Source organism: Lysobacterales bacterium (assembly GCA_016721845.1).
GTDB lineage: Bacteria > Pseudomonadota > Gammaproteobacteria > Xanthomonadales > Ahniellaceae > JADKHK01.
In genome coordinates, this window is the sequence record JADKHK010000005.1 from 348582 (window position 1) to 389391 (window position 40810).

General features: G+C 64.6%; 40 protein-coding genes and 1 pseudogene (1 of these 41 running past the window's edge). 21 read left to right on the forward strand and 20 right to left on the reverse strand.

Going from position 1 to position 40810, the window contains the following annotated elements; translation table 11 throughout:
• Positions 1–160, reverse strand: the beginning of a protein-coding gene (locus tag IPP28_03995; protein MBL0040213.1) for a hypothetical protein. Its footprint begins 188 nt before the window's first position; only the first 160 of its 348 coding nucleotides appear in the window; the start codon lies at positions 158–160; its stop codon lies beyond the left edge, outside the window.
• Positions 161–266: 106 nt separating this feature from the next.
• Positions 267–1187: a monothiol glutaredoxin, Grx4 family gene (locus IPP28_04000; GenBank protein ID MBL0040214.1), complete on the reverse strand. Its 921-nt coding sequence runs from the start codon at positions 1185–1187 to the stop codon at positions 267–269.
• Between the two features lie 126 nt (positions 1188–1313).
• Here IPP28_04000 and IPP28_04005 point away from each other — a divergent pair, with 126 nt between their 5' ends.
• Positions 1314–3584, forward strand: a complete 2271-nt coding sequence (locus tag IPP28_04005) for a tandem-95 repeat protein (GenBank protein ID MBL0040215.1) — start codon at positions 1314–1316, stop codon at positions 3582–3584.
• A gap of 86 nt (positions 3585–3670) precedes the next feature.
• On the opposite strand, the gene IPP28_04010 is transcribed toward IPP28_04005, so the two are convergent.
• The 5 genes and pseudogenes from IPP28_04010 to IPP28_04030 form a co-directional block, all read right to left on the reverse strand.
• Positions 3671–4519: a proprotein convertase P-domain-containing protein gene (locus IPP28_04010; GenBank protein ID MBL0040216.1), complete on the reverse strand. Its 849-nt coding sequence runs from the start codon at positions 4517–4519 to the stop codon at positions 3671–3673.
• A gap of 201 nt (positions 4520–4720) precedes the next feature.
• A pseudogene (locus IPP28_04015) lies at positions 4721–6663 on the reverse strand (M36 family metallopeptidase).
• 281 nt (positions 6664–6944) lie between these two features.
• Positions 6945–7952, reverse strand: coding sequence for an NAD-dependent epimerase/dehydratase family protein (locus IPP28_04020; GenBank protein MBL0040217.1), 1008 nt, complete (start codon positions 7950–7952; stop codon positions 6945–6947).
• Positions 7953–7968: 16 nt separating this feature from the next.
• Positions 7969–9660, reverse strand: a complete 1692-nt coding sequence (locus IPP28_04025) for an AMP-binding protein (protein ID MBL0040218.1) — start codon at positions 9658–9660, stop codon at positions 7969–7971.
• Position 9661: 1 nt separating this feature from the next.
• Positions 9662–10471 carry an alpha/beta fold hydrolase gene (locus IPP28_04030; protein ID MBL0040219.1) on the reverse strand — a complete coding sequence of 270 codons (810 nt, stop codon included), beginning with the start codon at positions 10469–10471 and terminating at the stop codon, positions 9662–9664.
• A gap of 234 nt (positions 10472–10705) precedes the next feature.
• Here IPP28_04030 and minC point away from each other — a divergent pair, with 234 nt between their 5' ends.
• Genes minC through minE form a run of 3 tightly spaced genes read left to right on the forward strand, consistent with a single transcriptional unit; the run spans position 10706 to position 12704 of the window.
• On the forward strand, positions 10706–11599 hold the full coding sequence (gene minC / locus IPP28_04035) for a septum site-determining protein MinC (protein ID MBL0040220.1): 894 nt from the start codon (positions 10706–10708) through the stop codon (positions 11597–11599).
• A 30-nt stretch (positions 11600–11629) separates the two neighbouring features.
• Positions 11630–12442: a septum site-determining protein MinD gene (gene minD, locus IPP28_04040; GenBank protein ID MBL0040221.1), complete on the forward strand. Its 813-nt coding sequence runs from the start codon at positions 11630–11632 to the stop codon at positions 12440–12442.
• A 1-nt stretch (position 12443) separates the two neighbouring features.
• Positions 12444–12704, forward strand: a complete 261-nt coding sequence (minE, locus tag IPP28_04045) for a cell division topological specificity factor MinE (GenBank protein ID MBL0040222.1) — start codon at positions 12444–12446, stop codon at positions 12702–12704.
• A 52-nt stretch (positions 12705–12756) separates the two neighbouring features.
• Here minE and IPP28_04050 read toward each other — a convergent pair whose 3' ends face one another.
• Positions 12757–13563 carry a hypothetical protein gene (locus tag IPP28_04050; GenBank protein ID MBL0040223.1) on the reverse strand — a complete coding sequence of 269 codons (807 nt, stop codon included), beginning with the start codon at positions 13561–13563 and terminating at the stop codon, positions 12757–12759.
• The gene (locus IPP28_04055) at positions 13563–13967 is read right to left on the reverse strand and encodes a TfoX/Sxy family protein (GenBank protein ID MBL0040224.1); all 405 of its coding nucleotides are present in this window, start codon (positions 13965–13967) and stop codon (positions 13563–13565) included. The genes IPP28_04050 and IPP28_04055 overlap by 1 nt, the downstream gene beginning before the upstream one ends.
• Before the next feature lie 104 nt (positions 13968–14071).
• On the opposite strand from IPP28_04055, the gene IPP28_04060 reads away from it, so the two are divergent.
• Both IPP28_04060 and IPP28_04065 read left to right on the forward strand, forming a co-directional pair.
• Positions 14072–14449, forward strand: a complete 378-nt coding sequence (locus tag IPP28_04060; GenBank protein MBL0040225.1) for a hypothetical protein — start codon at positions 14072–14074, stop codon at positions 14447–14449.
• 59 nt (positions 14450–14508) lie between these two features.
• Positions 14509–14988 carry a hypothetical protein gene (locus tag IPP28_04065; GenBank protein ID MBL0040226.1) on the forward strand — a complete coding sequence of 160 codons (480 nt, stop codon included), beginning with the start codon at positions 14509–14511 and terminating at the stop codon, positions 14986–14988.
• Positions 14989–15074: 86 nt separating this feature from the next.
• Here IPP28_04065 and IPP28_04070 read toward each other — a convergent pair whose 3' ends face one another.
• Positions 15075–15278, reverse strand: coding sequence for a hypothetical protein (locus IPP28_04070; protein MBL0040227.1), 204 nt, complete (start codon positions 15276–15278; stop codon positions 15075–15077).
• 83 nt (positions 15279–15361) lie between these two features.
• Here IPP28_04070 and IPP28_04075 point away from each other — a divergent pair, with 83 nt between their 5' ends.
• Both IPP28_04075 and IPP28_04080 read left to right on the forward strand, forming a co-directional pair.
• The gene (locus IPP28_04075; protein MBL0040228.1) at positions 15362–15727 is read left to right on the forward strand and encodes an ankyrin repeat domain-containing protein; all 366 of its coding nucleotides are present in this window, start codon (positions 15362–15364) and stop codon (positions 15725–15727) included.
• 12 nt (positions 15728–15739) lie between these two features.
• Entirely contained in the window at positions 15740–16195 is a 456-nt protein-coding gene (locus tag IPP28_04080) for a hypothetical protein (protein ID MBL0040229.1), read from the forward strand.
• Between the two features lie 6 nt (positions 16196–16201).
• Here the strand turns inward: IPP28_04080 and IPP28_04085 are convergent, their stop codons facing one another.
• From IPP28_04085 to rph, 8 genes are all read right to left on the reverse strand, one after another.
• Positions 16202–16951: a tetratricopeptide repeat protein gene (locus IPP28_04085; GenBank protein ID MBL0040230.1), complete on the reverse strand. Its 750-nt coding sequence runs from the start codon at positions 16949–16951 to the stop codon at positions 16202–16204.
• Between the two features lie 4 nt (positions 16952–16955).
• A complete protein-coding gene (locus tag IPP28_04090; GenBank protein MBL0040231.1) occupies positions 16956–18710 on the reverse strand; it encodes a M28 family peptidase in 1755 nt (584 codons plus the stop codon).
• A gap of 71 nt (positions 18711–18781) precedes the next feature.
• Positions 18782–19744 carry an alpha/beta fold hydrolase gene (locus tag IPP28_04095; protein ID MBL0040232.1) on the reverse strand — a complete coding sequence of 321 codons (963 nt, stop codon included), beginning with the start codon at positions 19742–19744 and terminating at the stop codon, positions 18782–18784.
• Between the two features lie 6 nt (positions 19745–19750).
• Positions 19751–21613, reverse strand: coding sequence for a M1 family metallopeptidase (locus IPP28_04100; GenBank protein ID MBL0040233.1), 1863 nt, complete (start codon positions 21611–21613; stop codon positions 19751–19753).
• Positions 21614–21677: 64 nt separating this feature from the next.
• On the reverse strand, positions 21678–22430 hold the full coding sequence (gene ubiE / locus IPP28_04105) for a bifunctional demethylmenaquinone methyltransferase/2-methoxy-6-polyprenyl-1,4-benzoquinol methylase UbiE (GenBank protein MBL0040234.1): 753 nt from the start codon (positions 22428–22430) through the stop codon (positions 21678–21680).
• Positions 22427–23626, reverse strand: a complete 1200-nt coding sequence (gene hemW, locus IPP28_04110; GenBank protein ID MBL0040235.1) for a radical SAM family heme chaperone HemW — start codon at positions 23624–23626, stop codon at positions 22427–22429. Before hemW ends, ubiE begins: the two co-directional genes overlap by 4 nt.
• A 1-nt stretch (position 23627) precedes the next feature.
• A complete protein-coding gene (gene rdgB, locus IPP28_04115; protein ID MBL0040236.1) occupies positions 23628–24218 on the reverse strand; it encodes an RdgB/HAM1 family non-canonical purine NTP pyrophosphatase in 591 nt (196 codons plus the stop codon).
• 3 nt (positions 24219–24221) lie between these two features.
• Positions 24222–24950: a ribonuclease PH gene (rph, locus tag IPP28_04120; protein ID MBL0040237.1), complete on the reverse strand. Its 729-nt coding sequence runs from the start codon at positions 24948–24950 to the stop codon at positions 24222–24224.
• Positions 24951–25019: 69 nt separating this feature from the next.
• On the opposite strand from rph, the gene IPP28_04125 reads away from it, so the two are divergent.
• The 9 genes from IPP28_04125 to IPP28_04165 all read left to right on the forward strand — a co-directional run bounded on the left by IPP28_04125 (position 25020) and on the right by IPP28_04165 (position 34420).
• The gene (locus tag IPP28_04125) at positions 25020–25883 is read left to right on the forward strand and encodes a YicC family protein (GenBank protein ID MBL0040238.1); all 864 of its coding nucleotides are present in this window, start codon (positions 25020–25022) and stop codon (positions 25881–25883) included.
• A 12-nt stretch (positions 25884–25895) separates the two neighbouring features.
• On the forward strand, positions 25896–26507 hold the full coding sequence (gene gmk / locus IPP28_04130; protein ID MBL0040239.1) for a guanylate kinase: 612 nt from the start codon (positions 25896–25898) through the stop codon (positions 26505–26507).
• A 124-nt stretch (positions 26508–26631) separates the two neighbouring features.
• A complete protein-coding gene (rpoZ, locus tag IPP28_04135; GenBank protein MBL0040240.1) occupies positions 26632–26928 on the forward strand; it encodes a DNA-directed RNA polymerase subunit omega in 297 nt (98 codons plus the stop codon).
• Between the two features lie 64 nt (positions 26929–26992).
• On the forward strand, positions 26993–29158 hold the full coding sequence (locus IPP28_04140) for a bifunctional (p)ppGpp synthetase/guanosine-3',5'-bis(diphosphate) 3'-pyrophosphohydrolase (protein ID MBL0040241.1): 2166 nt from the start codon (positions 26993–26995) through the stop codon (positions 29156–29158).
• 54 nt (positions 29159–29212) lie between these two features.
• The gene (locus IPP28_04145; protein ID MBL0040242.1) at positions 29213–29593 is read left to right on the forward strand and encodes a RidA family protein; all 381 of its coding nucleotides are present in this window, start codon (positions 29213–29215) and stop codon (positions 29591–29593) included.
• Between the two features lie 6 nt (positions 29594–29599).
• On the forward strand, positions 29600–31672 hold the full coding sequence (recG, locus tag IPP28_04150) for an ATP-dependent DNA helicase RecG (protein MBL0040243.1): 2073 nt from the start codon (positions 29600–29602) through the stop codon (positions 31670–31672).
• A 10-nt stretch (positions 31673–31682) separates the two neighbouring features.
• A complete protein-coding gene (locus tag IPP28_04155) occupies positions 31683–32609 on the forward strand; it encodes a nucleoside hydrolase (protein ID MBL0040244.1) in 927 nt (308 codons plus the stop codon).
• Positions 32610–32722: 113 nt separating this feature from the next.
• Positions 32723–32968: a type B 50S ribosomal protein L31 gene (locus IPP28_04160; protein MBL0040245.1), complete on the forward strand. Its 246-nt coding sequence runs from the start codon at positions 32723–32725 to the stop codon at positions 32966–32968.
• Positions 32969–33127: 159 nt separating this feature from the next.
• Complete coding sequence (locus IPP28_04165; GenBank protein ID MBL0040246.1) at positions 33128–34420, forward strand: citrate synthase; 1293 nt, start codon at positions 33128–33130, stop codon at positions 34418–34420.
• 32 nt (positions 34421–34452) lie between these two features.
• Here the strand turns inward: IPP28_04165 and IPP28_04170 are convergent, their stop codons facing one another.
• The gene (locus IPP28_04170) at positions 34453–35061 is read right to left on the reverse strand and encodes a hypothetical protein (protein ID MBL0040247.1); all 609 of its coding nucleotides are present in this window, start codon (positions 35059–35061) and stop codon (positions 34453–34455) included.
• A gap of 7 nt (positions 35062–35068) precedes the next feature.
• Positions 35069–37552: a penicillin-binding protein 1A gene (locus IPP28_04175; GenBank protein ID MBL0040248.1), complete on the reverse strand. Its 2484-nt coding sequence runs from the start codon at positions 37550–37552 to the stop codon at positions 35069–35071.
• A 210-nt stretch (positions 37553–37762) separates the two neighbouring features.
• Between IPP28_04175 and IPP28_04180 the strand changes: the two genes are divergently transcribed.
• The 4 genes from IPP28_04180 to IPP28_04195 are packed head-to-tail and all read left to right on the forward strand — an operon-like array spanning position 37763 to position 40692.
• Positions 37763–38821: a pilus assembly protein PilM gene (locus IPP28_04180; protein MBL0040249.1), complete on the forward strand. Its 1059-nt coding sequence runs from the start codon at positions 37763–37765 to the stop codon at positions 38819–38821.
• Positions 38821–39441 carry a PilN domain-containing protein gene (locus tag IPP28_04185; GenBank protein MBL0040250.1) on the forward strand — a complete coding sequence of 207 codons (621 nt, stop codon included), beginning with the start codon at positions 38821–38823 and terminating at the stop codon, positions 39439–39441. The genes IPP28_04180 and IPP28_04185 overlap by 1 nt, the downstream gene beginning before the upstream one ends.
• Before the next feature lie 50 nt (positions 39442–39491).
• Positions 39492–40142, forward strand: coding sequence for a type 4a pilus biogenesis protein PilO (locus IPP28_04190; GenBank protein MBL0040251.1), 651 nt, complete (start codon positions 39492–39494; stop codon positions 40140–40142).
• Between the two features lie 25 nt (positions 40143–40167).
• Positions 40168–40692, forward strand: coding sequence for a pilus assembly protein PilP (locus IPP28_04195; GenBank protein ID MBL0040252.1), 525 nt, complete (start codon positions 40168–40170; stop codon positions 40690–40692).
• Positions 40693–40810: the final 118 nt, after the last annotated feature.

The window sequence follows — 40810 nt, forward strand, 5'->3', positions numbered from 1 at the left end:
CGGCGTAGGGGCGGTCCTTCTCGATCTTGGCCTCGAATTCCTTGACGCAGGACTTGGCGGCACGCGTTTCACGCGTCTCGCTGCATCCGCTCAGGAGCAATGATGCGCCGATCAGCAAGCCGAGACCGGACGCCTTCACAACCGCTATCGCACCACGCATGACCACTCCCCTTCGTTGTGGTGGCCAGCCTAGCGTATGGTGACCTGCGTCTCAAACCGTCCAGGCTGCAAACGATTGCGGCGACGGTGCCAGCAATTGATACGCGTCAATAACGCGGCACGCCGGGATCGACACGTTGCGACCAGGCGTCGATCCCGCCTTCGACGTTGAACAAGTGACCGAATCCGGCGGCACGAAAGCGCTCGGCCGCGACCCGGCTGGATTGTCCGTGATGGCAGAGGAAGGCCAGCGGCGTGTCCTTCCGCAAGGCCAGCAGGGCGGGCTCCTCGGCCTCGAGGATCCGCGCGCCGGCGAAGGGCGCGAACGCGCGTGCAGCCGCCGGACGTACGTCGACGACCTGCAGCGCCCCCTGGTCCAGCGCCTGTGCCAGTGTTTCCACGTCCATCGCCTTCACGGCGGCCGGCGCATTCGGATTGCGCAGCGACAGTCCCGCGCCCTGCGCCGTCTCCACCCAGTCGATCTCCAGTCCCTGCGCGCGCTGCGCGGTCGGCAGGTCCATGCGGATGGCGATGCCGTTGGCGTGCGCAACGATGTCGTGATCGGCCGCCGGCTTCAGGAAGAACTGTGCGCGGAAATGTTCGTCGATGCCGAGGTGCAGGGCGTCGCCCTCCGCGTCGCGCGTGGCCGATCGCAGGGCGTCGGCCGCGGCGGCGGCGATGTGAATGGTCGGCGGTGTGCGGTCCGGGACCGGAAGTCCCAGCAGCTCGTGCAGGGCACCGCTATTGGCCATGTCATCGAGAATGTCGGCGCCGCCCACCAGTTCGCCGCGCACGTAGAGTTGCGGAATGGTCGGCCATTGGCCGTAGACCTTGATCGCCTCGCGCAGTTCGGGATCGACGATCACGTCGACCTCGTGGAAGTCCGGCGTGACTGCCGTCAACGTGCGCACTGCACCCGCCGAAAAGCCGCAGCGCGGTGCAGCGCGCGTGCCCTTCATGAACAGCACGACCGTGTGCCGGGCAAGCAGCGCGTCGATGCGGCTGCGAAGTTCGGGGCTGAGGCTCATCGGCGCGTCTCCGGTGTCGGGGCGCGCATGCTAGCGGAATGACCGGGACCGGCCGCGTGCGCGGATCGCGCCCCGGCGGCAATCCCGTTACGCTTCGCCACAATTCTTGATACGGAGTACACACGCATGATGCGTCGAACCCTGCTGGCCACCGCGATCGCGGGTGCGCTGATGATGAATGTCCACGCCCAACAGGCCCCAGCCGATGTCGCCACGAGCATTCCGCTGAGCTATGTCGGTACCAATGTGAGTGCCGGCGTCAGCGTTTCCGATGAGGGTGACTTCGGCGGCGAAGTGCGCGCGTTCTGGGGGATCAAGCCGAAGTCGTTGTGGTTCGGCGAAGCCTGGGGCCAGAACTACGGCGCCGCCGGCTTGAAGCTCGGCCGCCACTGGATTTTCGGCTCGGGTTCGCGCGAGCAGGAAGCCGAACATCCGGGTTCGGTCACGGTGGCCAAGGTCTTCGTCGCGGTGGATCGAAATCGTTTCGACGACGAGAAAGCCACGCTCGGCGTCGGCATGGAGCGCGAGCGCTGGTTCGGCAGTGCGTCGGTCAGCACGGCCCTCAGCGATGAACGTCTGGTCGGCAGCGACCTCGGCGTGCAGAACACGGTCCTGACCGGAACCGACAATGGCCGTCCGTATCAGCAGACTCGGACCATCGAGACCCTGGTCGAGACGTTCGAGCACCCCTATCAGACCGGCGTCGGCCTGCGCTTCGGTCGCTTCTTCGACGCGCAGTCGTTCCGTCTGCAAGGCGGGCTCGACTACGAACGCGGCGACTTCGACAGCCGCCAGTACACCGCATCACTCGGCGCGCAGAAATACTTCAGCGGCACCGGCCACAGCCTCGGCCTCGACATCGAGGCGCTGGACAAGGACGGCCTGTTCGAGGTCGACCGCAGCGATACGCGTGCCTGGCTGACCTGGCGCTATGAATTCGGCGGTGACTCCTTCCGTCCGCGCCAGCGCATCGACAGCGTCGAGCACAAGCGCGAAGTGACGCGCGAGGTACCGTCCGAGCCGGTGGTGGTGCGCAATGAGATCCAGATGAATGCCGATGCCTTCTTCGGCCTCGATTCCGCCGTGCTGACCGAGACCGGCATCCAGGCGTTGCAGACCGTGGTCGACGCCATTCGCGGGGGCAAGCGTGTCAGTCGCGTGAGCGTCGTCGGGCACACCTGCGACCTCGGGCCGGACGCTTACAACCAGGCGTTGTCGGAACGCCGCGCCAGCGCGGTACGCGACTGGTTCGGGGCGCAGGGCATCGATGCCGCCGAGTTCGATGTCAGCGGCAAGGGTGAAGCCGATCCGAAGTATCCGAACACCCGCGATGAGCGATCGAAGAATCGCCGCGTCGATGTCAGCTTCCTGACCGTCGAGGAAAAGACCGAAACGCCGGCGCCGACCACGAAGACCCAAACCGTCATCGAATGGGTGAAGACGCCGGTGGATCTGCCGAGCGCCTGGATCGACCGCGCCTTGCGCAATCCGGCCCAGCACAAGCGTACGGTCGATGTGTACCGCTACGACGAGACCACGGTCACCGAAACGCTGGGGGCACGCGTGTATCTGAACCGCCAGCCGATTGCGGTCAACGATGCTGCGACAGTGCTGCGCGGCAATGCCGTGAACATCAGCGTCCTCGCGAACGACAACGACCCGGACGGCAATCCGCTGGCGGTGACGGCCGTCACCCAGGCGACGCATGGCACGGTCAGCTTCACCGCGAGTGGCGTGACCTACACGCCCGCGGCGGGTTATGTCGGTGTCGATGGCTTCACCTACACGATCAGTGATGGTGCCGGCGGCAATGCAACTGCCTCGGTGAGCATCGCGGTCACCGATCGCGCGCCGGTCGCGAATGCGGACACGGCGACGACGCGCATCGATACGCCGGTCACGATCAACGTGCTGGCCAACGACAGCGATCCCGATGGCGACGCCCTCGCGGTCTCCGCCGTCGGCACGCCTTCGCACGGCACTGCGTCGATCAGCGGTGGTGCCGTGGCCTACACGCCCGCCGCGGGTTTCGTCGGCAGCGACAGCTTCAGCTATACGCTGACCGATGCCAACGGATCGACCGCGACCGGTACGGTGACGGTCACGGTGGAAGCCGGCAATCGTGCCCCGGTCGCCGTGGACGACTACGCCGAAACGATCAATCTCGCCTGGGTGCTGGTCAATGCACTCGCCAACGACAGCGATCCGGATGGCGATGCGATCAACGTCGTCGCGTTCACTCAGCCGGCGAATGGCACGGCGGTCCAGGTTGCGCCCGGCCAGTTCCACTACAAGGCCAACGCCGCGTTCTGCGGTCTCGATATCTTCACCTACACGATTCGCGACAGCGCCGGCCTGGAAGCCACCGCCACGGTGACGGTGAACGTGCTCGACTGAAATCGGCGGCACATTCCAGCGACGAGGCAACAAAAAAAGGGCGGTCCGCGAGGACCGCCCTTCTGCATTACCGTTGACCGGTCGACTTATTCGAAGCTGTTCTCGAACACGCCGTCGGGCAGGGCCGCAGCGGTCGAACCGGAGATGCACCAGCGCGTGAGCGTGCCGAGATCGGCACCCGCGTTGTCGCTGACGGTGAGCCGCCAGGTGCCTGCTCGCAGCTGGCCATCGAAGGCCGACAGCGGGTTGCTCGGCGTGAAGGTGCCGCTGATCGTCGGTGCCGAACCGGCACACTGCGTTTCCACCGCACCACCCGCCGCTTCGTCATCCAGGGTGGTGTTGATGTCGTTGCCGCTGCAGCCATTGGTCGACGCGGGCACGCCCGGACGATCGACGATGGTCACCGTGGTGCCGCTGGTCACGTTGGTCAACTTGTAGATCAGGTCGCCGACCCAGGTGTGGGTCGACTCGATCTTGACGTTGAGGTCGGTGATCGTGGTGCCGCTGGCGATCACCAGATCCGAGGTCACGCCCGCCGGGATGTTGTCCGGAATCGCCAGGTTCGGAGTCGCGCAGAAGAACGCCTCGGTCGTGAACGAGAACGTCGGCGAATTGCTGCCGGCGCCACAGGGATTGGTCGAGCGGACGCGCCAGAAGTACTGGGTCGCGCCGGTCAGCGGCGTCGCGACGGCGTGGCTGGTGCCGGAGACGGACTGGGTGTAGACGATGCCGGTGAAGGCGTTGTCGGTCGCGATTTCCAGCACGTAACTGCCGGCCTGGGTGGACGCGCTCCAGGTCAGGGTCGGCGATACCGAGACGTCGAGTGCGGCATTGGCCGGTGCAGTCAGTGCCGGGGTCGACGGTGCCGAGCTGTACACGCTGAGGGACAAGGGCAAGTCGATATTCTGCGTGCCATTGTTGCCGTTGACATTCATCGCGTAGGTGCCGGCCGTGACCGTCGTGGTGTTGCCGATCGTCAGCGACGCCGCCCCTGCTGCGGGCGCGGGATTCGGTGTGAATGTCGCGGTCGATGGCGCCGGATTTCCGGTCAGGCTCAGCGTCGCCGTCGCGGGCGCTGTCCAGGCTTCGCCGATGGTGAGCGGAAACACCGCATTGGTTCCGGCGCAGATTTCCTGGCTCGGCGACGACGCGCCGAGGAAGCTGCAACTGGTCGGGATGTTGAATCCGTTGGTCGGCGACGTGCTGTTCGCTCCTCCCGACACGGCATTCGAACCCAGACCGAATTCGGCGAAGGCGCGCCAGATCGTGCAGGTGTCGGCGCCGTTGTAGGGCGCAGCATTGGCGGCAGCGATGATGCCGTCGCGGATGTCGGTGAAGGCCGGGTTGCAGATCGCGTTCTTCAGGCCCTGGATCGAGTAGTACATCGCGCGGATGTTGCCCTTGTCTGCGGCAGTGGCGGTGTAGTTGTCGAGGTCGGCGTCATAGCCATGCTTGTCGATCAGTGCCCAGGTGACTTGCCAGTAGGCCTGCGCCCATTTCTCGCCGACACCGTGGGGGACCGCCGAGCCGCTGACATTGGCGTAGGTCCAGAGGTTTTCCTGCGGCTGCGGATTCACCGCCGGATCGCCGTCGTAATAGTCGGTGCGGATGCCGGTGCCGTTGGTCGCCTGATTCAGGGCGTAGGTGCCGATGCTGCGCGTGCGCGTGGTCGCATCGGGCTGTGTGTAATACAGCGACCAGAAGTCGGACAGACCTTCGCCCGCCTGTTGGCTGCCGGTGAGGCAGCTGACATTGCTGGGGCCGCCGACCAGGCGATTCGAGATGCCATGGCCGTATTCGTGGGCGATGATGCCGTTGTCGACATCGCCGTCGCGATCCGGGGTCGGTGCGGTCCACACGAACATCTGCATGGTCGGGCGTTGACCATCCGGCGGCGTGCCGAAGTTCGCATTGTTGGTGCCTTCGCCGTCCTGCGCTTCGGCCTGCACCGAGTCGTTGCCGGTACCGCCGCGACCGTAGTTGTTGACCTGGAAATTGCCGCCGGCTTCGTTGAAGCCGAACGGGTAGGCGATGTCGTGGATCATGTTGTTCATGTAGAACAGGTTCGCGACCGCGCCTGGGCGATAGGCGAGGGTGCCAGGGTCAGGTCCAGCGGGAAGGTGCAATCAAGCGCGACCCCGCAGTCGGGCGAGCTGCCCGGATCCGGCGCGTCGTTGGCATCGGTATCGGTGTAGGCCTGGGCGTTGTTGCCGATGGTCAGCGTCGATTCGGCACCGGCGGCACCATTGGTGTCATGCCAGCCGAACGGCGAGGCCAACGCGGATTCCGGACTGACCTGGGTAGTGCGACCATCTGCAGGCGGCAGCGGCGTCGTGTGGTTCGGACTCTCGCGCGGGACCTCGTAGACCTTGTACTGCGCGTCGGCAATCCAGCTGAACTTGGTCCAGACATTGCCGGTTTCGGCATCGACGGTGAAGTCGGCGATGTCGCGGCCACCGCCACGCTCCCAGATCTGGAAGTTCCAGACCAGGCGCGCTTCACCGGCGCCAATCGGCAACAGCATCAGCTTCGCTTCGATCGGGCGCTTCGACAGGCTCTCGGCATTCATCACCGTCGTGCGCTGCACGCCTTCGTCGCGGCTGGTCAGCGTGATCGGGCCGACGGCACGTTCGATGTGCGCCGCCGCCGCCGTCAGTGCCTGCTCGGCCGTCACCACCGGCTGCGTGCGGTTCACCGACTGCGCCAGGTTCGGCAGGAACAGGTTGTTGACCATCAGGATCCGGCCTTCATTGTCCACCGGCAATTGCAACTGGCCGTTGTAGACGGGCAAGCCCTGGTACATCTGGCGGAGATAGAGGTTGCGGATCGGTGCCGCATTGCTCTGCACGTCGTCGGTGATTTCATAATCCGCGACATCGGCGGCGCTGAGGCCCAGCAGGTCGGCGTGACTCTGCAGGAACGACAGCGCCCGCAGCTTGTTGTCGCCGCCACTCGGGCCGGTCAGGGTGCCGACCGGGTTCGACAGGGTGCGCGTCGCGCCGGTCGCGGCATCGATTTCGTAGCGCAGTTCCGGCACCAAAGCGCGCAGTTGCTGCAGGGCGCTGGCCTGCTCGGCCATCGGCGCACGCGACGCCGGCAGCGTCAGCGTGGTGCGGGCATCGAAGTGGCGACCGGAGTTGCCATCGTCCTTGCCGCTGGCGGCGAGCACGGGCAGGGTCAAGGCCGTGGTGATCAGGCAGGACAGCAGCGAGCGCTTCAACGAAGCGTGAACGATCGACGACATGGATTTCCCCCAAGGATGGATGCGGCGCGGTTAAACCCCGACTATCGCCAAACCGTGCCTGAAAGAAAAGAATAACTTTTGCAAATTGATGGGGGCCGACAGTTTCGCCTGCGTCGTCAGCGATCCTGGCCGAGTCGGCCGACGCGCTGCCACCAGTCCTGCAGGCGCACCATGCCCTCGGTCAGGCTGACCTTGGGCTGGTAGCCGAGGTCGCGCTTGGCTGCCGCGATATTGAACCAGTGCGCGGTCGACAGCTGCTCGGCAAGGAAGGTCGTCATGGGCGGCTCATCCTGCCGCCCGGCAACCCGGTAAACAGTCTCGAACACCTTGCCGGCCAGCTTCGCGATCGTGGGCGAGATGCGTTTGGTCACCGCCGGCTGGCCACAGCTGCGCAGCAGGCGGTTCACCATCTCGTCGAGCGCGATCGGCTGGTCCTGCGAAATGAAATACGGCTTGCCGGCGCAGGCGGCGCCGGGCGCGACGCGATCCAGCGCATCGAGGTGCGCCTGCGCAGCGTTGTCGATGTAGATCGTGTCGATCTTTTTCGGCGGACCGATGAAGCGCAGTTGCCCGGATTTGGCCCGTGCGAGAAGGCGCGGCAGCAAGTGGTTGTCGCCGGGACCCCAGATCAGATGGGGACGCAACGCGACGGTCGCGAGCTTGGCCGAGTTCGCGGCCAGCACGCGCTGTTCCGCCACCGCCTTGGTCGCCGGATAGTGCGACTTGAAATGCGACGGATACGGCAAGCGCTCGTCGCCGCCCTCGATGTCGTGACCGGCGTGCACGACGCTGGGTGTCGAGGTGTGGACCAACTTGCCGATGCCATTCAGTTCGCAGGCACCGAGCACGGCCACGGTGCCGCCGATGTTGGTGCGGCTGTAGTCGTCGAGATTGCCCCAGATGCCGGCCAGGGCGGCCGTATGGATGATGGCGTCGCAGCCCTGGCTGGCGGCCAGCACGCTTTCGAACATCGATACGTCGCCCTGCACCTGCTGCACACCGAGCGCGTCGAGGGCGGCGTAGTGCGAACGGGTCAGGCTCACGACGTCGTCGCCGCGCGCCTTGAGCAGCCGGCAGATCGCTCCGCCGAGGAATCCACCGCCGCCGGTGACAAGTACTTTCATGTGCGACTCCGATGGGTCAGGTCAGGCCGAGATCGGCCTTGTCGGCGCGTTTGCTGGCCCATCGCGCGAGCGCGATGCGGTCGATCTTGGCGTTGTGGCGGATATCCACCGGAAAGCCGGGATGACGCCAGAAGTGGCGGATGACATTGGTCACGTCATTGCGCAGCGCGAAGTCGCGCAATTCGAAACGGACGCGCTTCCAGTCGGCTTTGCTGAGTTCGCCGGTGAGTTCGACGCAGATGCCCGGTACCGCCTTGCCGTTGACGTGCACCCCGACCAGGGCAGTGCGCCGCACCTTGGGATGCGCGTTGAACACGCCTTCGACGATTTCCGGATAAAACACGCCGTTCCCGGTCTCGACGCGGTGGGCCTTGCGGCCGCCGTACCACAGTCGACCTTGCGCATCGAAATAACCGACATCGCCCATGCGATGCCAGGTCCGGCCGTCGTGTTCGATCTTGGCCAGTCGGGTGGCCGAGGCGCGCGCGAAATAGGCCTCGGTGGTGCTCGGGCCGCAGACGACGATTTCGCCGATCGCGCCGGGCAAGACATCGGTGGCGCTGCTGAAATGCTCGATGGCCTCGTCGGTGACCTTGACCAGTCTGACCTGGTTGGCCGGCAGGGGCTTGCCGACGCAAATGCCCTCGCCGCGATGGGTGCGCTCGGCCAGGGCCAGGATTTCGCGACCCTCGATCGCGCAGACCGGCAGGCTCTCGGTGGCGCCGTACGGCGTGAAGATCTCGGCATCGTCCGGCAGCATCGAACGCAACCGTTGCACGGTCTTGGGCGTGACCGGTGCGCCGGCGGAGATCACCCGCTTCACCGTGGTCAGACGCTTGCCGGTCGTGGCGCCGTAATTCGCGAGCACATCGACCAAGGCGGGCGAGCCGAACAAGGTGGTCACGCCGTATTTTTCGATGGTGTGAATCAACTTCACCGGATCGACGCTGCCCGGCTTGGTCGGGTCCATGTCCGGAATGACGCTGGTCATGCCGAGCGCCGGATCGAACAGGGCGAACGGCGGGAAGGTCGGCAGGTCGATCTCGCCGGGCTGAATGCGGAACGCGGCCCGGATCGCGATGATCTGTGCGAGGAAATGCCGGTGCTGGTACTCGACGCCCTTGGGTACGCCGGTGGCGCCACTGGTGAACAGGATGGCGGCCAGCCGGTCGGGCGCCATGGCGGCCGGTGGCACCGGGCCGTGCTTGTCGCCGAGTGCGCGGATCTGCGCATACAGCGCGCCGCCCCAGAACAGCCGCGAACCGCCCACCGTCACCCGATGGGTGATGCTGCCGCGACCCCAGCCGAGCAGTACGCGTCCGACATGTGCCATCGGCACCCCGATGAACGCCTGCGGGCGGGCTTCGTCCAGGCACTGCTTCAATGCCCGGCGGTCGATGCCGGGATCGATCAGGACCGGCACGGCACCGGCACGGAACAGCGCGAACATCAGCACGAACAGTTCGATGCTCGGGCGCACCATCAGCGCCGTTCGCACGCCGGGCCCGATGCCGTAGGCAATCAGGCCCGATGCGAGCAGGCCGACTTCGCGTTCGAGTTCGGCATAGGTCAGCGTCTTGTAGATCGCCACACCGACGGCATCGCGTCCGGCCGGACAATGGATCGCCGCCCGCTCCGGTTGGCGCGAGGCCATGAAGCTGAGGCTGGCAGCGATATTGCCGGTGGAGGCGGAAGCGTTGCCGGTCATGTCAGGCGGCCCGCTCCAGCGCCGTGCGATCGAGGAACTGCCGAACGCTCGGCACGATGCGCTCGTGGGCATCTTCCAGCACGTAGTGGCCGGCGTCTTCGTACACGTTCACCTCGGCCTCCGGCAGTTGCCGCTGCCACTCCGCGAGGAAGGCATCGTCGAACACGAAATCGTGGCGACCCCAGTGGATCTGCGCGGGCAAGCCCGAAAACTGCGACAAGGCCGCGCCGGTTCGAGCCACCAGGGCGAAGCCTGGATCATCCGGCGTCAACGGAATGTCCTGCACGAAGCGCAAGGTGCTGATGCGATGCGCGGGCGTGTCGTAGGGCGAGAGCAGGGCGGCGCGCGTGGCGGGATCAAGGCGTCGCTTCACACCCCAGGTCGCGGCACCGGCGGCAAAGGCATTGCAGCGCGTGATCAGCCAGGCGCCGAGCGCCGAGTCGCGGCCGAGCCTGAGCGTCCACGGCAGCGACATCTTCTTCGGATTCGGAAATGCACCGGTATTCAGGATCACCAGGCGCGCAATCCGTTCCGGATGCCGGCAGGCGTAAGCGAAACCGATCATGCCGCCCCAGTCGTGCACGACCAGGGTATGCCCGGTGGTCGGCAGGCCGCGTTCGTCGATCAGGAACTGCATCAATCGGTCGAGGTCGTCGACGCGGCGTTCCAGTCGATACGGGTAACGATCGTCGCCGGGCTTGTCGGAGTAGCCCATGCCGATGTGATCGGGCACGATGCAGCGATAACCGTCGCGCAGGCCGGAGACGAGGCGACGGTAGTAATAGCTCCACGACGGATTGCCATGCAGCATCAGCACCGGGGCGCCGCGGCCCTCGTCGAGGTAGTGCTGGCGCAGTTGGTCCGGATGCGAAAAAAACTGCGAGGCAAACGGGTAGTCGGGCAGGGCCAAGGGGCGGGCATCCGTCGGATCGGAAGCCGATTCTACGCAAACCAGCGCGACACCAAAGCCTTGACGTCTCGGTCGATCTCGTAGTCCGTTCACGGGATCACGCTGCCGCCATGTTCAGGGGGCGCGTTTCCCGCTATGTTGCACCTTGTTTCACCGCCTGCAGACCCCGTGCGCGCCCGCAAATCCACGACGCCCGCAGCGAGTTCCGACGTCGCCGCTGCTCCCGAAGACTTGTTCGAATCCAACGCTCCCGCCGCCCCGGCGTCGCAGCGCGTGGCCGAATTGCGCTTTGGCCAGGTCGGACTGGCGCAGCTGAAACTGCATTCGAGCGATCCCGCCCGGGTCTTCGGCGAAGTCGAGGCGCGGGTTCTGGCAGCGCCGCAGCTGTTCGCGCTGGCGCCGGTGGTCTTCGACTTGTCGGCGCTCGATGTCGTGCCTTCGGCGCTGGCGATGCGTGCGCTGGTCGATGCCGTGCATGGGGCAGGTCTGCGGCCGGTCGGTTTTGCCGCCGGCGACGCGATGCTCGCGACACTGGCCAATGAACTCGATCTGCCCGTGTTCGCGAAGTTTCGTGCCGAGCGCGAACCGGCGGCGATGGTGGCGCCGGTGATCACGACGGTCATCGACCCCATCGTGACCGAATCCGCACCCGTTCCGGAGCCGGTGATCATCGAAGTGCCGGTGCCGGCCGACGTGCGTCCGGTCGGGCAGCACCATGCCGAACCGGTGCGGTCGGGCCAGCGCTTGTATGCGCGCGGTACCGACCTGACCGTCGCGGCGATGGTCGGTCATGGCGCCGAAGTGATCGCCGATGGCTCGATCCACCTGTATGGCGTGTTGCGCGGCCGTGCGCTCGCCGGTGCCCGTGGCGACACCGCGGCGCGCATCTATTGCCAGAATTTCCAGGCCGAACTGATCGCCATCGCCGGTCAGTACCGCGTTTTCGAAGAACCCGCCCCGGAACTGCATGGCAAGGCCGTGCAGGCGTGGCTGGAAGGCGACAAGCTCAAGCTTGCGCCGCTGTCGTGATCCTTTTGTTGCGTTGACGGAGTAGCTGTCTTGACTGAAATCATCGTTGTGACCTCGGGCAAGGGCGGCGTGGGCAAGACCACGAGCAGCGCCAGCATTGCGATGGGCCTGGCACGTCGCGGCAAGCGCATCGCCGTGATCGACTTCGACGTCGGCCTGCGCAATCTCGACTTGATCATGGGCTGCGAACGCCGTGTCGTGTACGACTTCGTCAACGTCATTCAGGGCGAGGCGACGCTGAAGCAGGCGCTGATCAAGGACAAGCGTTTCGACAACCTGCATCTGCTCGCGGCGTCGCAGACACGCGACAAGGACGCCTTGACCAAGGAAGGTGTCGAGCGCGTGCTGAACGAGCTCAAGGAGATGGGCTTCGACTTCATCCTCTGCGATTCGCCAGCCGGCATCGAGAAAGGCGCGTTCCTGGCCATGTATTTCGCCGATCGCGCCGTCGTCGTCGTGAATCCGGAAGTCAGCTCGGTGCGCGACTCCGACCGCATCCTCGGCCTGCTCGCGAGCAAGACGCGCCATGCCGAAACCGGCGAGAAGCGCGTGACCCAGCACCTGTTGCTGACGCGCTACAACCCGGAGCGCGTCGAGCGCGGCGACATGATGAGCATCGCCGACGTGCAGGAAATCCTCGGTCTCGAAGTGCTCGGCGTGGTGCCGGAGTCGGAGACCGTGCTGGCGGGATCGAATGCCGGCAATCCGGTGATCCTCGATGCCGCGTCACCGGCTGGACAGGCCTATGACGACGCCGTCGCGCGCTTGCTTGGCGAGACCGTGCCTATGCGGTTCACCGAAGCGCCGAAGAAGGGTTTCCTCACGCGTCTGTTCGGAGGCTGACATGGGCATCTTCGATTTCCTGAAACCGCGTGCACCGAACACGGCTTCCGTCGCGAAGGAACGCCTGCGCATCATCGTCGCTCAGGAACGCGCGCAGCGCGATGCGCCCGACTATCTGCCGATGCTGCGCCGCGAACTGCTGGAAGTGCTGAAGAAATACGTCAACGTCGACCCCGATGCGATCCAGGTCAAGGTCAGCCAGGAAGGCGGCCACGAACTGCTGGAACTCTCGGTTGCACTGCCGGACAAGCCGGGCGGTTGATCCCGCGGGATTCGGGGCGTAGCACGCGACGCCCCTACATCAACCCGCAACGCTACGACATCAGCAGCACCCGCAGCAGTTGCGTCCCGAGCGCGAGAAACGCGAGCGGCAGCACGATGGCCTGCAGCAGGAACACGACGGCGAGCGTGACCAGCGGCTCGGCGGCGTTCTCGACGATGTCCTTGATGCGCCCGACGCGTTCACGTACGTCGACCTCGGCCTTGGCCGATTCCCACCAGCGCGCGATCTGCTCGCCGATGCCCGAAGGCTCGGTTCGAGGCACGGGTTCGGCCGCTTGCTGGGCGGCGTCGGTCGTCAACTGCAACTGCGCCTTCGCGGCTTCGAATTCCGGCGTCAGCAAGGTGCGATCAACCAGCGCGGTAGCGAGCGCGAAGCCCGGCACCAGGAAGCGCAAGGCGAGCGCGAACACCAATGCACGTGCTGCCAGCGGTTGCCACGTCATCGCGCGTGACCAGAACCGCGCGACAAGCCACAGGCTGGCCGCGACGCTCAGCGTAAGGTTCAACAACAGGCTGTCCGACAACTGCAGTGCGAACTTCTGGATGCCGAGCGCCGTCAGTGCCGTGAAGGCGAGTGTCGAGAATTGTTCGAGCAAGTCGTTCAGCGGATCGAGCAACTCGCCCGGACTCACGGTCACGCCCACGCCGGCCGGCGACACCGACACGTCCGCGTCCTGGACCAGCGAGATCACGCCGTTCAACGATCGGGCGATCGCGAACGTCGCGAAGCTGCGCTTGAACGCGCCGTCGAGTTCGCTGGATGCGACGCGATCCAGCACGCCGAGCCACGCCAGCGCGACCGCGATGATCAGTGCAACGGTGGCGAGGCGCACCCGCATCAGCGACGCCGCTTCACGGCGGCCTTCTTCGCAGGCGCCTTCTTCTTCGCGGGTGCGGCCACTGCGCGCTTGGGCTTCGCGGCCTTCGCCACACGCGCAGCAACCACGGCCTTCTTCGCCCATTCGACGAAGCGATCGCTGCGCGCGATCACCATCGTCGGCACGCTGAAATAGGCCATCGCCGGCTTGTCCGGGATGGGCTGGAACGGCGTCGATCCGGCGCGCTTGAAGTCCTCGCGATTGCCGTCGCCGATCCGGAAGTAGACGCGATCATCATCGATCACGCCGAAGAACACGCCGCTGCTGTACAGGCCGGCGCCGCCGAACATGCGTCGGATCGCGAGTTCCGGCAAGGCCGCGAGTTGCGCGGCGATCTGGTCCAGCAGTCCCGGCGAAATCGGCATGGCGTGCACCCGTGGCTCGGATATCGTGATCGTTCCCGGTTCGCGCCATGCATGCAAGCGGCGCCGGCTACAATCGCCGCCCAAGTCAGCGGAGCGGCATCTCGATGGACAAACTCACGGGCGCAGGCGGCACGCCGGGCGGCATTCCGATGTTCCTCATCGGATTCGCGATGGCGGTGGCCGGCGGCTACCTGCTGACCAGCCAGGTCACGGTCACGACCGGCTTCTGGACGTTCTTCGGCCAGCATACGTTCGGCTTGTCGTTGCTGCCCTTCATCATCGGCGTGTTGATGCTGTTCATGGATGGTCGCTCGAAGCCCGGCTGGCTGCTGTTGCTGGCGGGCGTGGTAATCATCCTGGTCGGCATCCTGATGAACCTGCGCATCTATTTCGAACCGACCAGCCTGTTCAATACCCTGTTGATGCTGGTGCTGCTGTTCGGCGGCATCGGCCTGATCGCGCGTTCGCTCAAATCCCTCTGATATCGCACCAAACCGTTTCGGCGTAGCATTCCGGCCCAAGACTTGCATCGGTATTGGCGATGGCCAACGCACGGACCCGCTACGACACGATCCTCGATTACATGGTGCGTCGGCACGATGCAGTGGCTGGACAGTTGTACGGCAAACCCGCTGCGCTGCTGCATGGCGAGGCCTTCATGGTCTACCACTTCGATGGCCTCGCGTTCCGCCTGCAGGGCCGCGCGCGCCTGAAGGCGACGACCCTGCCCGGCGCGAAATACTGGGACCCGAAGGGCGGCGACGTGCCGAGCATGGCCTGGGTCAGCATCCCGACCGCGCATTTCCTGCGCTGGGACGGCTTCGCGATCGACGCCCTGCACCAGTTGAAGGATGGCGTCGGCAAGCGTCCGGTGGCCGCACCCGTCGTCGGCCCGCCGCAAGCCCCGCCCGCGTCCATGCGCTGGGCCGAGAACATCCAGAACCTGTTGGCCAAGATCCAGTCGCTGCAACTGGCGCCGCAAGAGGCTCGCCCGGAAAAGCCGAAGAGCCGGTTCGGATGATCGTGCGGATGTTCGGCTGCGTTTGCCGACACGCCGTGTTGGTCCTGGCGCTTGTTGGTGCGGGCTGCAACGACACTGCTCTGCCTTCAGACGAGCACACGCCGACGCAGCCTGACGTCGGCCAGATCGGCCGATTTCTCAATTGCACCGCGCCGCCCAGACGCTCGCTTGTCGAGGCGGAGCAATGCCAGTTGGCGTTGTTGCGGCAGGCCTGCACGCCGTTCAAGGATTGCCTCGTCAGTTGCATCTCCGCACCCGATGGTCACCGCGTTGGCGGTGGTTGTGCGCATGTATGTGCTCGCGTGCCCAGTGTTCCTGGGGATCGGCTGCCGGATGGCTTCTTCGAATGTTTCGAGCCACAGGCGTCGGTTCAATGAATGACGTGCTCCGGGTGTTCTTCGACGAGCTGCTGGCCCTGGGTGCCAGTTTTGACGATCGAATACGGCTCGGACCGATGGAAAGGGATGCGTCGGGCGACATGCCTCTTCATTACGCGGCCTATCAAGGCCGCGTTGATATCGTGCTTGCGTTGATTGCAGCCGGTGCACCGATCAACGCTGCGGGAGAGACGGGATACACACCCTTGCACTACGCCATCGAACGAGGTCGTTCGGAGGTGGTGTTGGCGCTGATGGCATCAGGCGCCGATCCGTCATTGTGCGACGCGACCGGGCGCAGCGCTCGCGTGTATGCCGAGGACCTGGGGAATCTTGCTGTGATCGTTGCTGTGGGGCGCTAGAAGGTATTTGGCATGACCGATGCTTTGTCCTCAATCGCCCATTGGAGTCGGGACATGATGCAATTCGATCCTCGTGCCGCCGATCGCATCCTGATCGCCTTCGCGGTCGGATTTCTGCTGGCCGGGGGCTACGCCCTGATGCGGTCTCTGAATCAGGGTTATTCCGGCGAACTCGCGGGTGCAAACCTGTTCTTCGTCGGGATGTTCTGCGGCGTGCTGGCGGCCGTCGCGTCGACTTTGGCGTCCACGATGCAGTCATGGTTCGGGACTGGCAAGCGTGCCACGTCGTTGCGGATGTTGTTGTCGGGTATCGGTGCTGCGGGGCTGGTGTTGGCGCTGATCGCGCTCAATGTCGGCCGGCCCCATTTGATCAGTGCGCTCGGATTTGTGTGCATCATCGGCACGATATCCGCTGCCTGTGCTTGGATCGCAGAGCGATTGCGGCCCGCCCACGCCGCAGTCTGCTGAGGGTGCTCAACTGCCCAGCGCCGCCAGTTCCTTCTTCGCCGCATCGAAGAATTCGCGTTCCTTCTTGCGGTAGTACGCGGGCGCGGCCTTTTCGCGTTTGAGGACGCCTTCGTAGATGCCGCGGGCTTCCCGGACGCGGCCGGTCTTTGCGAGTAGTCGGGCGTAACGAAGGCGCGCTTCCTCGCCCGGGAACGAGAGTTCGAGTACGCGGTATTCGTCGAGCGCCTTCTCGGAATCGCCGAGCGCTTCGAGCGTGGTCGCGTACAACAGATGACCGTCGTTCGAGCGGTAGTCCGGGTGCTTCGCGATCAGGTGCTCGAGCGTGGCGCGGGTTTCCGCGAACAGGCCGAGGCCGGACTCGGCGCGCGCGCGACCAAGCAGGAAGGTCGGGTCGTCCGCGTACGGGCCGCTGAGACAGCGTTCGTACAACACGCGCGCGTTCTGGTAATCACCGAGTTGCAGGCACTCTTCGGCGAGACGGACACGGTTCTGCACGGTGTCGGCGATATCGAGTTGTGCAGCGATCTCGCGCTTGCGCTTTTCCGGATCGATGCTGCGCGCCACGTTCGCGACGACGCGCTTCGTGGTCCGGCTGTTGCGGATCTCGGGCAGGATCTCGACCAGGAAGTACGCAAGACAGCCGACGAAGGATCCGATCAGGATGATGATCGGCCAGTACTGCACGCGGCCGCTGCGGACCGCGTGCACGATGCACGCGATCTGCAGGGCGATCGACAGGATGGCGAGGATCGGCACGCGTCTACTTCGTGCGTTCGGCTGCGGATGCGTCGCGCGCCGCGCGGAACTCGCTGGCCTCGCTCCAGGACGGCCACACGCCCGGCTCGGACAGCTTCTTGCCGGCGTCGAAGTAGATGTTCAAGTCGTCGATGATGCCGGTGTAGTCCCAGTTCGGATCGAACTCGTCCGCGGGCTTGTGATAGCGGTTCGCCGTGTAGTCGTCCGACCATTGCTGGCCGTAGGCCGCGCCCTTGTCGGCATGCGTCACGCCAGCCCGCGCATACAGGGCCGGCACGCCCTGCTTGGCGAAGTTGAAGTGATCGGACCGGAAGAAGAAGCCCTTTTCCGGCGACGCTTCCGGTTCCATCGTGCGGCCCTGCGCCGTCAACAGTTGCAGCAGCATCAGTTCAAGATCGCTCGATTGACCCTGGCCGATGACGCCCATGTCGAGGTTGCGGCCGCGAATCGGCAACGCGTCCATGTTGATCACCGCCGCCATCTTCGCGAGATTGACCGGCGGATGGGCGGCGAAGTATTTCGAACCCAGCAGGCCGGATTCCTCCAGCGTCGGCAGCAGGATCACGATCGAACGTGCCGGCTTCGTTTCCAATGCCGCGAAGGCATGGGCGATTTCGAGCGCTGCGGAGACGCCGCTGGCGTTGTCGATGGCGCCATTGAAGATGTGGTCCTCGCCTTCGGGGCCATCCTTCTTGCCGAGATGGTCCCAGTGACCCATGTACAGCACTGACTCGTCCGGCCGCGTGCTGCCCGGCAGGATCGCCACGGCATTGTGCGAGAACTTGTTTTCGATGGTGCTGCGGATCGTCGTGTTCAACTTGGCATTCAGCGGCACGGCCTTGAAGCCCGGACTGTCGGCGTCGATCTGCAACTTCGAAAAATCCCGGCCGTCGGCCGCGAACAGGGCCTTGGCCGCATCCATCGAGATCCAGCCTTGCGCCGGCAGTCGCGGCTCCGGATCACCCGAACGCGGCAAGTCGTGCTGTTCGCCGCTCCACGAATTCACGACCACGTCCCAGCCGTAACCCGCGGGCTTTTCGTCGTGCACGATCAGCGCGGCGGCGGCACCCTGGCGCGCGGCTTCCTCGAACTTGTAGGTCCAGCGGCCGTAATAGGTCATCGCGCGACCCTTGAACAAGGTCTCGTCACCACGCAGGAAACCGGGATCGTTGACGAGAATGACCACGGTCTTGCCCTTGACGTCGAGGCCGGCATAGTCGTTCCAGTTTTGTTCCGGTGCGATCACGCCATAACCGACGAAGACGATCTCGCTGTCGTTGATCTGCACTTCGGGTAGTTCCGAGCGCGACCCGATGGCCATCTCCTTGCCCATCGCCAACACTTGTTCGCTACCCGCGACCTGGATGTGCAGCGCAGTCGACGGATCGGCCGTCGTCGAGACCATCGGCACGCGCTGGAAATAGGTCGCGCCATCGCAGGGAAAGGCCTTGCACGGTTGGCCGTCGGCGATCGCCGGCAGAAACCCGATCCGGCTGAATTCGTTTTCGAAATAGTTCAGGGTCAAACGCTCGCCCAACGAGCCCGGGCCGCGGCCTTCGAACTCGTCGGAGGCCAGCGTCTGGATGTGTTTGGCGAGATCGTTCGCATCGATCGCCGCGCTCATCTTCGCCTTGGCCGGATCGCCGTGCATCTCGACATAGGCCGGCTTCAGCGGCGCGGGTGGTGGCACATCCGGGGGCGGGGCATCGCTGCCGCAGGCGGCGAGCAACAGGGAAGCGGGAATCAGGATCCGACGCATCGGCGTACTCCAGTCAAACGGACACCGATTCTAGCCGGGCGAGGCCCCGGCGCTGGTTAAGCCGCTGTTGTTCAGTTCGCTGCGTACACGCTTCGCCACAGGGCGGCGAGGGCGTCGGCGGTGTCGCGCGGACGTTCCATGATCGGCATGTGGCCGCAGTCGTCGAACACGACGACACGTTCGTTCGGCAGTCCGGCTTCGAAGACCTTCACCGAACTGACGTCGAGGACGCGGTCGTCGCGACACCAGAGCACCAGGCTCGGCATGTCCAGGGACGGCAGCGCGTCGACCAGGCCGTAGCGCTGGTCCGGTGCCTTCAGCGCTTCCATCGCCACGTTCCAGTCGTCGGCGCGGGCGATGACGCGGTCGGCGTAGACGTTAAGGACCGGTCTCGGCAGGAAGGGGCGGTGCTTGAACACCTTGTCGAGGAAGGCATCGAACTCGTCGCGGGTGGTGACCTTGTAGGGGTTCTCGCCGCGTTCCAGTGCGCGCATGAAGTCGTTCGCCTCGAAAGGCACGCCGGCGGCGTCGACGAAGGCGAGGCTGCGCACCTGTTGCGGGTACGCCGCTGCGAATCGGCCGGCGATGTACCCGCCCATCGAATGGCCGACGAGATCGACGCGATCGATCTGCAACGCCGTCAGCAACGCGTGCACGCGTTCGGCCTGGACCGCGGCCCGAAAGTCGCGATCGACCGGCGTCGGGCTGGCGCCGAAGCCGGGCAGGTCGGGCACGATGTAGCGGCGCGTGTCCGGCGAGTGCCGCAACACGTCGAGCCAGGTCCCGGCATCCGCCTGCAAGCCGTGCAGCAACACCACGACGTCGCCATCGCGCGGCCCGCGTTCGAGATAGCGCCAGTGCTGGCCCCCGACCTCGATCGTCGATGCACGGACGCCGGCCATCCATTCGCGCCGCGCGATCTCGGCGTCAAGCAAACGGCCGGGCACGACGAACATCGCCGCTACCAACAGCAGCGCAGCAACGCCACCGATCAACAGCAGCCCGGTGAATGCCCGACGCAGCATGCGCTTCATCGTCGATCAGCGCTTCAGTCCGAGCAATGCATCGACCGTGTTTTGCGCGATCGGATGCAGTCCCGGACGTGCGGACGTGTAGACGTCGATGGCCCAGGCCTTGTTCTCCGGCGACTTCGCGAGTTCCGTCCAGAGCGGCACCATCAGCTTGCGGCGCCCGATCTCGATCAGGTGCGCACGCAGCGCATCGCGCATCGGCTGATAGTTCGCGCGGATGCCGGCGAGGAACCAGCGCATCGTGATCTCGCGGTTCTGGCGTTGCGTCAGGCCGTAATGGGCGTCGAGGTCGGCCATCTTCGCGGCGTCGGCTTTCTCGGCAAAGCCGTTGAGAAAGTGCACCCACTCGCCAGTCACCCAGGTCGTCGCATTCAACGCCGCGGCGTCCTTCCTGCCAGCGACGAAGTCGGCGAGCACGCCATCGATGGCTTCCAGCTTCGCCGAGTGCGCGAGCAGGGCATCTTTCGGTACACCGGGCTGATGCAGCCAGACATCGAGGTCGGCGCGATGGATCGGCGCATCCTTGGCATCGAGCAGATGCGTGCCGAAGAAGTCGAGGAACTGCTCGGTCGACACCGACTGGAAGGCGTGATCGTCGAACCAAGCGCGCACGACGGCGTCGAACTTGTCGCGCCCGAAGCGCTTCTCGAGCGTGCGCAACATCCACTCGCCCTTCTGGTAGGGCACGCCGCTGAACGCTTCGTCGGGGTCGCGACCCTTCAAGTTCAGCACCAGGTGCTGGTCGATGGCCGGCAGTTCCTTGAGTTCGGCGAGCAGTTCCTGCTGGCCGACGACCTGATCCATCAAGGCCTGATCGACACCGAACACGGCCTCGACGATCCGATTTTCGACATAGCTGGTGAAACTCTCGTTGAGCCAGAGGTCGCGCCAGGTGCCATTGGTCGCGAGGTTGCCCGACCAGGAATGGGCGAGTTCATGCGCCACGACGTTGACCAGCGACTTGTCGCCGGCGATCAGGGTGGGTGTCAAGAACGACAGGCGCGGATTCTCCATGCCACCGAACGGGAACGAGGGCGGCAGCACCAGCATGTCGTAGCGACCCCAGCGATACGGGCCATAGAGCTTCTCGGCTGCGGCGATCATCGCCTCGATGTCTTCGAACTCCTTCGCGACCGCGTCGAGGCGACCCGGCTCGGTCCACACGTACGAACGCGGCCCGACCTGCTTCGAAGCGATGTCGCCGGCGGCGATCGCGAGCAGGTAGGACGGAATCGGCTGCGGCATGTGGAAGCGGAAGCCGGACTGGCCGTCGCTGCCGGGTTCGTTGTCGGCACTCATCACGACGCGAATGCCCTCCGGCGCGGTGACGCGGGCGCGATAGGTGAAGCGCACCGAGGGCGTGTCCTGCAGCGGCGCGAAGCTGCGCGCATGAATCGCCTGGGCTTGAGAGAACATGAAGGGCTTCTGCTTGCCGAGCGTCTGCGCCGGTTCCAGCCATTGCAGACCGGAGGCTTCGGGCGCGGTGTGGTAGTAGACGCGCACCTTCGGCGCGGCATCCTTCAAGCGAATGGTCAGGTGCGAACCGAACTTGGCGTCGCGCTTCGCCAGCGCGAACGATGCGTTCGACCAGGAGCCGTCGATGCGCTGTGCCGTCACGCGCTCGATCGTCAGGTCGCGCGTGTCTAGATCGAGCCGCCGGGCCTCCGGCTTGCGCCAGTCGAGGTTCAGTTCGGCGAAACCGGCGAGCTGCCGCTTTTCGAACGACACATCGAGGTCGAGATAGACGTGCTTGATGCGCACTTCATCAAGGTGCGCATAGGAATGCTCGTCGCGCGCCGACTCCGCACGGGCCGCCGTGATCGGCCCCACCGCCATCAGCAGGGCCGTCAGGCCCACAAACAGGTTCCGCATGATCCGTCTCCAGCAAAGAGACGGCGAGTTTAGCGCGACAGGATCAGCGCGTTGTCACGCTGGGTCACGCCCGATACCCGCTGTGGATCGCGACGATGCCGGCGCTGAGGTTGCGGTAGTCGCAGCGGTCGAGGCCGGCGTCCTGCATCATCGCCTTCAGGGCTTCCTGGTTCGGGTGCTTGCGGATCGATTCGGCCAGGTACTGGTAGCTGTCGGCGTCGCCGGCGAACAGCTTGCCGAGGCGCGGCAGCACTTCGAACGAGTGCAGGTCGTAGAGCGGGCGCAGCAGCGGCTCGGCGACCTCGGAGAACTCGAGCACCATGACCTTGCCGCCCAGTTTCAGCACGCGCCGCATCTCGCGCAGCGCGGCGGCCTTGTCTGTGACGTTGCGCAAGCCGAAGGCGATGGTGACGGCATCGAAATGGCCGTCCGGAAACGGCAACGCCTCGGCATTCAAGCGCACGTAGCGGAGATTGCCAACGAGGCCGCGGTCGGTGAGTCGATCACGGCCGACGCCGAGCATTTCCGCGTTGATGTCCCCAAGCACGATCTCGCCTTCATGGCCGACGCGATCGGCGAGCAGGGCGGCAATGTCGCCGGTGCCGCCCGCGAGATCGAGCACGCGCGCGCCACGCTTGACGCCGCTGGTCGCAACGAAATGGCGCTTCCACAAGCGATGGATGCCGAACGACATCAGGTCGTTCATCAGGTCGTACTTGCCGGCGACCGACGTGAACACGCGGCCGACCAGCTTTTGCTTTTCGTTCCAGTCGACGTCGCGATAGCCGAAATCGATCTTCTTCTGTGCGTCAGTCACGGATTCACCTCGACCGGGATTCTAGCGGAGCGCGGCCGCTCGTCCGGCAGGAAACGGATCAACAACTCGTTGAGCAGGCGGCGCCCATCGGCCGTGGGCTGGAAGCGATCGGGATCATCCACGAGCAGTCCGTCAGCGACGGCGCGCGCAATGATCGGCGCGATCGAAGCTGGATTGAGCCCGGTTCGCTGCGCAAAGAGTGCGGCTTCGACGCCGTCGACCAGGCGCAGCGCGTTCATCATGAATTCGAAGGCGAGTTCGCGCTCCGGAATCGGCGCCATGGTCGCCAGCCGGTCGGACAGAGCGGCCTTGGCCAAGTAACTCTTCGGCGTCTTCAGCTTGGCGGTGCGGACGATGCGACCGCCGTCGCTGAGCTTGCCGTGCGCGCCGGCGCCGATGCCGAGATAGTCACCGAAGGTCCAATAATTGACGTTGTGTCGGCAGCGATGCACTGCCTGCGCGTAGGCCGACGTCTCGTATTGCGGGAAGCCGGCTTCGGCCAGTCGCGCCTGGCAGGCGTCCTGCATGTCCCAGCCCAGTTCGTCGTCCGGCAGCGGCGGCGGCTTTGCGGCGAACACGGTGTTCGGTTCCAGCGTGAGCTGGTAGTGCGACAGATGCGTAGGCTGCAACGCGAGGGCGCGCTCGACATCGTGCAAGGCGCCATCCAGCGTCTGCTCCGGCAGCGCGTACATCAGGTCGAGGTTGATCTCGCCGATGCCGGCGTCCTGCGCTTCCTTGACCGCGCGCTCCGCTTCCGCCGCGCCGTGGATGCGGCCGAGTCGCGCCAGTTTGTCGTCGTCGAAACTCTGCACACCAAAGCTGATGCGGTTGACGCCGGCGCGCAGGTAGCCGTCGAAGCGGCCGTGTTCGACCGTGCCCGGATTGGTCTCCATCGTGACTTCGGCGTCGTCGACGAATTGCAGGCGTTCGCGGCAGTCGTCGAGGATGCGCGCGATCAGGTCGGGCGCGAACAGGCTGGGCGTGCCGCCGCCGAAGAACACCGAGACGATCGGGCGATCGCGTACGAATGCGAACTGCGCGAGGTCAGCGTCGAGATCGGCGAACAGCGCGTCGACATAGGCGCGATGCTGTTCCGGGCCGCGTTGCTCGTGCGAGTTGAAGTCGCAGTATGGACATTTGCGCACGCACCACGGGATGTGGATGTACAGCGCGAGCGGCGGAGTGACGATCGCCATCTCAGCCGAACGGCCAGCGCTTGCGCAATGCGGCGAGTGCCTGCGCGCGATGGCTGATGCGGTGCCAGTGTTCGGACGGCAGTTCCGCTGAACTGCAGCCGAGTTCCGGCACGAAGAAGATCGGCTGGTAGCCGAAGCCGTTGCTGCCGCGCGGCGCGTCGAGGATGCGGCCTTCGATCATGCCTTCCGCGATGAGCGGCTGCGGATCGGCAGCGTGGCGCAGCAGCACGACCACGCTGTAGAAGCGAGCGGTGCGCCGTGACTCGGGCACATCGCGCATCTCGTCCAGCACGCGAGCGATGTTGCGCAAGGCATCGCCGTGGACACCGGCGTAATGCGCGGAGATCAATCCGGGCGCGCCGTCCAGCGCGTCGACGATCAGGCCGGAATCGTCGGCCATCGCCGGCAAGCCACTCAATGCGCTCGCCTGGCGCGCCTTGAGGATCGCGTTTTCGACGAAGGTGGTACCGGTCTCGTCCGCTTCCGGAATGCCGAGCTCGCCCTGCGCGACGAGGTCGACCGCCATGTCCGCCAGCACGTGGCGGATTTCTGCGAGCTTGCCCGGGTTGCCGGTGGCGACGACGATGCGCATGGCTCAGCGTGCCAGCGCCTCGCGCTGGTGAGCGTGCAGTTCACCGATCCCCTTGCCGGCCAGCACGAGCAGGGCGTCGAGTTCGTCGCGACGGAAGGCGTGGCCTTCGGCCGTGCCCTGCAGTTCGATGAAACCGAGTGCATCGTTCATCACCACGTTCATGTCGGTCTCGCAAGTCGAATCCTCGGCGTAGTCGAGGTCGAGTACCGGCGTGCCCTTGAAGATGCCGACCGAGATCGCGGCGATCTGGCCGTGGATCGGATCTGTCTTGATCAGGCCCTTCTTCATCGTCGCGCGCACCGCATCGACCAGCGCCACATAGGCGCCGGTGATGGCGGCCGTGCGCGTGCCGCCGTCCGCTTGCAACACGTCGCAGTCGAGCGTGATCGTGCGTTCGCCGAGTGCCTGACGGTTCACGACCGCACGCAGGCTGCGGCCGATCAGGCGCTGGATTTCCAGCGTGCGCCCGCCCTGCTTGCCGCTCGCCGCTTCGCGGTTGTTGCGCGAGTTGGTGGCGCGCGGCAGCATGCCGTATTCGGCGGTGACCCAGCCTTCGCCCTTGCCGCGCAGGAAGCCCGGCACCTTTTCTTCGACACTGGCCGTGCACAGCACCTTGGTATCGCCGAAGCTGACCAGCACCGAACCTTCGGCGTGGCGCGTGTAGTGGCGCTCGAGGGTGACCGGACGTAACGCGTCGGCGGCGCGACCACTGGGGCGAAGGACGGTGCTCATGGGCGCGAATCGCTTGGGAAAAAAGGGCGCGGAGCGTAACATGGCCGCCCTTACGCGAAGGACAGCCCGATGATCCGCAGCATGACCGCCTATGCCAGTGCTGAAGGCCCGAGTGCGCGCGGGCGCCTCGTGTTCGAGCTGCGCTCGGTCAACCATCGTTTCCTCGAAATCGGGTTTCGACTGCCGGAGGAATTCCGTGCCCTCGAACCGAAGCTGCGCGAACGCATCGAGAAGCGCGTGTCGCGCGGCAAGGTCGATGTCGCGATGCGCGCGCGCGCGGCCGTCGCGAATGATGCGTTGAGCCTGAACACGGTCCTGGTCGAGAACCTGCGCCAGATCGAGCAGCGACTGTTGCTGGCCTTTCCGGAATCGCGGCCACCATCGCGCATGGAAGTGCTCGCCTTTCCCGGCGTGATCAATGAGCCCGAGATCGACAACGCCGTGCTCACGGAGGAAGCGCTGAGCCTGTTCGATCACGCGCTGGACGACTTCGTCGCCACCCGTTCGCGCGAGGGTGAACGACTGAAGATTGCCCTGGTGGAGCGTCTGGACGGTATCGCGGCCATCGTCGTGCAGGTGCGGCAATGGCTGCCGGACATCCGGGCCGGCCTGCGCCTGAAGTTCGAGGCGCGGATCGCCGAGCTGAAGCAACCGCTCGATCCCGGACGGCTCGAACAGGAGCTCGTGCTGGCGTTTCACAAGCTCGATGTCGATGAAGAAATCGATCGCCTCGGCGCGCACATCGCCGAGGTGCGCAGCCGACTCGATTCACCCGAGCCGATCGGTCGCCGTCTCGACTTCCTGATGCAGGAGTTCAACCGCGAATCGAATACGCTCGGCTCCAAGTCGATCGACACCCGCACCACCCAGGCCTCGGTCGAGCTGAAGGTGCTGATCGAACAACTGCGCGAACAAGCGCAGAACATCGAATAACAGGAGCAGACGATGCCCGGTTCCCTGTTCATCGTCGCCGCGCCCTCGGGTTCCGGCAAATCGACGCTGGTGAATGCCTTGTTGGCGAAGGAACCCGGCATTTCGCTGTCGATTTCCTACACCTCGCGCGGGCCGCGTCCGGGGGAGGAAGATGGCAAGCACTACCACTTCGTGACGCGCGAGAAGTTCGAGGAAATGGCCGGCGAGGGCGAATTCTTCGAATACGCGATCGTGCATGGCGATCTGAAGGGCACGGCGCGGCAATCGGTGGAGCCGTTGCTGGCTTCGGGCCAGGACGTGTTGCTGGAAATCGACTATCAGGGCGCGCAGCGGGTGCGTGCCCAAGTGCCCTCGGCGGTCAGTATCTTCATCCTGCCGCCGTCGCGCCTGGAACTGGAGCGACGCCTGCGCACCCGCGCCAAGGACACCGAAGCCACCATCCTTCGTCGCCTGGCCGATTCGCGCAAGGAAATCGCCCATGCCTGGGAATTCGATTACATCGTCGTGAACGAAGTCTTCGACACCGCCCTGGCCGAGATCAGCACCATCGTGCGCGCCACGCGCCTGCATCGGCGCGTGCAGCAGCAGCGCCTGAAGGGCCTGGTCGACAGCTTGATAGCCTGAACGGCGGCCATATAAATCAATGGGTTGGCGTTCTGACGTGGTGCGTGACATTGCCCGGAGTGCGGCACACTGCTAGCCTGCGCGGCCGTTTTTCCCCGTTTACGCGATTTTTCAGGAGTGGCCCATGGCCCGCATCACCGTCGAAGACTGCCTTGAAGTGGTCGACAACCGTTTCGAACTCGTGCTGATGGCGACCAAGCGCGCCCGTCAGATCGCCAAGGGCGCGGAAGCGCTGATCCCGGCGGAGAACGACAAGCCGACGGTACTGGCGCTGCGCGAGATCGCCGGTCGCCACATCAACCTGGACATGCTCAATGAGATCGAGCGTCAGGAACGCGAGCGCGCCGAGCGCGAAGCGCTGGAGTGGGCGGCGCAGGAAGTGGCCGACGACGATCTGTCCAAGGGTGCCGACGATCTCTGATCGTCGACTCCACGAAGTTCTGCAACACTCGGCTCCCCTGTTCTTGAATTGAGGAGCCGCACCAGTGACCGAGGCGACCGTCCGCGAACGTGCAGACGTGGCCGCCGGCCTTGCGGCCCACTGGCAGGCGCTTGACCAGAAGCTGGCCGAATACCTGACGCCCGAAGCGCGCTCCAAGGTCGAGCGCGCTTTTCGTTTGGGGGCCGCCGCTCATCACGGCCAGACGCGCAAGTCGGGTGAGCCCTACATCACGCATCCGCTCGCGGTCGCCGGCATCCTGGCCGAAATGCGCCTCGATACCGACGGGCTCTGCGCGGCGATCCTGCATGACACGCTCGAAGACACCCTGGTGTCGCATGCCGAGCTGGCCGCGCAATTCGGCGAGGACGTGGCCGAGTTGGTGGACGGCGTCACCAAGCTCGACAAGGTCAAGTTCCGCAGTCGCCAGGAGGCGAATGCCGAGAGCTTCCGCAAGATGATGCTGGCGATGGCGCGCGACCTGCGCGTCATCCTGATCAAGCTCGCCGACCGGTTGCACAACATGCGCACGCTGGACGCCATGAGCGACGAGTCGCGGCGCCGCATCGCCCTGGAAACCCTCGAGATCTACGCGCCGATCGCGCAGCGCCTGGGCATGAACGCGATCAAGGCCGAGCTGCAGAATCACGGCTTTGCCGCCTACCATCCCTTGCGCCACCGCGTGCTCGAAGATCACCTGCGCCAGCTCAACGGCAATCGTCGCGATGGCGTCGCGAAGATCCAGCAGACCATTGCCGCCAAGCTCGACCACGAGAGCATTCCGGCGCGATTGGTATCGCGGGTGAAATCGCCGTATTCGATCTATACGAAGATGAAGACCGAGCACAAGACGCTGGCCCAGGTGCTGGATGTCTATGGTGTGCGCGTCGTGGTGCGCGAGACCATGCAGTGCTACATGGCGCTCGGCGCGGTGCATGGGCTGTTCAAGCCGGTCGATGGCCGGTTCCGTGACTTCATCGCGATGCCGAAGGCGAACGGTTACCAGAGCCTGCACACGGTCTTGTTCGGGCCGGGCGGCACGCCGATCGAAGTGCAGATCCGCACCGAGGACATGGACCTGCTGGCCGAACGTGGCATCGCCGCACACTGGGCCTACAAGAGCGAAGGGTCGGCGGGCAACAATGCCCAGTCGCGCGCGCGCGAGTGGGTCGCCGGGCTGGTCGATGCGCAATCGCGTTCCGATACGTCGATCGAGTTCGTCGAACACGTCAAGGTCGACCTGTTTCCGGACGAGGTCTACCTGTTCACGCCGAAGGGCGACATCCTCGCCCTGCCGCGCAATGCCACTGCGCTCGATTTCGCCTATGCCGTGCATACCCACGTCGGCGACCACGCGGTGGCGGCGCGCGTCGACAAGAAGCTGGTGCCGCTGCGTACGCGCCTGAGCAGCGGCCAGTCGATCGAGATCATCACCGCGGCGAGCGCGCAGCCGCAGATCGGCTGGCTCGAATTCGTCGTCAGTTCGAAGGCGCGCAGCGCGATCCGCCATGCGCTGAAGCACATGCAGCATGAGGAGTCGATCGAGATCGGGCACCGCCTGCTGGATCGCGCGCTGGAAGTCCTCGGTGCCTCGATCGAACAGATCCCGGCACCGATGCTCGATGCCTATCTGCAGGAACACCGGCTGCGCCGACTGGAAGACCTGCTCGCCGAAATCGCGCTCGGCAACCGCATGCCACAACAAGTCGCGCATGCGCTGGTGCGCGATGCCGTGACCCTGGATCTCGGCACGATGGCGCGTGGCCAGGACAAGATCCTGATTTCGGGAGCAGAACGCGGTGTCGTCTCGTTCGGCAACTGTTGCCATCCCTTGCCCGGCGACGACATCGTCGGTTACCTGTCGGCCGGCAAGGGCATCGTCGTGCACCAGGCCGAATGCCCGAACATCCCGGAGTTCCGCAAGAATCCTGACCGTTTCGTGGCCATCGCCTGGGACCGCGAGATCAGCGGCGACTTCAAGGTCGCGCTGAAAGTCGTGGTCGACAACAAGCCGGGCGTGCTGGCGACGGTGGCCGCGGCGATTGCCGAATGCCAGTCGAACATCGATACGGTCGAATATCAGGAACGTGACCTGCGCACTGCCGCGATGCTGTTCGTGATCGAAGTGAAGCACCGCAAGCACCTGGCCGAAGTGTTGCGGCGATTGCGGCGCGCGCCGGTGGTGCACGCCGTCAGTCGTTACGTCGGCTGAGACCGGTTAGCATCGCCTTCTTGGATTCGACCGAAATCGATTCGGGAGTGAAACATGCGGGACATCATCAGCACCGACGGCGCACCCGCCGCGATCGGCACCTATTCGCAGGCCGTGAAGTGCGGCCCGACCGTGTATCTGTCCGGCCAGATCCCGCTTGATCCGGCCACCGGCCAGATGGTCGAAGGTGCCATCGAGCTGCACATCCGCCGCGTGTTCGACAATCTGCGCGCGCTCTGCCTGGCCGCTGGCGGTGATCTCGAACACATCGTCAAGCTCAACGTGTTCCTGACCGACCTGTCGAACTTCGGCGAGGTGAACCGCATCATGGCGGAATACTTCTCGGCGCCGTATCCGGCCCGTGCGGCGATCGGGGTTGCGGCGCTGCCGCGTGGTGCGCAGGTCGAAATGGATGCGATCGTTGTCCTGGATTGATCGGGCATGAGCGATGCCGCGTCGCGACCGCTGGCTGATGTGCGCGGTGTCGGTCCGGCCATTGCCGAGGCTCTGGCGCGACTGTCGTTGCATGCGCTGTCGGATTTCTGGTTCCACTTGCCGTTGCGCTACGAGGATCGCACGCGCATCGCCGCCATCCGTGACCTGCGTCCGGGCGAGAGTGCGCAGGTCGAGGCCGTCGTCGACGCGGTCGAGCGCGGATTTCGCTTCCGGCCGATGTTGCGCGTGGTGGTGTCCGATGACAGCCGCGCGACGCTGACCCTGCGCTTCTTCCATTTCTCGAAATCGCAGGCGGAAGGCTTTCTGCCGGGCTTGCGTCTGCGCATCTACGGTGAGGTGCGCGAGGGTGCCAACGGTCTCGAGATCGTGCACCCGCGTTACCAGCGGGTGCAGCTGGACACGCCACTGGATTCCACGCTGACGCCGGTCTATCCGGCGACGGAAGGCGTCGGCCAGACGACCCTGGTCCGGCTCGCGAGGCTGGCGCTCGCGGCCCTGCCCGACGACACCGTTCTCGATGTGTTGCCGGAGTCGCTGCGGCGCACCGCACATCTGCCCAGTCTCGGCGCCGCGTTGCGCCTTGTGCATGCACCGGCCGGCGATGCCGACATCGCGCGGCTGATGGCGCGCACGCATCCCGCGCAGCAGCGGCTCGCCTTCGATGAACTGCTCGCGCACCAGATCGGCATGCGCAAGTTGCGTCGCCATCTGCGCGCGATGCCGGCGCCGAAGATCCGACATGACAAGGCCAGACGTCGCGCGTTTCTCGAGGCCTTGCCGTTCGCCCTGACGAAGGCGCAAGTCCGCGTGCTTGGCGAAATCGACCGGGACCTCGCCGCCGGCAAGCCGATGTTGCGCCTGGTTCAGGGCGATGTCGGATCGGGCAAGACCGTGGTCGCGGCCCTGTCGGCGCTCGCGGCTGCCGGTGCAGGGGTGCAGACCGCGGTGATGGCGCCGACCGAACTGCTGGCGGAGCAGCACCTGCGCAATTTCGAGCGTTGGTGCGAGCCGTTCGGACTGCGTGTGGTCTGGCTGGCCGGCAAGGTCACCGGCAAGGCACGAGCGAGGGCATTGGCGGACATCGCTGCAGGCGCCGAGATCGTCATCGGCACCCATGCGTTGATGCAGGAAGGTGTCGTGTTCGCGAACCTCGGGCTCGCGATCATCGACGAGCAGCACCGCTTTGGCGTGCACCAGCGCCTGGCGCTGCGCAACAAGGGGCGCGACGGTGCGCGTACCCCGCACCAACTGGTGATGACGGCGACGCCGATTCCCCGCACCCTGGCGATGGCCGCCTATGCCGATCTCGACGTCTCGGTGATCGACGAACTGCCGCCCGGACGCACACCCGTGACGACGGTGGCGGTGTCGGATGCGCGCCGCGACGAGATCGTCGAGCGCATCCGGATCGCCTGCGCCGAAGGTCGCCAGGCGTATTGGGTGTGTCCGCTGATCGAGGAGTCCGAGCAGCTGGAAGCCAAGGCCGCGCAGGCCACCCACGAGGATCTGCAGCGTGCCTTGCCCGATGTGCGCATCGGTCTGTTGCACGGACGCATGAAACCGCGCGACAAACAGGCCGTGATGGATGCCTTCAAGTCGGGCGAGATTCGTCTGCTGGTCGCGACGACCGTGATCGAAGTCGGCGTCGATGTGCCGAATGCGAGTCTGATGGTGATCGACAACGCCGAACGTCTTGGCCTGGCACAACTGCACCAATTGCGCGGGCGCGTCGGGCGCGGCGCGGCGGCATCGAGTTGCGTGCTCGTGTGGCAGCCGCCACTGTCGGTCCTGGCGCGCGAACGCCTCGCGGTGATGCGCGAGACCAATGATGGGTTCCGCATCGCCGAGAAAGACCTCGCCTTGCGCGGGCCCGGCGAAGTGGTCGGTACGCGCCAGACCGGCGAGATGAATTTCCGTGTCGCCGACTTGGTCCGCGATGCGGAGGTGATGCCGAAGGTGGCGCAGGCGGCCGACTGGTTGCTCGAACACGACCTGCGCGCGGCCGACGCGCTGGTCGCGCGCTGGATCGGCCAAGCCGTGGAATTTGCACAAGCATGAGGATTGAACGATGCAACGATTGCTGATCGATACCGACCCGGGCGTGGACGATGCGCTGGCCTTGTTGATGGCTTATGCGCATCCGGGCACGAAGGTCGAGGCGCTGACCATTACCGCCGGCAATGTCGGCATCCGGCATACCTTGCGCAATGCCTTGAACCTGGTCGAATTGGTGGGTGCCGACACGCCGGTATTCGCTGGCGCCAGCGATCCACTGGTGCGGCCTGCCGAGGATGCCGCATTCGTGCATGGTCAGGATGGTTTTGGCGATGTCGGCCTGCCGCCGCCGAGTCGTGCGGCCGACGTCGAGCACGCCGCCACGGCAATGGTGCGGTTGGCGCGGCAACATCCGGGCGAATTGACCTTCGTCATGCTCGGTCCGCTGACCAATCTGGCGCTCGCGCTGAAACTCGATCCCGATCTGCCGACGCGGGTGCCGCGCCTGGTGATCATGGGCGGTGCGGTGAGTGGGCGCGGCAACGTGTCGCGCACCACCAGCGAGTTCAACATCCATTTCGATCCCGAGGCCGCGGCCGTGGTGTTCGATGCGTGGCCGCAATTCGAGCTGGTGGACTGGGAAGCCACCCTGGCGCACGGCATTCCGTTCGCCGATCTGGCGCGCTGGCTGGCGGCGGACAGTCCGCGTGCGCGCTTCTACGATGCGATCTCGCGCAAGACCCGCGACTGGATGCAGGCCTGCCGCAACAACACCTACTGGCATGCGGCCGATGGCTTGGCGATGGCGGCGGTGCTGGATCCGGCGGCTGTCGAGTGCTGGGAGACGCGCTCGATCAAGATCGAGCTCGACGGCGCGCTGACCCGTGGCATGACCGTGGTCGACTGGGCCGGGCGGATGAGCTGGCGGGTGCAAAGTCGCATCCTGATGCGCTACCGACTCGACCGCTTCGCAGGACTGATCCAGTCGGCCTTGGCTTGATCCTTGAATTGCAAGGGAAAAACACATTCCCTGAATGCTTGGGGACGAATAATCTTGCCAAGACCCCCCGGCGTGGCTACGATGCGCCTCTTTTTTGCGGCCGGTTCCTCGCCATGAAAGCTGACATCCATCCGAAATACAACGAAGTCGTGTTCCACGACGTCACGGCCGATTTCAAGTTCCTGACTCGCTCGACCATCACGAGCAAGGAAAAGACGACTTGGGAAGACGGCAAGGAATATCCGCTCGTGAAGCTGGAGCTCTCCTCGGCGTCGCACCCGTTCTACACGGGCAAGCACAAGATCGTCGATACCGGCGGTCGTCTCGAGAAGTTCCGCAAGCGTTACGCGGGCAAGTAATTCGTCCAGCGCAGGATCGCGCTGCACGGGGCTGACCGACGCCGTGGCCGAAAGGCCGCGGCGTTTGTCTTTTCGGCCTTTGCAAAACCACGTGCCGCGATGCGGAAATTTCAAACGCGCGTGCGATAATCGGCCGCGAAACGAACGAAGGAGTGTCCCGTGTCCGACCACAGCGTGCAGATCACCGACAGCACCACCAGCAAGTCCGCCACCCTGCCGGTCGTGTCCGGCCAGCTTGGTCCTGCGGCGATCGACATCGGCAAGCTGCACAAGGAAACCGGGTTGTTCACCTACGACCCCGGATTCATGTCCACGGCGAGCTGCCGCAGTGCGATCACCTACATCGATGGCGATGCCGGCGTGCTGATGTACCGCGGCTATCCGATCGAGCAGCTCGCGAAACATTCGAACTTCCTCGAGGTCGCCTACCTGCTGATGAACGGCGAGTTGCCGAACGCGCAGCAGTTCTCCACGTTCGAACACGAAGTCACGCATCACACGATGATGCACGAGGCGGTAAAGAGCTTCCTCGGCGGCTTCCGCCACGACGCACATCCGATGGCAATGCTGTGCGGCATGATCGGCTCGCTGGCGGCGTTCTACCACGACTCGCTCGATATCGACGACGCGGAGCAGCGTCGCCTGGCTGCAGTACGCCTGATCGCCAAGGTGCCGACGATCGCGGCGGCCTGCTACCGCTATTCGATCGGCTGGCCGAACCGCTATCCGCGCAACAATCTCGACTACTGCACGCGCTTCCTGCACATGATGTTCGAAGTTCCGTCGGAGCCGCTGGTGCTGCCGCCGGTGGCAGCGAAAGCGCTGGATTTGCTGTTTATCCTGCACGCCGACCACGAGCAGAATGCGTCCACGTCGACGGTGCGTCTGGTCGGTTCGACCGGTGCCAACCCCTATGCCTGCGTCGCTGCCGGTATTGCGGCACTGTGGGGGCCGGCGCACGGTGGAGCGAACGAGGCGGTGCTGACCATGCTCAACGAGATCGGCAGCGCTGATCAGGTGGGCAAGGCCGTCGAGAAGGCCAAGGACAAGAACTCCGGTTTCCGGCTGATGGGCTTTGGTCACCGCGTCTACAAGAACTTCGATCCGCGCGCGACCATCATTCGCGAAATGTGCCATCAGGTGCTGAACGAACTCGGCGTGCACGATCCTCTGCTCGATGTCGCGATGAAGCTGGAAGAGGCGGCGCTGAAGGATCCGTATTTCATCGAGCGCAAGCTGTATCCGAACGTCGATTTCTACTCGGGCCTGATCTACAAGGCGCTGAAGATTCCGACCGAGATGTTCACCGTCATGTTCGCGATCGCACGCACGGCCGGCTGGGTCGCACACTGGCTCGAACAGAACGTCACGCCGGATGCGAAGATCGGTCGTCCGCGCCAGGTCTATGTCGGTTCGCCGGCGCGCGACTACGTCGATCTCGCCAAGCGCTGATTGCGGTCCGCGGGTTGTCCAGAGAGGCGGCGTCAGCCGCCTTTTTGTTTGGCGATCAAGTCGCGGACGGCATTGATCGACGCCCGCTGCATCGGCGTATCTGCAGTACGCGACAACGGCGCCTGGCGCAGATGCATTCGCGGCAACAGGGTCAGGTCGATGGTGGTCTCGTCGGCATCGAAGCGCAGCGCCGGGAACTCGGCGCTGTGCTCGCGCGACAGGCGCAGTACGCGATCGTCCTCGTCGTAGGGAATTTGCCGGTCGTCGAGAAAACGCAATACTTCGGATGGATCGTCTTCGAACAAATGCAGGCAGACGGCTGAATGCGCGTCGGCCGTGCCTTCGAGCACGGCGCCCACCAGTCGCGGTTCGAATTGCGCGAGGAAGGTCATGGCTTCGACAGCAACCTTGCGCAACTCCAGCAACCGTTGCGGTTGCGATTGCGACTGGAACAGGCGCTGGTAATCGCGCAGCGCGGCCTCGATCTCGCGATTGGTCGGCAGATCGCGTTCGTCGCGCGCGCCGACGCGTTCCGCCGCCTTGCGTTTCGCGGCGCCGTAGTCGCGAACGCCGTGCTCGGCCATGAGGCGCGCCGCCTCCTGGGCGAGGCGAACACGCAGGTCGCTGTCGTGGCGGCTCATCGGCGGCTCAGAACAGGTCGATGCCCTGTTGTTCCGCGTCCTGTTGCTCGGGGCTGTTTTCATCGACCACGGACAGTCGCATCAGGTCCTCGGTCTTGAAGAATTCGACGATGCCGCCTTCGCTGCCTTCCGCAAGCAGGTTGCCCGCACCATTGATGTGCGCCGTGGTGATGCCGTTCGGAACCACCAATTCCATTTCGGGAACGCCGTCCAGCGCCACGCGCATGAAATCGATCCAGATCGGCAGTGCGGTCTGTGCCGCGAATTCGCGGTCGCCGAGTGAGGAGAAGTCGTCGTGGCCCATCCAGACGGTGGCGACCAGCGCCGGATTGAAGCCGGAAAACCAGGCATCCCGATAACTGTTGGTGGTGCCGGTCTTTCCGGCCAGATCGTTGCGCTCGAGCACCATGGCGCCGCGGCCGGTGCCGCGCTTGACGACATCGCGCATCACGCTGGTGATCAGGAAGGCGTTGCGCTCGTCGATGACGCGTGGTGCGAGCGGGCTTTCTGCGGTTTTTGCCGGGCCAGCGATTTCCGGAGTAGTCGGTGCGGGAGCGGTTTCGGGCAGCGCAGAGCTGCCATTGAGCATCGCCGAAAGATCATCGGCGCTCGCTGCGCCGCCGTCATCGCTGCCAGCAATGCGGGCGATGCATTCGCGGCAAGCCCGTTTGGGCGTGGCAGTGTAGATCGCGTTGCCGGAATCATCCTCGATGCGTTCGACGCTGTAGGTATCGACCAGATAGCCGCCGTTCGCGAACACCGAGTAGCCACGCGCCATGGCCAACGGCGGCAGGGACGATGTGCCCAGCGCCAAGGACAGATTCTGCGGCAACGATTCCGGCGGGAAGCCGAAACGCTGGATGTATTCGCGCGCAAAACCGATGCCGACGGCATCCAGCAAGCGCACCGAGACCAGATTGCGCGACAGAACCATCGCTTCGCGCAGGCGCATCGGACCGAGAAACTTCTCGTTGTCGTTCTGCGGCTTCCACACGCCGCCCTCGGACGATGGATCAGCGAACGCGAGCGGCGCATCGTTCACGATCGAGGCCGGATTGAAGCCGCGTTCGAAGGCCGCCGCGTAGACGAAGGGCTTGAAGCTCGATCCGGGTTGGCGGTTGCTCTGGGTCGCGCGATTGAACTTCGACAAGGTGAAGCTGAATCCGCCGGTGATGGCGCGAATGCTGCCGTCCTCGGGATCGACTGCGGTCAACGCGGCCTGCACGCGCGGCAGTTGCGAGAGATGCCAGACGCCCTCGCCATCGCGCGCGATGCGAACGACATCGCCCGCGGCCAGTGCTTGCGACACTTCCTTGGGCTTGGGACCCAGTGCGCCGGTCTCGCTGCGTGGTCGCGCCCATTCCACCGCCGGCAGGTCGAGCAATACGACCTGGCCATCGGCAAGGATGACGGACGCCGATTCGGCGTCGCTGGCGGTCACCAGTCCGGGCATCAGCCCCGAGACCGAGCGGTAAGCACCGACTGCCGCACGACGGTCCTCGACAGTGGTCAGCGTCGCCAGGTCGAGGCGCGCTTCCGGGCCGCGGAATCCTTTGCGCTGGTCGAATGCGAGCAGGCGGTCGCGAACGGCGGCATTGGCTGCCTCCTGCAGTCTGGAGTCGACGGTCGTGAACGCCTTGTAGCCGTTGTTCAGCGCGTCGGCGCCAGCGCGCTCAATCACCTCCAGGCGCACCATCTCGGCGAGGTAAGGCGCGTCCAGCTCGATCGCCGGCTCATGCGGAAATGCATGGTTCGGCTCCGCTTGCGCAGCGCGCATCTGTTCCGGCGTGATCACCCCGATCTCGGACATCCGTTCAAGAACATAGTCGCGGCGAATCAGCGCACGCTCCGGATTGGTCAAGGGGTTGCCGCTGGACGGGAACTTCGGAATCGAGGCCAACATCGCCGCCTCGGCCAAATCGAGATCCGCCAGCTTCTTTCCGTAGTAGAACTCGGCGGCCGCCGCGATGCCGTAGGAGCGGTAGCCGAAGAAGATCTTGTTCAAGTAGAGCTCAAGGATCTCGTCCTTGCTGAGTTCGCGTTCGAGACGCAGTGCCAGAAAAATCTCGGCCACCTTGCGTGTCATCGAATATTCGTTGCTGAGGAAGAAGTTGCGCGCGACCTGCTGGGTGATGGTGCTGCCACCCGGCACGCGGCGGTCGTCGGTGGTCGCCAGCAGCCAGACCGCCCGCACGATGCCGCGCCAGTCAATGCCGGGGTGTTGATAAAAACGGGCATCCTCGATGGCGAGGAACGCATTCCGGACCATGATCGGCACTTCGCTGATATCGACCGGCGTGCGTTTGGTCTCGCCGAACATTGCGATCAGCTTGCCGTCCCGGGAGTAGACCCGCAGCGGGACTTGCAGCCGGACGTCGCGGATCTCGGCCGCCGTGGGCAGGCGCGGCTCGACCATCCAGTAGGCCACGGCGATCGCCGCGACCCCCAGCAGAAACCCGGTCAGGCCGAGAATCAGGCCCCATTTCAGCATGCGTCGAATCAGGCGTTTCACCGCGACAGACCTACGTTTGACCAAAAAGAACGCGAGTATAGGAGGCATTGCCAAGGATTCAGCCCGGGAGTAGCGTCAAGTTCACGATTCAAGGGGCCAATTCGGGGGCTGTTGCCAGTTGGTTAAGTTTGGGATTTAATGTATCTACGCATGAACCGCTCGTAAGAGCCCGTGGGAAGGGGAAAAAGTGTGGGACTGTTCTCAGCAAGTACACCTCCTTTGATCGGCGTGGACATCAGCTCCACAGCGGTAAAGCTGCTGCAATTGTCACAGGCGGGCGGCCGCTATCGCGTCGAACACTATGCGGTCGAGCCCTTGCCGCCGAATGCGGTGGTCGAAAAGAACATCGTCGAAGTCGAGGCGGTGGGTGAGGCAATCAAACGCGCATTTGCGCGTAGCGGCGCCCGGACCAAGTTCGCGGCGGCATCGGTCGCCGGGTCGGCGGTGATCACCAAGATCATCCCGATGCAGGCCGACTTGTCCGAGGACGACCTCGAAGGCCAGATCCTTGCCGAAGCCCAGCAATACATCCCGTATCCGCTTGAGGAAGTCAGCCTCGATTTCGAAGTGCTGGGGCCGGTCAAGGACAACCCGGAACTGATGAATGTGCTGCTGGCCGCGTCGCGTACGGAAAACGTCGATGTCCGCGTTGCCGCGCTGGACGTCGGCGGTCTTGCCGCGAAAGTGGTCGATGTCGAGGCGTTTGCAATGGAGAACGCCTACAAGCTGCTTTCGGATCAGCTCAGTGTTCCGAAGGACGCGACCGTTGCTGTAGTCGACATCGGCGCAACCATGACCACGCTGTCGGTGCTGAAGAACCAGCGCACCATCTATACCCGCGAACAGGTGTTCGGCGGCAAGCAGCTCACCGATGAAGTGATGCGGCGCTACGGTCTTTCCTACGAGGAAGCCGGCATGGCCAAGCGCCAAGGTGGTTTGCCGGAGAGCTACGAGATCGAGGTGCTTGAGCCGTTCAAGGAGGCGATGGTTCAGCAGATCAGCCGATTGCTGCAGTTTTTCTTCGCCGGCACCGAGTTCAGCAAGGTCGACCAAGTCGTGCTCGCGGGTGGCTGTGCCTCGATTCCGGGCGTCGCGGAGATGGTGGAGGAGCAGATCGGCGTGCCGACCATCGTCGCCAACCCGCTGGCCGGCATGAGCTTGTCGAATCGCGTCCAGGCGCAGACGCTGGCTCAGGATGCGCCGGCGCTGATGATCGCCTGTGGCCTCGCACTCAGGAGCTTCGACTGATGGCCAAGATCAATCTATTGCCGTGGCGCGCAGAGCGACGCAAGCAGCGCGAACGCGAGTTCCAGACCATGCTCGGGGGCGCCCTGATCGTGGGCTTGATCGCTGTCTTCGTGGCCATCTTCCATTGGGATGGTCTTAAGGAGGACCAGACCCAGCGCAACCAATTGCTGGAACGAGAAATTACCGCACTCGATGCCAAGATCAAGGAGATCGAGGCGCTGCAGCAGACGCGTGAACAGTTGCTGCAGCGCAAGCAGATCATCGAGCAGCTTCAGTCCAGCCGAACCCAGATGGTGCACATGTTCGACGAGTTGGTGCGGACCTTGCCCGATGGGGTGCGTCTGACGTCGCTGAAGCAGAGTGCCGATTCGATCGAAATCGAGGGCATGACTCAGTCTTGGGCCCGAGCTGCGCAATACGTCCGGAACCTCGAGAAGAGCGAGTGGATCCGCAAGCCGGACGTCAAGATCATCGACTCGACGACGCCCGACAAGGCCGCCCGCTATCGCTTCTCGCTGACGGCCAATCTGCGCAAGTCCGAAGACGAGAAGGCCGATGCGCAAGAAGGTGAAGTCGACCTTGCCGCGCCGCTCAATGCACAGGCGGGAGGTGCGCAGTGAAACTTTCCGATATCAACAATCTGGACGCCAAGAACTACGGTTCCTGGCCGATGCCGGTCAAGTTTGTGGCTGCACTGCTCTTGTTCGTGGTCGTCCTGGTTGCCGGCTATTTCATGAAGATCAAGCCGGCCAATGACGAGCTCGACATCTTGCGTGCGAAAGAACAAGAGCTGATCAGCGTATTCACCGAGAAGCAGGGCAAGGTCGTCAATCTCGAGGAATACAAGAAGCAGCTTGAAGAAATGCGCGAGTTGTTGCGACAAATGATCCGCCAGTTGCCGAGCAAGACCGAGATGCCGGACTTGTTGATTGATATCTCGCAGACAGCGCTTTCGTCCGGCATCGACAACGAGTTGTTTGAGCCTGGACCGGAAGTGGCGAAAGAGTTCTATGCGGAAAAGCCGATCACGCTGCGCATGAAGGGCAGCTACCACCAGTTCGGTGCATTTGTGAGCGGTGTCGCTTCACTTCCGCGCGTGGTGATCCTGACCATGCATGACGTGTCCTTGACGCCGGGCGGAGTGCAGCCCGGACGGACTCCTGCTGCGCCGGTTTCCAGCGGAACGCTGGTGCTGGAGGGCACGGTGAAGACCTATCGCTACCTGGATGACGAGGAACTGTCTTCAATGGCCTCTGACGCCGCACCGGTCAATGGCGCGGCACCCGCGCCAGCCGCCCCAGCAACGCCGCCGGCGCAATGAGGAGGAGTTCATGGGGAATTTCATCATGAAATATCAATTCTCGGTCCGAATCGCCGCGGTCGTATCGGTGGCGTTGCTTGCCGGGTGCGCCAAGGGCACGCGTGATCTGGAAGAGAAGTTGGCGGAAATCAGATCGCGCCAAGGTGCGCCGGTCGATCCTTTGCCGGCGATGCGGGAGTTCCCGCCGTTTCCATACACGGCTTACGATCTTCGAGACCCCTTTGCGCCGTTTTCCGAAGATGAAAACGCGCCGTCGGGTGGTGGGGCCGGACCCAAGCCCGACCCGGATCGCCCCAAAGAGTATCTTGAGTCCTATCCGCTCGACAGCCTCGATATGGTCGGCACGCTTGGCGTGATCGACGATTTGACGGCGCTGTTGAAAGACCCGGATGGTGTGGTGCACAGGCTGCGGCCGGGCAACTACATCGGTCAGAACGATGGTCAGATCACCGCCATCTTCGAAGACCGGATCGAACTCGTCGAATTGGTTTCCAACGGCAATGGCGGCTGGATCGAACGTCCCGCGTCGATCGCGCTGGACGATGAATAATCAGGAGTGGCACGCATGAGCACACACACGATCACGCAACGGTACGCGCAGATCCCCGGCGCCGGCTTGCTCACGACACTCGGTCGAAGGGTCATTGTCGCGACACTGACGCTTGCTT

What these genes read in the sequence shown, in the direction of transcription:
- IPP28_04000 (MBL0040214.1), bottom strand. Translation starts at nt 1,187, where the DNA reads ATGAGCCTCAGCCCCGAACTTCGCAGCCGCATCGACGCGCTGCTTGCC.
- IPP28_04005 (MBL0040215.1), top strand. Translation starts at nt 1,314, where the DNA reads ATGATGCGTCGAACCCTGCTGGCCACCGCGATCGCGGGTGCGCTGATG.
- IPP28_04010 (MBL0040216.1), bottom strand. Translation starts at nt 4,519, where the DNA reads ATGAATGTCAACGGCAACAATGGCACGCAGAATATCGACTTGCCCTTG.
- IPP28_04020 (MBL0040217.1), bottom strand. Translation starts at nt 7,952, where the DNA reads ATGAAAGTACTTGTCACCGGCGGCGGTGGATTCCTCGGCGGAGCGATC.
- IPP28_04025 (MBL0040218.1), bottom strand. Translation starts at nt 9,660, where the DNA reads ATGACCGGCAACGCTTCCGCCTCCACCGGCAATATCGCTGCCAGCCTC.
- IPP28_04030 (MBL0040219.1), bottom strand. Translation starts at nt 10,471, where the DNA reads ATGCTGCATGGCAATCCGTCGTGGAGCTATTACTACCGTCGCCTCGTC.
- minC (MBL0040220.1), top strand. Translation starts at nt 10,706, where the DNA reads ATGTTGCACCTTGTTTCACCGCCTGCAGACCCCGTGCGCGCCCGCAAA.
- minE (MBL0040222.1), top strand. Translation starts at nt 12,444, where the DNA reads ATGGGCATCTTCGATTTCCTGAAACCGCGTGCACCGAACACGGCTTCC.
- IPP28_04050 (MBL0040223.1), bottom strand. Translation starts at nt 13,563, where the DNA reads ATGCGGGTGCGCCTCGCCACCGTTGCACTGATCATCGCGGTCGCGCTG.
- IPP28_04055 (MBL0040224.1), bottom strand. Translation starts at nt 13,967, where the DNA reads ATGCCGATTTCGCCGGGACTGCTGGACCAGATCGCCGCGCAACTCGCG.
- IPP28_04060 (MBL0040225.1), top strand. Translation starts at nt 14,072, where the DNA reads ATGGACAAACTCACGGGCGCAGGCGGCACGCCGGGCGGCATTCCGATG.
- IPP28_04065 (MBL0040226.1), top strand. Translation starts at nt 14,509, where the DNA reads ATGGCCAACGCACGGACCCGCTACGACACGATCCTCGATTACATGGTG.
- IPP28_04070 (MBL0040227.1), bottom strand. Translation starts at nt 15,278, where the DNA reads ATGCGCACAACCACCGCCAACGCGGTGACCATCGGGTGCGGAGATGCA.
- IPP28_04075 (MBL0040228.1), top strand. Translation starts at nt 15,362, where the DNA reads ATGAATGACGTGCTCCGGGTGTTCTTCGACGAGCTGCTGGCCCTGGGT.
- IPP28_04080 (MBL0040229.1), top strand. Translation starts at nt 15,740, where the DNA reads ATGACCGATGCTTTGTCCTCAATCGCCCATTGGAGTCGGGACATGATG.
- IPP28_04090 (MBL0040231.1), bottom strand. Translation starts at nt 18,710, where the DNA reads ATGCGTCGGATCCTGATTCCCGCTTCCCTGTTGCTCGCCGCCTGCGGC.
- IPP28_04095 (MBL0040232.1), bottom strand. Translation starts at nt 19,744, where the DNA reads ATGAAGCGCATGCTGCGTCGGGCATTCACCGGGCTGCTGTTGATCGGT.
- IPP28_04100 (MBL0040233.1), bottom strand. Translation starts at nt 21,613, where the DNA reads ATGCGGAACCTGTTTGTGGGCCTGACGGCCCTGCTGATGGCGGTGGGG.
- hemW (MBL0040235.1), bottom strand. Translation starts at nt 23,626, where the DNA reads ATGGCGATCGTCACTCCGCCGCTCGCGCTGTACATCCACATCCCGTGG.
- rdgB (MBL0040236.1), bottom strand. Translation starts at nt 24,218, where the DNA reads ATGCGCATCGTCGTCGCCACCGGCAACCCGGGCAAGCTCGCAGAAATC.
- rph (MBL0040237.1), bottom strand. Translation starts at nt 24,950, where the DNA reads ATGAGCACCGTCCTTCGCCCCAGTGGTCGCGCCGCCGACGCGTTACGT.
- IPP28_04125 (MBL0040238.1), top strand. Translation starts at nt 25,020, where the DNA reads ATGATCCGCAGCATGACCGCCTATGCCAGTGCTGAAGGCCCGAGTGCG.
- gmk (MBL0040239.1), top strand. Translation starts at nt 25,896, where the DNA reads ATGCCCGGTTCCCTGTTCATCGTCGCCGCGCCCTCGGGTTCCGGCAAA.
- rpoZ (MBL0040240.1), top strand. Translation starts at nt 26,632, where the DNA reads ATGGCCCGCATCACCGTCGAAGACTGCCTTGAAGTGGTCGACAACCGT.
- IPP28_04145 (MBL0040242.1), top strand. Translation starts at nt 29,213, where the DNA reads ATGCGGGACATCATCAGCACCGACGGCGCACCCGCCGCGATCGGCACC.
- recG (MBL0040243.1), top strand. Translation starts at nt 29,600, where the DNA reads ATGAGCGATGCCGCGTCGCGACCGCTGGCTGATGTGCGCGGTGTCGGT.
- IPP28_04155 (MBL0040244.1), top strand. Translation starts at nt 31,683, where the DNA reads ATGCAACGATTGCTGATCGATACCGACCCGGGCGTGGACGATGCGCTG.
- IPP28_04160 (MBL0040245.1), top strand. Translation starts at nt 32,723, where the DNA reads ATGAAAGCTGACATCCATCCGAAATACAACGAAGTCGTGTTCCACGAC.
- IPP28_04170 (MBL0040247.1), bottom strand. Translation starts at nt 35,061, where the DNA reads ATGAGCCGCCACGACAGCGACCTGCGTGTTCGCCTCGCCCAGGAGGCG.
- IPP28_04175 (MBL0040248.1), bottom strand. Translation starts at nt 37,552, where the DNA reads ATGCTGAAATGGGGCCTGATTCTCGGCCTGACCGGGTTTCTGCTGGGG.
- IPP28_04185 (MBL0040250.1), top strand. Translation starts at nt 38,821, where the DNA reads ATGGCCAAGATCAATCTATTGCCGTGGCGCGCAGAGCGACGCAAGCAG.
- IPP28_04190 (MBL0040251.1), top strand. Translation starts at nt 39,492, where the DNA reads ATGCCGGTCAAGTTTGTGGCTGCACTGCTCTTGTTCGTGGTCGTCCTG.
- IPP28_04195 (MBL0040252.1), top strand. Translation starts at nt 40,168, where the DNA reads ATGAAATATCAATTCTCGGTCCGAATCGCCGCGGTCGTATCGGTGGCG.